Here is a 57671-nt window from a genome sequence, read left to right as displayed (position 1 = left end):
TCCGAGCCGGTGGCGATCACGTGGGCACCGAAGTAGCGGGCGAACTGCACGGCGAAGTGGCCCACCCCGCCGGAGCCGGCGTGGATGAGGATGCGCTGACTCTCGTGTGCCTTGGCGACCTCGACGACCATGCCCCACGCGGTGAGCGCGGCGAGGGGAACTCCGGCCGCCTCGACGTGAGAGAGCGACTTGGGCTTGCGCGCGATGCTGAGACTGTGCACGGCGAGGAACTCGGCGTAGCTGCCTGTCGCTCTCGGGAACGAGGACATTCCGTACACCTCGTCGCCGACCTTGATCGGGTGCGCCTCGTAGGGCGTCTCGACGACGATCCCGCTGAAGTCGTTGCCGAGCACAGCGGGGTAGGACGCGATGGCGGCGGAGATGCCGCGACCGGCCCGGGTCTTGGCCTCGATCGGGTTGATGCCGGCGGCGATGACCTTGACCAGGAATTCGGAGTTGACCTTGCCCGGTTTGTCCACCTCGGCGGTCCGCAGCACGTCGGGGGTGCCCGTGGCATCCATCACGATTGCTCGCATAGTCGTCATCATCGCCCTTTCTTGCGTTACCCCAGTAAAGGGGGCCAATGATTCGGTGTTGTTACGGCGAGGTTCCTTCATTGTCAACAAAAGTGCCGCCGCTAGTCTGGTCTGGAAACATGTTCGTAAGAGGGGTAGACAAATGGGTACAGGTTTACGGCTCTTCCGGGCAGGAAACTAGTGGGTGCCGACGAGCCGCCGGTCTCCAATCCGCGGGTTCGGGTGCGCGATATCCGCCTGCTGAGCGACAACTGGTACCGCCTGCACACCACGACCTTCGACTACCAGGGTGCCGACGGAGCCTGGTCCAGCCAGTCCCGCGAGACCTACGACCGCGGCAACGGGGCGACGATCCTGCTGTACGACTCGACGCGGCGCACGGTGCTGCTGACCGCGCAGTTCCGGTACCCCGCATATGTGAACGGTCATCCCGACGGCATGCTCATCGAGACCGCGGCCGGCCTGCTCGACGATGACGACCCGGAGACGGCGATCCGACGGGAGGCGATCGAGGAGACCGGGCACCGCGTCGGCGAGGTCGAGCACGTCTTCGATGCGTTTATGAGCCCCGGCTCGGTGACCGAGCGCCTGCACTTCTACGCCGCGCCCTACGACTCCTCGACCCGCGAGCACGCGGGCGGCGGACTCGCGCACGAGGGTGAGCACATCGATCTCGTCGAGCTCGACATCGATGAAGCGCTCGGGATGATCGGCTCAGGCATCGCGGACGCCAAGACGATCATGCTGCTCCAGTGGGCCGTGCTGAGTGGCCCGTTCAGCGGGCGAGCGCCGCGCTGACCGCCGCGCGGGTTGTGGCGACGTAGTCGCGCATGCCGTCATCCCGGGCCGGAACGCGTTCGAGCACAGAGTGCGGCAGGCCGGCGTGCCACAGCTCCGCGACGGACACCGGATGCACCGGGTCGCGTTCGGCCGCGATCACCGTGGCCGGCAGGTCGACCGAGGCGATCTCCTCGCGGGTGAACGCTGCGTGCCGCGGGATCTCGATCAGCCGAAGAGCGCGCGCGACGGCCTCGGGCTTCTTGAACTGCTCGATCGCACCCTCCGCGCCCAGCGGGGAGGCTGCCTCGAGCTCGGCGAAGTAGTCGGTCTCGCGGAACAGCTTCTCGGCCCGACGCGCTCCGTGGTCGCGCAGCAGCGCGCCCATCACGGGAAACGCGGCGAGGTTCGCGGGCAGCGGCCGGTCGGTGAACGCGGGACGCACGAAGACCAGTCGCTCGATATCGAGGTCGCCGCGCAGGGCGAGGCGCAGCGCGAGGGCCGCGCCCATCGAGATGCCGAGGATCGTGAGCGGGCCGTGGGGCAGTGACGCGGCGACCTCGCCTGCAAGAGCGTCGAGTGTGAAGTGCTCCGCGCTGCCGATGAGGGTGGATGTACCGTGCGCCCGCACATCAGGGGCGAAGACGACGGCGCCCTCGGGTAGCGCTGGCTGAAGCAGGCTCATGGGCTGGCGGCGATCCCCGCCCAGCCCGTGGAGCAGCACGAACGTCACCGTCGGCGGCCCATCAGCTCGAGCAGCTGGTTGGCGAGCCCCACGAGGATGTGGATCTGGTTGTCGTCGCGGTCGATCCAGGTGCACGTCGGCTCGGGGTCGACGGGCACGAAGTTCTCGTGGTGCTCCCAGACGAGCAGGGTGCGCTCGGCGCCGAGCACGTACTGCTGCCACCAGATCTGGCGCAGGTACGAGCGGGGCACGGACTTCCACGGGCTGCTCGAGGTCTTGATTTCGGCGAGAACGAGCGTGCCGTCGATCACGGCGACGCCGTCGGGGGTGGCGAGGTGGCGGCGTTCGTGTGCGGAGTGGAACAGCGCGGCGCTCGGCTCGATGCGGTGGTGGGCGCGCACCCAGCGGGCGATGTGGGGTTCACGCTCGACTCCGTGATCGGTGTAGGCGTTGCCACCGAATCCCGAACCGTACATCTTCTCGAGCGAGACGGCCCTGAGGGCTTTCGGACCGCTGAGGCGGGCGACGTCGGTTGCGGTGACGCCGGTGCTGCGCGCGCGCAGCCAGGCCACCCGATCGGTCGACTGCGCGAGGATGCGTGCCGTGTGGTCGGGAGCGGGCTCGTCCCAGAGGGAGAGGGTCGGCTGCACGAAGGTCACGGTTCTATTGTCGCGCGTTCGACCGACTTAGCCGGCCATGGCGTCAATACTTTCGGGGCTGAGCGCGTGGTGAATCGCCAGCATGCTCGCCCCGATCACCGCCGCATTCGCCCCGGCGCTCGACTGCACGATGGTGAGGTGCTCGGTCGCGAGCGGCATGGAGCGCGTGTAGACGACCTCGCGCACCCCGGCGATGAGGTGTTCGCCGGCGCGGGCCATGGATCCGCCGATCGCGATCACAGAGGGGTTCATCAGGCTCACGCACGCAGTGAGCACCTCGCCGATGTCGCGTCCGGCCTGGCGCACCGCCTGGATGGCCTCGATATTGCCGCGCTTGACGAGGCTCACGACGTCCTGCGGGCTCTCGACGTCGACGCCCGCTCGGCGCAGAGCGCTCGCGATAGCCGGACCCGAAGCCATCGCCTCGAGGCAGCCGCGGTTGCCGCAATGGCAGGGCACGCCGGCGCCGCTCGCGATCTGCACGTGGCCGATGTCGCCCGCGATGCCCTGGGCGCCGCGCTGCAGGCGTCCGCTCGAGATCACGCCGGAGCCGATGCCGGTGGCGACCTTGACGAACAGCAGGTGCTCGACCTGCGGCCAGGCGAAGGCCTGTTCGCCGAGCGCCATGATGTTGACGTCGTTGTCGACGAGCACGGGCACCTCGAGGTGCTGCTGCACGTAGCCGGGCACGTCGTAGCGATCCCAGCCGGGCATGATCGGCGGGTTGATCGGGCGTCCGGTACTGTGCTCGACGGGGCCGGGGAGGCCGATCCCGATGGCGATGAGGTCCTTGGCGCTGCGGTCGATCTCACCGAGGAGTGTGCGGCCGGCTTCGATCATCCAGGTCAGTGTCTTCTCGGGACCGTCGGAGATGTCGATCGGCCCGCTGTGCTGGGCGAGAGTCGCGCCCGTGAGGTCGGTGACGGCGAGACTCGCGTGCGAGGCTCCGAGGTCGGCGGCGAGCACGACCTTGGCGGAAGGGTTGAGGGCGAACTGCGAGGAGGGCCGTCCGCCGGTCGACTGCGCGTCTCCGACGGATCCGACGAGGCCCAGTTCCATCAGCGCGTCGACGCGGAGGGCGATGGTCGACCGCGCGAGCCCCGTGAGGTTCGCGAGCTCGGCGCGTGTGCGCGGTTGGCCGTCGCGCAGCATCTGGAACAGTTCACTTGCGCCCGAGACGCCCAGCGCCGATCCTCGGCTGATGTCCACCATGCGGAAAGTAAACCACAGCGGCACCGGCCCCAAGCCCAATTACTTTCGTCGAGTGACTAGCAAAAGATGCCAAGCCTGTGTCAGAATCGGGGAATGACAACGACGGTCATCACCGAGCACTCCGCCCGCGCAACCCGGCTGCACCCTCCGCTGCTTGCCGTGACCGGCCTGACGGCTCACGCCCTCGGTCGCGCCGGCGTGACCGACGTGTCGTTAGACCTGACGAGCGGCAGCATTCACGGTGTCTACGCTGCTGCCGGAGCCGGGGCATCCACTCTCACCGCGGTGATCGCCGGAGAGCTCGTTCCCACCGCCGGGTCGATCGCCCTCGACGGCTCGAGCGCCCCCACCCCGCGCGATCTGCTGCGCGGAGGAGTGACGGTTCTGCGATCGCGCAGCAGCCTGCTGCCCGGTCGTTCCATCGCGGCAAACATCTTCCTCGGCCGCGAGCCACGCTGGTGCGGGCTCGTTGACCTCGAGACGATGCGGGCGGATGCAGCGGCCACTCTTTCCGCACTGGGCGCGTCCCTCGATCTCGACGCCCGCGTCGCACTGCTGTCCCGCTCCGAACAACGCCTCGTGGAATTGGCCCGCGCGTTCGCCTCCGATGCCCGCCTCGTGGTCGTCGATGACACCAGGACAGAGCCGGACGCTGCGCTCTCGCCCGCGCTCGCCGCCCTCGCGGCGAACGGCGCGGCCGTATTGCGCATCTCCGCCGACATTGCCGAACTGGTCGCGGGTTCCCACAGCGTGTCCTCGATCTGAGTCGACATCTAGCTGCTGCACCGACCGCTCACAGGCTGCTCATAGACTTCTCGCGATACTGGGGAGAATGAGCAACCACAGTTCGGCCGCGGCGCAGTCCCGATTGACCCGCATCGACGGCAGTCCGATCCGGGCCGTCGTGGTGGATGACGAGGACTCGCTCACCGACCTGCTCTCGATGGCGCTGCGCTATGAGGGCTGGGATGTGCGGATAGCGAGCGACGGCGCCGCCGCGCTCTCCACGATTCGCGAGTTCAAGCCCGACGTGGTTGTGCTCGACATCATGCTGCCCGACATCGACGGCGTGCAGGTGCTCACCCGCCTCCGGGCCGACAACCTGCAGACGCCCATCCTCTTCCTCACCGCCAAGGACTCGCTCGACGATCGCATCGCCGGGCTCACGGTCGGCGGTGACGACTACGTCACCAAGCCGTTCAGCCTCGAGGAGCTCGTCGCCCGCCTGCGCGGCCTCATCCGCCGCTCGCACCTCGCGGTCAGCGACGCGGACGACTCCTTCGTGCAGGTCGGCGACCTCACCCTCGACGAGGATAGCTACGAGGTGGCTCGCGGGGGAGTGCCCATCGAGCTCACCGCAACCGAGTTCGAGCTGCTGCGCTACCTCATGCGCAACCCGCGCCGTGTGCTCAGCAAGCACCAGATACTCGACCGGGTCTGGAGCTACGACTTCGGCGGCAAATCGAGCGTCGTGGAGATCTACATCTCCTACCTGCGCAAGAAGGTCGACACCCTCGGCGAACCGATGATCCACACGGTTCGCGGCGTTGGCTACGTGCTCAAGCCGGTGCGCTGATGACGCTGCGCACGAGGCTACTGCTCGGCATCCTCGGGCTGCTCGCCGCGGTCAGCATCATCGTCGGCACGGTCAGCGTCGCCACCCTGGACTCATCCCTGCGCGCGCGCCTCGACAGCCAGCTGATCTCGGCGACGAGCCGCACCCAGGGAGTCATCGACGGCCCCGGTGGTGGGCCCGGCGGTGGACGCCCGGAGCCGACCGACTTCCTCAAGATCGCCGGCCTGCCGCCGAGCACGATCGGCGGCTACCTGCGCGGCGGTGTGCTCAACGTGCGGGTGCTCGGCGACGATCTCGAGACCACGCAGCTCACGACCGCGCAGCAGCAGGTGCTGCTGGGTCTCTCCACCGACAGCGAGCCCCAGACCCTCGACCTCGGCGGCGACCTGGGCGAGTACCGCTTCCGCATCGCCGAGGGCGACGGTCGTGGCGGACAGCTCGTGATCGGCCTGCCGCTGAACGATGTGCGCGCCACGGTGCTGCAGCTCATCCTCGTGATCCTGCTCGTGACGGTTCTCGGGCTGCTGGCCGCGTTCTTCGCCGGGCGCGCGATCGTGCGGGTCGCCCTGCGTCCCCTCGAGCGGGTGGCCGCCACCGCGACCGCCGTCTCGGAGCTTCCGCTCGAGCGTGGGGAGGTTGCGCTCGCCCCACGCGTGCCCGACGAAGACGCCGACCCGTCGACCGAGGTCGGGCAGGTGGGCGCGGCGTTCAACCGCATGCTCGGGCACGTGGCATCCGCCCTCACCGCCCGCGAGGCGAGCGAGCGCAAGGTGCGCACCTTCGTGGCGGACGCGAGCCACGAACTGCGCACGCCGCTCGCCTCGATCCGCGGGTACGCCGAGCTCACCCGCCGCGGCGGTCACGACCTGCCGGCCGATGTCGCGCACGCGCTGGCCCGGGTGGAGTCCGAGTCGATCCGCATGACCGGGCTGGTGGATGACCTCCTCCTCCTCGCCCGCCTCGACGACGGTCGTAGCCTCGAGTCGCACCCGGTCGACCTGACGGCCCTGCTCGCCGACGCCGTGAGCGACGCGCACGCGGCCGGGCAGGAGCACGAGTGGATCCTCGAGCTGCCCGACCAACCGATCACCGTCGAGGGCGACGCGGTGCGCCTGCACCAGGTCGTCGCCAACCTGCTCACCAACGCCCGCGTGCACACGCCGGCCGGCACGCGTGTGGTCGCCTCGCTCGAGTCGAGCGGCGGTCGGGCGATCATTCGGGTGCGGGATGACGGCCCCGGCATCGACGAGAAGGTACGCGAAACGGTCTTCGAGCGGTTCTCCCGCGGCGACGGTTCCCGGTCGCGCGCGGCGGGCAGCACGGGCCTCGGGCTCGCGATCGCGGCCGCGATCGTCGAGGCGCACGGTGGCACCGTGTCCGTCGACAGCGAGCCGGGAGGCACGACATTCGTCGTCGAGTTGCCGATCGGGCCATCCATCACATAGTCTGTACGGAGCCAAAGACCGCAGGTCGTTGCCGTGCTCGAAAGAGTGCAGCAGCCGAAGGTTCATCCAACAGGATGACGACCAGCGCAGGTGTTCGAGAATATCCCGAGAGGGAACGCTCTGGCACTGTGCCGGAGCCTTTTTACTTTAAGAGCTCCTGAGGTCGAGGTCATCGATATCTATTAAGGAGTGCCATGGCGAACAAGGAAGCTTCGGTTGCCGAGCTTACGGATCTGTTCCGTAACTCGACCGCCGTTCTGCTGACCGAGTACCGCGGTCTCTCGGTTGCTCAGCTCAAGACGCTGAGAACAAGCATCCGCGAGCACGCGACGTACGCCGTGGTGAAGAACACGCTTACCAAGATCGCGGCCAACGAAGCCGGCATCAGCTCGTTTGATGACGAACTCGTCGGCCCGTCAGCGATCGCATTTGTACACGGCGACGCCGTCACCGTTGCAAAGGCTCTGCGCGACTTCGCCAAGGCAAACCCTCTGCTCGTAATCAAGGGCGGTTACTTCGACGGTAACCCTCTCACGGCTGCAGAGGTCACCAAGCTCGCCGATCTCGAGTCCCGCGAAGTTCTGCTCGGCAAGCTTGCCGGCGCCTTCAAGGCCTCGCTCTTCGGCGCCGCCTATCTGTTCACCGCACCGCTGTCGAAGACGGTTCGCACCGTCGAAGCGCTGCGTGAGAAGCAGGAGTCCGCGAACTAGGCACAGCCTGACCCGCGGTAAGTAAGTCTAGAAATCCACAAGGAGAAAAATCATGGCAAAGCTGTCAAGCGAAGAACTCATCGAGGCCTTCAAGGAGCTCACGCTCATTGAGCTCAGCGAGTTCGTCAAGAAGTTCGAAGAGGTCTTCGAGGTCACCGCTGCTGCTCCCGTAGCAGTTGCTGCTGCCGGTGGCGCTGCTGCCGCTGCTGAAGAGGTTGAGGAGAAGGACTCCTTCGACGTCATCCTCGAGGCTGCCGGCGAGAAGAAGATCCAGGTCATCAAGGAGGTCCGTGCACTCACGAGCCTCGGCCTCGGCGAGGCCAAGGCCGTCGTCGATGGCGCACCGGGCCCGGTCCTCGAAGGTGTCAACAAGGAGACCGCCGAGAAGGCAAAGGCTCAGCTCGAAGAAGCTGGCGCCACCGTCACCCTCAAGTAGTCTGCGACCCCTCGGGGTCAGCTTGCACGAAAGCCGTCGTTCCTTCGGGAGCGGCGGCTTTCGTCGTTCCGTGCCGGTCTCAGGCCGCGGGGGCGGTTGTGCTCGAACGCACCACGAGCGACACGGGTGCCCGCACGGCCTCGGAGGGGGCCGGCTCGGCGAGTTCGGCGAGTACGGTCGCGACCGCGGCAGCGCCCTGCTTGCCCGGCTCCTGCCGAACGGTCGTGAGTCCGAAGAGCTCGGCGAGCTCGTGGTCGTCGATTCCGACGACCGAGAGCTGTGCCGGCACGGGGATCCCCAGCTGCCTCGCGGCGAGGATGACGCCGATCGCGATTTCGTCGCATCCCGCAACAACGGCGGTCGGCCGCGTGCGCGGATCGGCCAGCACGGCCATGGCCGTCGCGAAGCCGCCGGGAATGCTGAACGGCGTACCGCGAAAATCGTCCTGGTCGGCGATGCCCGCAGCCTGCAGGCAGTCGCGAAAGCCGGTGAGTCGTGAGTCGGGCACCCGGAAGTCGAGCTGCTCCTCCTGCTCGCCCCCGAAGTGCATCACGCGGGTGTGCCCGAGACCGATCACGTGCTCGGTGGCCATGCGGGCGGCTCGGCCGTCGTCGATGCTGATGGTCGACATTCCTTCGACGTCGCCGCCGATGCCGACGATCGGCTTCTTCAGCGAGTGCAGCAGGTCGACCTCGCTCGGCGTGAGCGCGATACCCACCGCGATGACGGCGTCCACACGCTTGCGCACGAGAAAGTAGTCGAAGACCTTGCGCCGGAGGTCGGCGTGCGGACTGAGGCGATACAGCGTGAGGTCGTAGCCGGCCGCGATGAGCGCTGACTCGATGCCCTCCAGCACCTCGGCGAAGAACCACCGGTTGATGAACGGGATGACGACCCCGACATTCCGGGTCTGCCCGGTGACAAGGCTCGCGGCGTTGGTCGAGACGACATAGCCCATCTCCGCTGCGGCGCCCTCGACCCGCAACCTGGTGGCGTCGGAGACGTAGCCACGACCGCTGAGTGCCCGGGATGCCGTCGACTTGGAGACTCCCGCACGGCGGGCGACCTCGTCGATGCCGCTCACGTCGTCACCTCCATTGGCAATCCGGCTGTGCTCGCTCCCGTGGATGTGGAACCGTTCCCACATTGGGCGGCTCCGGAGGCTCTCGCCTTTCACGGCGCCCCGAGGGGCTCGTTGCACGATTGTGACTCTAGCCCTCCCTGTGAGTATGTCAAGCGCTTGCATACCCCCGTACGGGTGCCTTAGGTTGTGGTGTGGAACCGGTTGCCGAAAGTTGGCTTCGCGGCCACACCCCAGCAGTAAACCCGTCCACGGTCGTGCGGAGAACGCGCGAACCGGGCCTTACCTCAACGAGGAGGAGACACTATGAGTTCAGTCCTGCGCCACCGCTTACTCATGCCGATCGCCGCAGCAGGCATCATCGGCCTCGCACTGTCCGGCTGCGTTTCAGACGAGCCGGTCGATCGGGGGGACGTCGATTGTGCGCCCTACGACACCTACGGAACCTTCGAGGGTGACGAGGTCTCGATCTCGGGCACCATCGTCGAGGCCGAAGCCGACCGCCTCGTCGAGTCGTGGGCGGACTTCGCATCGTGCACCGGCATCGCCATCGACTACCAGGGCACCCAGGAGTTCGAGGCGAACATCCGCCAGCTCGCCGAGGGTGGCAACCCGCCCGACCTCGGCATCTTCCCGCAGCCCGGCCTGTTCGCCGACCTCGCGTCGAGCGACTTCTTCGTGCCCGCCCCCGAGGCGGTCGAAGCCAACGTCGACAAGTTCTGGTCTCCCGACTGGAAGGCTTACGGCACCAACGGCGACACCTTCTATGGTGCACCGCTGATGGCGAGCATCAAGGGCTACGTCTGGTACTCCCCGAGCGAGTTCGAGGAGAAGGGCTACGAGGTCCCGACCACGCTCGACGAGCTCAACGACCTCGCCGACACGATCGCCGACGAGGGTGACCACAAGCCGTGGTGCGCGAGCTACGCCTCCGACGCTGCCACCGGCTGGCCCGTGACCGACTGGATCGAGGACTACGTGCTGCGCGAGCAGGGTCCCGAGGTCTACGACCAGTGGTACAAGCACGAGATCCCCTTCAACGATCCCCGCATCGTCGAGGCGTTCGACTCGGTCGGCGACATCCTGAAGAACGAGGACATGGTCGGCGACGTCACCGCCGGTCTCTCCATCCCGTTCGGTGAGGGCGGCCTGCCGATCCTCGACGGCACCTGCTCGCTGCACCACCAGGCATCCTTCTACGAGGGCTTCTGGGGCGACGGCGTGGAGGTGGCACCCGACGGTGACATCTTCGCCTTCATCCTCCCGGCCGAATCCGCCGACGCTCCCCTCGCCGTCACCGGTGGTGGAGAGATCGTCGGAGCCTTCTCCGACGCTCCCGCAGTCGCCGCCTTCCAGGCGTACCTCTCGAGCGACACCTGGGCGAACAACCGCGTGAAGCTCGGTGGCGTCATCAGCGCCAACAACGGTCTTGACGCCTCGCTCGCCTCGAGTGACCTGCTCACGCAGAGCATCGAGATCCTGCAGGACCCTGACACCACCTACCGTTTTGACGCTTCGGACCTCATGCCGGGCGCCGTGGGTGGCAACTCCTTCTTCAAGGGGATCGTCAGCTGGATCGGTGGTGAGAGCAGCCAGAAGGTTGCCGACACCATCGAAGCGAGCTGGCCCGCCGAGTAGTTCGGAACCAGCCTGAGGGCGGGGTCGCGATGCGGCCCCGTCCTCAGTCCTCCTCCCTCTTCACCGTCGAAGAAAGGTGCGCTCCGTGAGGACTGCAGATCTCATAGAAAAACTCGTCCAGGTGGGTCTGGGCCTCGCGGTCTTCGCGGCGGTCGTCGGGCTCGTCCTGTTCATCGTCGACAAAGCCCCGAAGAAGATCCGGGATGTCGTACAGCTCGTCGCCTACCTCTCGCCCGCTCTCATCCTGCTCGCGATCGGCCTGATCTACCCGGCCATCCGCACGAGCATCCTCGCCTTCACCGACAAGGCCGGCTCTTTCATCGGCCTCACCCACTTCGAGTGGATCTTCACGCAGCCCGATGCCGTGCGCGTGGTACTCAACACGATCGTCTGGGTTGTGTGTGTGCCGCTCGTCTCCACCATCGTCGGCCTCGCCTACGCGGTGTTCATCGACAAGTCCCGCGGTGAGCGGTTCTTCAAGGCCCTCGTCTTTATGCCGATGGCCATCTCCTTCGTGGGCGCCGGAATCATCTGGCGCTTCATCTACGACTACCGTGCCGGTGACCGCGAGCAGATCGGACTGCTCAACCAGATCGTCATCTGGCTGGGCGGCGAACCGGTCAAGTGGCTGCAGACGGAACCGATCAACACGTTCCTGCTCATCGTCGTGATGGTCTGGATCCAGACCGGTTTCGCGATGGTCATTCTCTCGGCATCCATCAAGGGCATCCCGACCGAGCAGATTGAGGCGGCCCAGCTCGACGGCACCAACTCCTGGCAGCAGTTCACCAACGTGACTCTTCCGGGCATCCGGAGCTCACTCGTGGTGGTGGTCACGACCATCTCGATAGCGACCCTGAAGGTCTTCGACATCGTTCGAACGATGACCGCCGGAAACTTCGACACCAGCGTCATCGCCAATGAGATGTACACCCAGGCCTTCCGGGCCAACGAACCGGGCCGAGGGGCAGCGCTCGCGCTTGTGCTGTTCATCCTCGTGCTGCCCATCGTCATTTACAACGTGCGAGTACTTCGTAAGCAGAGGGAGATCCGATGACATCGACACCCGTGGTCGCGCCGGTCAAGGCCGACCCCGCGATCCTCGACCGCGATCCGAAGACCAGTCGCGTCAAGCGTCGCCTCACCTCACGGGGTGCGACGGCCGCGGCACTCATCATCGCCGTGCTCTGGACGATCCCGACCTTCGGGCTCTTCCTGTCGTCGTTCCGTCCGGAGGAGGAGATCAAGGCCAACGGCTGGTGGACGATCTTCCAGAACCCGGGCTTCACGCTCGACAACTACCGAGAGGTGCTGTTCTCGGCCTCCGCGTCGGCACCCCAGCTCGGCTCGTACTTCGTGAATTCGCTCGCCATCGCGATCCCGGCGACGCTGTTCCCGCTCGTACTCGCCGCGATGGCTGCCTACGCCTTCGCGTGGATCAAGTTCAAGGGCTCGAGTGCGCTCTTCGTCTTCATCTTCGCGCTGCAGATCGTGCCGCTGCAGATGGCGCTCATTCCGCTGCTGCAGGTCTTCTCGGGTGTGTTGCAGCCCTTCCAGGAGTCGATCGGCGATGCGCTCAACATCCCGACCAGCAACTACCTGCAGGTCTGGATCGCGCACACGATCTTCGCGCTGCCGTTGGCGATCTTCCTGCTGCACAACTTCATCTCCGAGATTCCCGGTGAGGTCATCGAGGCGGCGAGGGTGGATGGCGCAAGCCACAGCCAGGTCTTCTTCCGCATCGTGATCCCGCTCGCCATCCCGGCACTCGCGTCCTTCGCGATCTTCCAGTTCCTGTGGGTGTGGAACGACCTCCTGGTCGCCCTCATCTTCTCGGGAGGCACCTCGGATGCCGCGCCACTCACCCAGAGACTCGCGGAGCTCACCGGAAGCCGCGGGCAGGAATGGCAGCGTCTCACGGCCGCGGCGTTCGTGTCGCTCGTTATACCGCTGGTGGTGTTCTTCAGCCTCCAGCGTTACTTCGTTCGCGGCCTGCTCGCAGGTTCGACGAAGGGATAGTTCGAGCCCGCGTAGTGTGAAGCGATGAGCGGAATGCGCGGGGGCGGTGGCGGCGGAGGTCGCATGATGGGTGGCGGCGATGCCGAGGCTCAGAAGGCACTCAACGCCACCGCCCCTCGCATCCCCGACCTGCTGAAGCGCATCAGTTCGCTGTTCGCGCCGTACAAGCGAGAGCTCACGATCACCATCGTGCTCGTGCTGGTGAGCGCAGGGCTCAGCGTGCTGCCCCCGCTGCTCACAAAGCTCGCGTTCGACGACGGCCTGTTCCCGGCCGGCGGTCCGAACGTGCCGATGCTGCTCGAACTGGTGGGCGCGATGGTGCTGCTCTGGGTGGCCTCGGCCGCCCTCGGCGTCTGGCAGACCTGGCTGACCGCGACGGTCGGCAACTCGGTGATGGGTGCGCTGCGCATCCGGCTGTTCGGCCACCTGCAGGCGATGGAGCTCGGCTTCTTCACCCGCACCAAGACCGGTGTCATCCAGTCGCGCCTGCAGAACGACGTCGGCGGTGTCGCGGGCGTGCTGAGCAACACGATCTCGAGCGTCATCGGCAACACCGTCACGGTCATCGCCGCGTTCGTGAGCATGCTCGTGTTGAGCTGGCAGCTGACGATTGTGGCGGTCATCCTGCTGCCGGTGCTGGTGGTAGCCCAACGCCGCGTCGGGCAGGTGCGCGCGCGCATCGCCACGAAGACCCAGGAGTCGCTCTCCGACATGTCGGCGATCACGCAGGAGGCGCTGAGCGTCTCCGGCATCCTGCTCGCCAAGAGCTTCAACCAGCAGCAGGCCGAGACCGCGCGCTACGAGGCGGAGAACAAGAACCAGATCAGCCTTCAGGTGCAGCAGCAGATGAGCGGGCAGTGGTTCTTCGCGATCGTCAACATCTTCCTGTCGATCATCCCGGCCGTCATCTACCTCGCCGCCGCCTGGCTGATCCTTCGGGATGTCCCGGTCACCGCCGGCACGATCGTCGCCTTCACGACGGTGCAGGCGCGCCTCATGTTCCCGCTTCTCGGGCTCATGCGGGTGGCGCTCGACCTGCAGACGTCGCAGGCGCTGTTCGCCCGAATCTTCGAGTACCTCGATCTCAAGCCCGCCATCACCGACCCGCAGACGCCGGTGCCGATCGACCCCACCCGCCTCGGCGAGGTCGCCTTCGATGAGGTGGTGTTCCGCTATCCGGACGCTGGCGATGACACCCCCGCGACCCTCAAGGGCATCACGCTCGACATTCAGCCCGGCCAGTTCGTCGCCTTCGTCGGGCCGTCAGGCGCGGGCAAGACGACCGTGTCGTACCTCATCCCGAGGCTGCACGATGTGTCGAGCGGCAGGGTCCTGTTCGCCGGCACCGACGTGCGCGACCTCGGCCAGGACGAGCTCGTGCGCAACATCGGCATCGTGAGCCAGGAGACCTACCTGTTCCACGCGTCGATCGGCGACAACCTGCGGTACGCGAAGCCGGGCGCGACCGACGAAGAGCTGGTCGCTGCGGCCCGAGCCGCCAACATCCACGACACGATCGCGTCGTTCCCGGCCGGCTATGACACGATCGTGGGGGAGCGCGGCTACCGGCTGAGTGGCGGCGAGAAGCAGCGCATCGCCATCGCTCGTGTGCTGCTCAAGGACCCGGCCGTGCTCATCCTCGACGAGGCGACGAGTTCGCTCGACACCATCTCCGAGCGGGTCGTGCAGGCTGCGCTGGATGCGGCGTCCCACGGCCGGACCACTGTGGCCATCGCCCACCGGCTCTCGACGGTCGTGGCTGCCGACCGCATCTACGTCGTCGACTCCGGGCGGCTCGTGGAACAGGGAACACACGAGCAACTGCTTGCCAAGGGCGGTATCTACTCGCGATTGTTCGCGGAGCAGACCACGGCGTAAGGTGAGAGCACCCCGAAACATCCTTACCTTTTCGTAGCAAGGAGAACTCGTGGCGCTGCGCCGACCGGGTCTGAGCATCCAGTCCAAACTCCTCGTGATGCTGCTCGCTGTGAGCATCCTCTCCACGCTCGTCATCGGGGCGATCGGTCTCGCGTCCGGTCGGGACTCGCTCGAGAAGGCGGCCTTCGACCAGCTGGTGAGCGTTCGCGAATCCCGTCACCGTGAGATCGAGCGCACGTTCGACGAGATCCGCTCCGCTGTGCTGCTGGATTCGCGCAACTCGAGCACGGTCGACGCATCCCGTCGCTTCAATGCGGCTTTCGCGGAGCTGCAGGGCGAGACCCTGCCCCCGGACGCAGATTCGGTGGTTGCCGCCTACTATGACGACACCTTCATCCCGCAGCTCGAGGAGCGCACGCAGAAGACATCGGATGCCGCCGCTTTCGTGCCCGACTCGAACGCGCAGCGCTATCTGCAGTACTACTACACGGCCCCGTTCACCGACTTCGACGAGGCGATCAAGCTCGACGACGCGGAGGACGGCAGTGCCTGGTCGGAGGCGCACGCCAAGTACCACGGCTACTTCCGCGAGATGACGCTGCAGCTGGGCTATGAGGATGCGCTCATGCTGGACACCAAGGGCAACGTCGTCTACTCGGCGTACTCGGGGGTGGACCTCGGCACCAACGTGCTGAGCGGACCGTACGCGGGCGGGGCGCTGACCACCGCCTTCCAGAACTCGCTGCGCGCCAACGTCGTCGATGCCGTCGAGCTCACCGATTTCGATCGATACCAGCCCTCCCTCGGCACGCCGACCGCGTGGGCGGTCTCGCCGATCGGCGACGCGGGTGAGATCACGGGTGCACTCGCCGTGCAGCTGCCGATCGCCACCATCAACGACGTGATGACCGGTTCGGAGGGCTGGAAGGCGGAGGGACTCGGAAATACCGGCGAGGTATACCTCGCCGGTCCCGACAAGACCATGCGCTCCGCCTCGCGACTGCTCATCGAGCATCCCGACCGGTTCATCGACCAGGTCGTCTCCGCCGGGGTCTCCCCGCAGATCGCCGAGCGTGCCGTCGCCGTGAACGGCACGATCCTGCTGCTTCCGGTCGATACCACGGCGGTCAACGAGGCGCTGCGCGGCCAGACCGGAACCGCCATCGCAACCGGCTACGACGGGCAGGAGGCGCTCGTCGCGTACGAGCCGCTCGACATCGAGGGCGTGCAGTGGGCGATCGTCGCCAAGATCGACTCGGCCGAGGCGTTCCAGCCGGTGAGCGACTTCACCCGCAACGTGCTGCTCTCCATTGCCGGCATCGTGCTCGCCGTCTGCCTGCTCTCGCTGCTGCTCGCGCAGGTGTTCACACGACCCGTGCGCGGACTCGTCGGTGCCGTGCGCCGGGTGGCCGCAGGCGAGACCGGCATCGAGGTGGATGCGTCATCCCGCGATGAGTTCGGCGACCTCGGTGCCGCCTTCAACGATATGAGCCGCAACCTGCAGCTCAAGGCCGACCTCATCGAGGCGCAGCGCATGGAGAACGAGAAACTGCTGCACACGCTGATGCCGGAGAACGTGGCCCGCCGCTACCGCGAGGGTGAGGAGACCATCGCCGAGGACCACCAGGATGTCTCGGTGGTCTTCGCCGACCTGGTCGGAACGGACGCCTACTTCGCGAGCCACGACTCGGCCGAGGCGCTCGCAGCCGTCAACGGACTGGTGCTCGGCTTCGACGCGGCCGCCGCAAAGCTCGGCATCGAGCGGGTGCGCACCCTGCGCGACGGGTACCTTGCGAGCTGCGGCCTGCTGGTGCCCCGCGTCGACAACGTGCGTCGTGCGCTCGACTTCGCTATCGAGATGCGTCAGGTGGTGCAGAGGTTCAACTCCGCGAACGGAACGTCGCTCGACGTCAGGATCGGCGTGGACGCCGGAACGGTGACGAGCGGCCTCGTCGGGCGCGAGAACGTGGCGTACGACATGTGGGGTGATGCGGTGAACATCGCGAATGCCGTGCGCGGGGCATCCGCCAGCCCGGGAATCTACGTGAGCGACCGGGTGCAGTCGCGGCTGCGGGATGCCTACGGCTTCGAGCAGACCGACTCAGACGTCGACGGCACCGCGGTCTGGCGCTGGGTAGCGGAGGAGTCCCGTGCCTGAGTTCTGGACGCAGCCCTGGTTCGGCTGGGCGATCGCGATCGTGCTCGGCCTGCCGGTGCTGCTGCTCGTGCTCACCGAGCTGCACGCCTCACTCGTGCGCCGAGGCAATGCCGCAGCGAAGCCTGTGCTGCTGCTGCGCAACTTCGTGATCCCCGTCGGGGCGATACTCGCGCTCTCGACCCTCGCGAGCGAGGTCTCGGTCGAGGTGACGTGGGTCAAGGTCGTCGCGACGGTCTTCGGCTTCCTCGTCATCCTGCTGCTGCTCTCGGGCGTCAACGTCGTGCTGTTCAGCAACGCGCAGCCCGGCTCCTGGCGCGACCGGCTGCCGTCGATCTTCGTCGACCTCGGCCGACTCGTGCTCATCATCGTCGGCCTCGCGATCCTGTTCTCCTGGGTGTGGAGTGCCGACGTGGGCGGGTTGTTCGCCGCCCTCGGCGTGACCTCGATCGTCATCGGTCTCGCCCTGCAGAACGCCGTCGGGTCCGTGATCTCCGGCCTCCTGCTGCTCTTCGAACAGCCTTTCCGCCTCGGCGACTGGCTCGACACGGGCAGCGTGCGCGGCCGTGTCGTCGAGGTCAACTGGCGGGCCGTGCACATCGACACCGGCAACGGAATCCAGATCGTGCCGAACGCCTCGCTCGCCGACTCCTCGTTCACCAACCTCTCGCGCGCGCAGGGCGCCTACTCCTCGGTCACCGTGGTGAAATTCGCGACGGATGACCCGCCCCACGATGTCGTCTCTCTCCTGGTCGACGTGGCCGGGGGGCTGCCGCAGCTCAGCGCGGGAATGCGTCCGACCGCCTCGGTCGACGGAAACGCCACGTACTCCGTGACCCTGCCCCTCACCTCGCCGTCCGTCGAGGGTGACGCGGTCACGCTGCTGCTCGGCTGGCTCTGGTACGCCGCGCGCCGCCGTGGCCTGCACCTCGACGGCGACCTGACCGACGACTTCCCGACGCCCGAGCGCACGCGCGCCTCGCTCGAGCGCATCGCCCCGACTCTGCATCTGAATGCGGACGACGTCGAGGCGCTCGCCTCGACCGCCCTGCTCGAGCGCTACGCGGGCGGTGAGACCGTGCAGAAGTCGGGCGAAGTACCCGCCGGACTGCGTTTCGTCGTCGCCGGCACGATCGGCCTGATCGCCGAGGGGGCGGACGGCGCCCGGGTTCCGCTCGGATCGGTCGACCCCGGCGGCTATCTCGGACAGAACGGCCTCACGCGGGAGCGCGCCGCCGAGTCCGCCGTCGCGCAGCAGCCGACCACCGTGCTGTTCATTGAGCAGGGCACGATCGACAGCCTGGTGCGTGCTCGCCCGGCGCTCGCTCGCGAGATCGGACAGTCGATCGACGCCCGCCGCGCCCAGCTGCGGGAGCGGCTTGAGGCGGCCGGGCTCTAGCCTCTAATCGGGCAGCGGTCCGCCGCGACGCTCGAGCAGCGCCTGCATGTATTCGATCTCGGTGGTCTGCGAGAGCACGATGCCCTTTGCGACGCTCACCACAACGCGCTCGGTGCTGCGCTCGAGAACGGCGTTGGCCATCAGCACGCCACCCTCGTGGTGGGCGATCATCAGCTGCAGGTAGTACCGCTCGGCGTCGACCCCGTCGAGGCTCTTCAGGCGGGTGATCTGTTCCGCCGTGGCCAGTCCGGGCATCGGGTCGCCCGCGGTATGGGCCGACTGCGAGGCGTCGTCGTGGGCGTGGGTGGTGCCGTCTCCGCTGAGCGGGGGCCGCGTCATCCACGTCATCGATGGTTCTGATTCGAGTTGCGGAAGGCCCCAGGTGTCGAGCCAGCCGTACATCTGCCCCGCCTGCGCACCCTGTGCCGTCGCGATGTCGAAGGCCAGCAGGCGCACCTCGTCATCATCGGAGGCATCGCGCACGATGAACGACATCTCCACTGCCTGGTGATGGTGGGTTTGCATGTCGCGCGCGAAGCCCGCCTCTGCGCTGGTCGTGCCGGGTGGAGTGCTTACGGGCGCCGAGATGCGGCCGATCGCAAAGGCGGCGACGATGAGCAGCACCGCAACCACCGCGACCGCGATGGTGCCACGGATGCTGCGCCCGCCGACGGGCGCAGCGCTAAGAGTCGAGTCCGGGTCCATCGATGCCACCGGTACACGCGGCACCGGGCTCGGGGGCGTCAGCCGACTTCCAGTACTTGCTGAGGAACTGCTCGATGCGCTCGTCGTCGGGGGTATCTACCTGCACCTGCGCGCCCCACGCGGAGAGCACGATGGGTGCGGGCAGGTCGGGGTACGGCGAGAAGACGATGTAGGTGTCGGGCATCTCGCCACGCAGCTCCGCGATGCGGGTCGCGTCGAGCTCATCGGGGTTGTAGGTGACCCAGACAGCGCCGTGCTCGAGGGCGTGAACCGCGCGCTCGTTCTGCTGCGGCTCGGTGTAAGCACCGCAGTTCAGCCAGGCCGCCCAGTGGTTTCCGCCGGCGGGCGGGTTCATGCCGTACTCGGTCTGGTAGTCGACCGTCGGAGGAGTCGCGCTGATGGTGCCCTCTGCGGTGAGGTCCACGTGCACACCCTGCTCGAGGTCGAACGTCTTGAGGCCCTCGATCTCGATCGACCCCGGGTCGACGCGCGGTGTGGATGTCGAGATGATGAGGATGACGATCGCCGCAATGGCCCCTGCTCCCAGCACTCCGCCGACGCTCCAGCCGATGATGCGATTGCGCCTCTCGGACGCCTGCTTCTTCTTGAGCACCGCGACCTTCTCGGCGCGGCGGGCGTCACGCTGCTGCTTGACGGTCAGATCGGAATTCGTGGGCACAGTGTTGTCCTGTCGGTCTGGCTGGGTAGCCGGGGCAGTATGCATCCATTCTCTCGCATGAACTCTGAGAATCCGCATCGGGGGAGGGCCCGTAACGTCACAAACCCCGCTGGTAGATTGGCGGCATCATGAAGTACGCCAACACAGTCCTCGATCTGGTCGGAAACACTCCGCTCGTCAAGCTCAACAGCGTGACCACCGGCATTCGCGCCACGGTGCTCGCGAAGGTCGAGTATCTGAACCCCGGAGGCTCGTCGAAAGACCGCATCGCGACCCGCATCATCGATGCCGCCGAGGCTTCCGGCGAGCTGAAGCCCGGTGGAACCATCGTCGAGCCGACCTCCGGCAACACCGGTATCGGCCTCGCCCTCGTGGCCCAGCAGCGCGGCTACCGCTGCGTGTTCGTGCTGCCCGACAAGGTCGGCGAAGACAAGAGGAACGTGCTCACCGCCTACGGCGCGGAGATCGTCGTCACCCCGACCGCCGTCGAGCCGTCGAGCCCCGAGTCGTACTACAGCGTCTCCGACCGTCTCGCCCGCGAGATCCCCGGCGCCTTCAAGCCCAACCAGTACTCCAACCCCAACGGGCCGCTCAGCCACTACGAGACCACCGGGCCCGAGATCTGGCGCGACACAGACGGCAAGGTCACCCACTTCGTGGCCGGCGTCGGCACCGGCGGCACCATCAGCGGCGTCGGCAAGTACCTCAAGGAGGTTTCGGGAGGCGCCGTTCAGATCATCGGTGCAGACCCCGAGGGCTCCGTCTATTCCGGCGGCACGGGACGCCCGTACCTGGTCGAGGGCGTCGGCGAGGACTTCTGGCCGACCGCGTATGACCCGACGGTCGTCGACCAGATCATCGCGGCATCCGATGCAGAATCGTTTGAACTGACCCGCCGCCTCGCCCGCGAAGAGGGCCTGCTCGTCGGCGGCTCGAGCGGACTCGCCGTCGCGGCCGCGCTCAAGGCCGCGGCCGACCTGCCTGCTGACGCCGTCGTCGTTGTGCTGCTGCCCGACGGCGGCCGCGGCTACCTCGGCAAGATCTTCAATGAGAAGTGGATGCAGTCCTACGGATTCACCCAGCTCTCGGACGAGCAGACCGTGGCCGACGTGCTCGGACACAAGACCGGAGAGCTGCCCGACCTCGTGCACGTGCACCCCTCGGACACCGTGCGCGACGCCATCCAGATCCTCAAGAAGTACGACGTCTCGCAGGTGCCCGTGCTCACCGCGGAGCCTCCCGTTGTGATGGGCGAGGTCATCGGAACCATCGACGAGAAGTCGCTGCTCGACAACGTCTTCACCGGACGAGCCAAAATGACCGACTCGATCGCGGAATTCGTGGGCAAGCCGCTCGGTTTGATCGGTGTGCACGAATCGGTCACCGCTGCCCGCACCGCGCTGGCATCCGTCGACGCGCTGCTCGTGATCAGTGATGGCAAGCCAGCCGGGGTTCTCACCCGCCAGGACCTGCTCACCTTCCTCTCCGAATAACCCTTACAGAATCGACTTACCTTGAGCGACAACCTCGGCTTCAGCACGCGCGCGATCACGGCCGGACAGGGCTTCGACCCGACCACCGGTGCCGTTGTGCCGCCCGTCTACCTGACGTCCACCTTCGTGCAGGACGGCATCGGCGGATTCCGCGGCGGCTACGAGTACGCCCGCGGCGGCAACCCCACGCGCGACTCGCTGCAGGATCTGCTCGCCTCGCTCGAGGGCGGCAGCAAGGCGTTCAGCTTCGCTTCCGGTCTGGCCGCAGAGGACACCCTGCTGCGCGCGCTGCTCGCGCCCGGTGACCATGTGGTCATGGGCAACGACGTGTACGGCGGAACGCATCGCCTCGTGTCGCGGGTCTTCATCCCGTGGGGCGTCTCGCTGTCGACCGTCGAACTGAGCGACATCGACCAGGTGCGCGCCACCATCCGCCCCGGTGTCACGAAGGTGCTCTGGATCGAGACGCCGTCGAACCCGCTCATGAAGATCACCGACATCGCCGAGCTGGCCGCTCTCGGCCATGATTTCGGCATCACCGTCGTCGTCGACAACACCTTCGCGTCCCCGTACTTGCAGCAGCCGCTCTCGCTCGGTGCGGACGTCGTTGTGCACTCCACCACCAAGTACCTCGGCGGTCACTCCGACGTCGTGGGCGGTGCCGTCATTGTGAAGGACGACGAGCTCGCGGCCAAGGTCGGCTTCCTGCAGTTCGGCGTCGGTGCAGTCTCCGGCCCGTTCGACGCGTGGCTCACCGTGCGCGGCATCAAGACCCTGGCAGTGCGCATGGATCGACACTCCTCCAACGCGCAGGCCATCGCCGAGGCGCTGGTCGGTCATCCCGCAATCAACCGCGTCTACTACCCGGGCCTCGCCGACCACCCCGGCCACGAGATCGCCGCGCGCCAGATGAAGAGCTTCGGCGGCATGCTGTCGGTCTCGCTCGCCGGTGGAGCGGTCGCCGCCCGCAAGTTCGCCGAGTCGACGGAGCTGTTTCAGCTCGCGGAGTCGCTGGGTGGCGTCGAGTCGCTCATCGGCTACCCGTCGGAGATGACGCACGCCTCGGTTCGCGGCACGGTTCTCGAAGTGCCGGATGACGTGGTGCGCCTCTCCGTCGGCATCGAAGACCTCGCCGACCTCGAGGCCGACGTGCTCGGGGCCCTCGCCCGCTTGTAGGCCCGCGCCGCCCGGCCTGCTAGCGCTCGCCCGAGTTGTTACCCGGGCGAGCGTCTCTTACCCGGGCTGCCACTCCTCCACGACCTCCACAAGCGTGCGCGACTGAACAATCTCTCCGTCCTCGGCATCGCGTCGGCGTCACATCCGCGACGATTCCGGGATGCAGCAGCTCATCGATATCGCAGCCTCCCGCGGCGACGGACTCATCTTCGCGGCGCACCTTGCCGAGCTCGGCCTGAACGGACGAGACGTGCGCCGAGCTCTTGCCGAGGGTTCGATCGTGCGGGTGATGCGAGGCATCTACGCGAAGCCGCCGAACGATCGACCCTTCTGGCCCCGCGAACTGCATGCGCTCAGAACGCGCGGTGCGGCGGCGCTCGAACCTCGCGACGCTGTGGTGTCACACCTCTCGGCGGCGGCTCTGCACGGTCTGCCACTCATCGGGCCGTGGCCGGATCGTGTTCACTTAACCGTGATCGGTGCTGCTGGAGGCAGCTCGAGCGCTGGAATCGCCAGGCACACCGCCCGTGTCGCATCCAACGAAACAGCGATACACGGGGTGCGCGTCACAACGCTGGCACGGACACTCGTGGACGTCGCCGCCACTACATCGATGCTCGTCGGAGTGACCATGATGGATGCCGCTATCCATCGGGGCGACATCACCCGGGCGGACCTGTACGCCGAATTGACGCGGGCTCGCCTGCAGGCAGGTAGGCGGAGAGGGCGGGCCTGCGTCGACTTCAGCGACGGGCGATCCGCTAGTCCCGGTGAATCATTGACCCGGGTCCGAGCATGGGAGCTGGGCTTCGAACTGCCGCGGTTGCAGGTTCCGGTGCGTACGCGGCTGGGGGACTTCGAGATCGACTTCGGGTGGGAGAGCTGCGCGCTTTTCGGCGAGTTCGACGGCAAGGTCAAGTACACGCGCGACGCGTATCTCAAGGGACGCTCGATCGAGGAAGTAGTGATGGCCGAGAAAGCGCGCGAGGACGCGATTCGCGCCGAGACGGGCAGGGGTTTCGTGCGCATCGTGTGGCAGGAGGCGCTGAGGCCCGTTACGCTCGACGCCCTCTTGCGAAGCGCCGGTGTGCCGCGCGCTCGCCGCCCGGTCACGAGCCGGCCGCCCGGGTAGTGACCCGGGCGCGCGTCAGCAGACCGGGCGACACCGCAGCAACACTGGCGGAAACTCGCGCCAGCGTGGCGGCCCCGCTCCGGCCCACGTCATCCCGCCGCTGGCAGACTGAGGGCATGAGCCCCAGCACCGACCTCCGCGCCCACTTCGATGCCACCGTCGAGTTCAACAACGGGGGAGGGCTGACCGCGACCGGCTTCCGCCTGGACCTGCCCAACCGCGGTGCGGATGTCGCGCAGCTCTTCGTCAAGCACCTCGGCCTGGCACTCGTCAAGGAGGTCACGCTCAGCAACCTGGCTATCGTCGAGGAGCAGCACCGCGGCAGCCGCGGCGTCGCGGGACCCCGAACAAGAACAGGACGGTTCGTCGAACTCAGCCACGTGATCCGCGACGGCCTGGTCACCTATCCAGGTCTGCCCGCGCCCGTGATCACCCCACACCTCACCCGCGAGGCGTCGAAGGCCAGCTACGCGCCGGGCACCGAGTTCGCCATGGACATCATCACGATGATCGGCAACACGGGAACCTACCTCGACAGCCCTTTCCACCGCTACGAGGGCGGCACCGACCTGGCCGGGCTGACCCTCGAGACGCTCGTCGACCAGCCGGCCGAGGTCTTCCACGTGCACGACAGCACCACTCGCGGCATCGACGCGCCGATCTTCTGGGACCGCGACCTCGCGAATAAAGCCGTACTCATCCACACCGGCTGGGATGCGCAATTCGGCACCCCCGAGTACGGCAGCAACGCTCCCTACCTGACGGAGGCGGGCGCGCGCTACCTGGTCGAGCAGGGCGTGACGATGGTCGGCATCGACTCGGTGAACATCGATAACACCGCTCCGGATGCCGCGGGCGCCCGCCCCGCGCACACCCTCCTCCTGGCGGCAGGGGTACACGTCGTCGAGCACCTCACGAACCTGGGTGAGCTCCCGCCCAGCGGCGCGACCTTCTCCGCCGTGCCGCCACGGGTGGAAGCCTTCGGCACGTTCCCCGTGCGGGCCTACGCGCGCCTCTAGCTCTCGAGGTTCTTGATCTCTTCGGAGTCGGGGCCGCCGGTCTCCACGCAGGGACCGTACACGTCGACGGTGATCATGGCGCCGAGTCCGCCGCTGCCGCCGTTGGTCACGGTGACGCGGATCTCCTGCTCGGAGGCCTTGTTCTCGAGGATGGTGGTGCTGCCGTCGCTACCCGACTGGGTGGTGGCCTCCCAGTCCTCGGAGACGTACGAGGCGACGAGCTTCTCGCCCTCGCTCTGCGCGCTCTCGGCCGACGACGTGTCGAGGTTGAGGTTGATGCCGGAGTGCCAGTAGCGCATCAGGCCGTCGGGATCCTTGGCCTCGAGGCCGCAGCTCTCCGAGATGTCGGTCTTGCGGTCGGCGCTCAGCAGCATCGACTCGTCGACGCGGGATGCGGCGTCGTTGCGCAGGATCTGCGTCGGACCCTTGGTGTCGACGATGCGTTCGCCCGACGCGGTGTCCTCGCCGCAGCCGCTCAACGTCGCGGCCAGCGCGATGCTCAGTACGACGAGCGATGCCCGAAAAATGCGGTCTCCTTTGACCATGGTGATTCCCCCAGTAGTTGTGCGGTGGTGCTCTACGCCCTGCCTGCCGCAGCACGCGAACGCCTGGACAGCGAGTCGATGATGACCGCGAGTACGAGTACCGCACCGGTGATCATGAACCGAATCGACGAGTCCAGATTAAGTATCGCTAGTCCGTTGAAGATTGACATCACCACGAGTACCCCCAAAAGGGCGGAAAACGCCGATCCCCTGCCCCCAAAAAGGGAGGTGCCGCCAATCACGGCAGCCGCGATCGCGTTGAGATTGGTGTCGGCGCCACCGCTCGACTGGTTGGCGGCCGAGAGCCTGGCGGCAGCGAGAATGCCGCCCGTCGCCGCGAAGACCGAGCACAGCATGAACACCGAGATGTAGATGCGATTGACCCGGATGCCGGCCCTACGGGCCGCTTCCACGCTCCCTCCGACCGCGAAGACGGCCCGTCCCCAGCGGGTGCGGGTGAGCACGAAGTGCATGACCGTGACGAGGGCGAGGAAGAAGAGGAACATCACACCGACGCCACGGGAGAGGTTGAGATAGAAGGTGGCGGCACCGAGAACCAGGGTGAGGCCGCCGACGCGCACCGCGATCACGCCCCGCGACATGGCGGCGAGACCGGCCTCGGTGCGGCGACGCGACTCGGAGATCAGCTGCCACGCGTAGACGCCGACGACCGCGACAACGACCACCCACGACAGCCACACGGGCAGGAACATCTGGGTGCCGAACTGCACGATCCAGCTGGTGTCGGGAATGTTGATCGAGCCCGCGCGACCGAGCACCCACAGCTGCAGCCCCAGGAACCCGAGTAGCCCGGCGAGGGTGATGACGAAACTCGGCACCCCGAACCGGGTGTACAGCAGCCCGTAGACGAGGCCCACCGCAGCGCCGGCGGCGAGCGAGACGAGCAGCACAATGCCGAGCGGCCAGCCGTGCTGCACGAAGAGCACGGCGAGGATCGCGGCGGAGAGACCGCTCACCGAGCCGACCGAGAGGTCGATCTCGCCAATGAGCAGCACGAGCACGATGCCGATCGCGATGGTGCCGACGGCGGCGGACTGCATCGTGAGGTTCACGAGGTTGCGGCTCGAGAGGAAGTTCGGATTGAGCAGCTGGAAGACGATCCAGATGATCACGAGCCCCGCGACGACCGGCAGCGAGCCGAGGTCGCCGGTGCGCACGCGTTCGACGAAGGAGCGAACCGAGCTGCGGAACCCGTAGCGCAGATCGTCATCCAGGGCGGCGCGCGAAAGCGACGGGTCGCCGGTGTTCGGGCTCAACGGGTCTCCTCTGAGGCGGTGGGGCGGCGCGCGCCGTGGTCGGTCGCGCCGGTGATCGCCGCGATGACCTGCTCGCTCGTGACATCAGCCACCCGAAAATTGCCGTTGTTGCGTCCGAGCCGCAGCACAACGATGCGGTCGGCGACAGCCAGCACGTCCGCGAGATTGTGGCTGATCAGGATGACGCCGAGCCCGCGCTCCCTCAGCCGTTCGATCAGGTTGAGCACTTCGGCGGTCTGCGCGATACCGAGTGCCGCGGTCGGCTCGTCGAGGATCACCACACTCGGCTCACCGATGAGCGATCGCGCGATCGCCACGGTCTGGCGTTGGCCGCCGGAGAGGGAGGCGACGGGGGTGCGCACCGAAGGCACCCGTGCGCTCAGTTCACGCAGCAGCGACCAGGAGCGCTGCTCCATCTCGATCTCGTCGAGCACACCGCCCCGCGTGAGTTCTCGGCCGAGCCAGAGGTTGCTGACCACGTCGAGGCTGTCGGAGAGGGCAAGGTCCTGGAATACCGTCGCGATACCGAGGTCGCGGGCATCCGTCGGATTGGCAAGGGACTGCTCCTCGCCGTAGAACGAGATAGTGCCGCCGTCCTGGGGATGAACCCCCGCAAGGATCTTCACGAGAGTCGACTTGCCCGCGCCGTTGTCGCCCACGATCGCCACGACCTCACCCGCATACACGTCCATGTCGACGTTGCTGAGCGCGCGCACGGCACCGAAGCGCTTGCCGATCCCGCGCAGGGACAGGATGTGTTCGGCGCTGTGGTGGCGATCGCGCGAAGCGGCCGGCGTCAGGGTCATCTGTCTAGTCTCTCGTGTGCCGGGTCTATTTGATGCCGGCGGCGGTGCAGTCGGCGACGTAGGCGGGGGTGCAGATCTCATCCACGGTGTAGATGCCGTCGGCGATGACCGTCTCCATGATGTTGTCGACAGTGACGATGACGCCGTCGAGCAGCATGGTCGGGGTTCCCTCGACCTCGAGGTCGCTCGTGACGGTCTCGCCGCGCGCGAGCTGGTCGGCGATCGTCGCGGCGAACTCGGCCTGCTGCTTCATGGCCTTGTAGATGGTTGCGTACTGGTCGCCGGCGATGATGCGCTGCAGGGCCGAGACTTCGGCGTCCTGGCCGGTGACGACGGGAAGTGGGAAGACGTTCGCTGCCTTGAGTGCTGCGATCGCCCCGCCTGCTGTACCGTCGTTGGCAGCGTAGATCGCAGAGAACTGCCCGTCGTACTGGGTGATCTGGCCGGCCACCCACTCCTGGGCTTTGTCGGGGCTCCAGTCGGGGGTGTCGAACTCCGCGAGTACCGGAAAGTCGCTCGCGTCGATCTCGGAGTGCGCGCCGCTCTTGAACCCGTCGGCATTGGCGTCGGTGGGGGATCCGTTGAGCATCAGGATGCCGCCGGTCGCGCCGTCCTCCTCGAGCTTCGCCACGATCGCCTCCCCCTGCAGGCGCCCGATCTTCTCGTTGTCAAAGGAGACGTAGTAGTCGAGCTTTCCGCCTTCGATGAAGCGGTCGTACGCGATCACGGGGACCCCCTGCGCGTTGGCCGCCGTGACGATGCTCGCGCTCGCCGCGGAGTCGACCGGGTCGAGCACCAGCACGGCGACGCCGGAGACCAGGGCGGCCTCGGCCTGCGTCTGCTGCTTTGCGGCATCCTGGTCGGCGTTCGAGTAGAGCACCTCGTAGTTGCCGAGAGACTCGAGCTTCTGCTCGAAGAACGGGCGGTCGAAGCTCTCGTAGCGCGCGGTCTTCGACTCGGGCAGCAGCAGTGCCACCTTGATCGTGGAGCCCGCGCCGGGGTCGCCGAGCTTGCCGGTGCAGCCGGTGAGCGCGAGTGTTGCGGCACCCGCGAGGATGAACAGTCTGGTGAGGTTGCTCGTCATTGAATGACCTCTCGGGATGGATGCTTCGGGTGTGCTGCCTGTCATGCCCGCAGTCCGGTGGCTGCGTTCGCGATTGCCGGAAAACGGAGATCAGCGTCGACGCCGACGTGATCAATGGCAAGGGCGAGGCAGCCGAGCAGCTCTGCCCGGTCACCGAGTTCGCCCTGCACGATCGTGGGCACGCTGCCGTCGGAGCTGGCCAGCACGCTGCGCTCGAGCGCGTGGCGCATGGGGGCGAGGAGTGTCTCGCCGGCGAGGGCGAGCTCGCCGCCGATCACGAGGGTCTCGGGGTCGAAGAGGTTGCAGAGGCTCGCGGCGGCGATGCCGATGTGACGGCCGGCATCGGCAATGACGCGCCGTGCGCTCGCGTCGCCACTCTCGGCGCGCAGCAGCAGGTCGCGCAGGCGCTGCATTCCGGGGTCGCCGCGGAACAGCTCGAGCAGGGCCGGTCCGCCGGCGAGGGTGTCGAGGCAGCCGCGGGATCCGCAGCGGCAGATGGGGCCGTTCTCGTCGATCGTGACGTGGCCGATCTGCCCCGCCTTGCCGGTCGTGCCTCGGAAGATCTGGCCGTTGATGAGCAGCCCCGCGCTGATGCTGTGCCCGACGCGGATGAACGCCGCACCGCTCGAGTCGCGCGCGGCGCCGCTGCGGAGCTCGGCGAGCCCGCCCAGGTTGGCCTCGTTGTCGACGTACACGGGGCACTGGATGCGGGCGGCGAGTTCCTCCGCGACATCCACACCCTCCCAACCGCGCATGATGCCGGGCGTCGAGATCATGCCCGAGTTCTTGTCGACCGGCACTGGCAGCGCGACGCCGACCGCGAGGATGTCGGAGAGGGTGCCGTTGACCGACTCGACCATGTCGCTGAGCAGCAGGGCCGCGCGGTTGAGCTCGCTGTCGTAACGGTGCTCGAGGGCGAGCGGAACGTGATTCTCGGCGACGACCGTCTTGCCGATGTCGGAGATCGCGATGCGCAGGTAGCGGGCCGAGAAGTGCAGGCCGGCGACGAGCCCGAGCTGGCGGGCGAGGGTGACCTCGATGGCCCGGCGGCCGCTGCGCGAGGCGACCGTGGTGTGCAGGACTCCCGATGCCGAGAGCTCCTTGACGATGTTCGACACGGTCGCCGGAGACAGTCCTGTGGCTCCGGCCAACTCCACTTGCGTCAGATGCCCATGGTGCTTGAGTGAGTCCACAATTCGTGCGCGGTTGGCTTCGCGCAGTGAAGTCTGAGAACCCGGCGTTGGGCTACGGCTTGCCACAGACGAAGGATACACGCCGTCAACCCGGCTTTCGGGCGTCAGATCGAGCGATCGACTCGGGATGACGGTGCACGTTCGCCGGCTTTCCGCGTTCGCAGGGGTTCGCCGCGCTCGCCGCCCTTGCCTTTATCCTTTGACGGCAAAATAACGGTTTGGGAGCAATATCCACGGATTCGGAAAGTCTTGGCTTCAACATTTGACGGCAAGGCTTGCGAGGGCTAACTTTCAATACGACGCAGTTACGAACATCGGCGTCACACGCTCTTACTGACGAGGAGGTCACGCTGTGGATAACGCGGTGCACACAGGGCCAACAATTCTCGAGATGAACTCCATCACCAAGGAGTTCCCCGGCGTCAAAGCCCTCGACCAGGTCTCCCTCACGGTGAAGGCCGGTGAGATCCACGCGATCTGCGGTGAAAACGGCGCGGGCAAGTCGACCCTCATGAAGGTCCTGTCGGGCGTCTACCCCTTCGGAAGCTACGAGGGTGACATCGTCTACCAGGGCGCGGTCGTGAAGTTCAAGGACATCCGATCGAGCGAGGCCGCGGGCATCGTCATCATCCACCAGGAGCTCGCGCTCATCCCGACGCTCTCGATCACCGAGAACATCTTCCTCGGCAACGAGCCCGGCCGTGGCGGCGTCATCGACTGGGTCTCCGCCAAGAAGACCGCCATCGAGCTGCTCGCGCGCGTGGGCCTCACCGACGACCCCGACGTGCTCATCAAGGACATCGGTGTCGGCAAGCAGCAGCTCGTCGAGATCGCCAAGGCGATCAACAAGAAGGTCAAGCTGCTCATCCTCGACGAGCCGACCGCCGCGCTCAACGAGCAGGAGTCGCAGCACCTCCTCGACCTGATCCGCGGGCTCAAGGGCCGCGGCATCGCGTCGATCATGATCTCCCACAAGCTCAACGAGATCGAGTCGGTCGCCGACTCGATCACCATCATCCGCGACGGCAAGTCGGTCGAGACACTCGACGTCGTCGCCGACGGTGTTGACGAGGACCGCATCATCCGCGGGATGGTCGGTCGCACGCTCGAGAACCGGTTCCCGGATCGTCATCCACACATCGGCGAAGTGTTCTTCGAGGTCAAGGACTGGAACGTGCAGCACCCGATCTCCGCCGAGCGCAAGGTCGTCAAGCACGCCAACTTCACCGTGCGTCGCGGCGAGGTCGTCGGATTCGCCGGACTCATGGGCGCCGGTCGCACCGAGCTCGCGATGAGCATCTTCGGCCACTCCTACGGCAAGTTCCTCTCCGGCCAGGCCTTCAAGGACGGCAAGGAGATCAACCTGAACTCGGTCACCAAGGCGATCGACAACGGTCTCGCCTACGTGAGCGAGGACCGCAAGGCACTCGGGCTCAACCTGCTCGACGACATCAAGCGCTCCGTCGTCTCGGCCAAGCTCTCCAAGATCTCGAAGGCCGACGTCGTCGACGGCTCGGCCGAGTACACGATCGCCGAGGAGTACCGCAAGAGCCTCCGCATCAAGACCCCCACGGTCGACGAGGGTGTGAACAAGCTCTCCGGTGGCAACCAGCAGAAGGTGGTGCTCGCCAAGTGGATGTTCACCGACCCCGACCTGCTGATCCTGGATGAGCCCACCCGCGGCATCGACGTCGGCGCCAAGTCGGAGATCTACGGAATCATCCGTGACCTCGCGGCCCAGGGCAAGGGCGTCATCATCATCTCGTCGGAGCTTCCCGAGCTGCTCGGTGTCTCCGACCGCATCTACACGATTTTCGAAGGCCAGATCACAAGCGAGATCCAGGCCGCAGACGCAGACCCCGAAACCCTGATGAAGAGCATGACTTCAGCGAAGAAGAAAGTGGCCGCCGCATGAGCGCACCCGACAGCACCAAGACCGGTTTCCAGTTCCGGGACCTGAAGAACATCTTCGGAAACGGCGGATCCCTCAAGCAGTTCGGCATCCTCGCCGCGCTGATCGTCATCATCCTCTTCTTCCAGTGGTGGACGAACGGAACGACGCTCTCCCCGGGCAACGTCATCAACATCGTGCAGCAGTACTCCTACATCCTGATCCTCGCGATCGGCATGGTCATGGTGATCATCGCGGGCCACATCGACCTCTCGGTCGGATCCGTCGCGGCCCTCGTCGGCATCGTCGTCGCGATGTCCATGCGCGACTGGGGCTTCCCGTGGTACCTGGCGATCGTGCTCGGGCTCGTCGTCGGAGCCGCTATCGGCGCGTGGCAGGGGTTCTGGGTCGCCTACGTCGGGGTTCCAGCCTTTATCGTGACCCTGGCCGGCATGCTCCTCTGGCGCGGTGCCAACCAGTTCATCGGTGACGCGGACACGATCCCCGTTCCCAAGGAGTTCGTCTACATCGGTGGCGGCTACCTCCCCGAGTGGGGTCCGGACACCGGCTACAACAACTCCACCCTCCTGCTCGGCATCATCATCTCGGCCGTGCTCGTCTACAACGAGTGGCGCGGTCGCGTGACCCGTCGCAAGATGGGCTCCGACCCCGTGCCGCTCTGGGTCAGCATCGTGCGCGTCGGCATCCTCGTCGCCGTCGTTCTCTACGCCGCAACCCTCTTCGGCGGTTACCGCGAGGGCACCAGCTTCCCCGTGTCGGGCGTCATCCTCGGTGTGCTCATCCTGATCTACTCGTTCGTCACGAGAAACACCATCCTGGGCCGCCACATCTACGCGGTCGGTGGCAACCGTCATGCCGCGGCACTCTCGGGCGTCAAGTCCAAGCGCGTCGACTTCCTCGTCATGATGAACATGTCGATCCTCGCCGCGGTCGCCGGCATGATCTTCGTCGCCCGTTCGCAGGCTTCCGGCCCGTTCGACGGCACCGGCTGGGAGCTCGACGCCATCGCCGCGGTCTTCATCGGTGGCGCGGCCGTCGCCGGTGGTGTCGGAACCGTGGTCGGCTCGATCATCGGTGGCCTCGTCATGGCAGTTCTCAACAACGGCCTCGTGCTCAAGGGCATCGGCTCCGACCAGGTGCAGATGATCAAGGGCCTCGTGCTGCTCGTCGCCGTCGCCATCGACGTCTACAACAAGAGCCAGGGCCGCTTCTCGCTCATCGACCTCATCACCCGCGGTCGCGGCAAGGGCAAGGACTCGGTCTCCACCGACGCGAACGAGAGTGTGCGTCCGGATGCAACGAAGCCCGACCCCACCCTCCCGGGCTAAGCGGCTCACCCCAAGAACCTGCAATAGCTATTCCCTATTGCACACCAAAAAGAGAAAGAGATCACCAATGAAGAAGATCCTTCTCGCGACCACGACAGTGGCCGCGATCACAGCACTCGCGCTTTCCGGTTGCGCCGGCGGACGCGAAGAGGCTCCCGAAGCCGGCGGAGATGGTGGATTCGCAGCAGACTCCCTCATCGGCGTCGCACTGCCCGACAAGACCTCGGAGAACTGGGTTCTCGCGGGCGGCCTCTTCGAGGACGGCCTCAAGGAAGCCGGCTTCGAGTACGACGTCCAGTACGCCGGTGCCAGCAACGCCGTCAAGGACCAGCAGGACCAGATCTCGGCCATGGTCACCAACGGTGCCAAGGTCATCATCATCGGCGCGAAGGACGGCGGCCAGCTCGGCACGCAGGTCCAGGCTGCCAAGGACAGCGGCGCCATCGTCATCGCGTACGACCGCCTCATCGTTGACACCGAGAACGTCGACTACTACGTCGCGTTCGACAACTTCAAGGTCGGCGAGCTCCAGGGTGAGGCCCTCCTCGAGGGACTCGCAGCCAAGTTCCCGGACAAGAAGACCTACAACATCGAGCTGTTCTCGGGCTCCTCGGATGACTCGAACGCTCCCGTCTTCTTCGACGGCGCCATGAAGGTCCTCCAGCCGAAGATCGACGACGGAACCCTCGTCGTCGTCTCGGGCCAGACCGACATCAAGCAGACGGCTACCGCCGGCTGGAAGCCGGAGAACGCCCAGTCCCGCGCAGAGACTCTTCTGCAGGGCAGCTACTCGGGCAAGGACCTCGACGGCGTTCTCTCGCCGAACGACACCCTCGCTCGCGCCATCATCACGGCAGTCAAGTCCGACGGCCGCGACGTTCCCGTCGTGACCGGTCAGGACTCCGAGGTTGAGTCCGTCAAGTCGATCATGGCTGGCGAGCAGTACTCCACCATCAACAAGGACACCCGCCTCCTCGTTGCCCAGGCCATCGAGATGGCTCAGACCCTCCAGAAGGGCGAGGAGATCGCCACGAACAGCGACGAGTACAACAACGGTGTCAAGGTTGTTCCCGCGTTCCTGCTCGACCCGGTGATCGTCACCAAGGAGAACGCGGCTGACGCGTACAAGAACGACCCGAAGCTCTCGCCGCTCACCAAGTAGCTCGAGGCTTTACTAGAGCCGGCCGGCCCCTTCGGGGGCCGGCCGGTCTTTTTTGTACCCGGGCTTAAGCGGGACGGTCGTGGCGGTTCGGCGTCATCCGGGCATAATGGGTTGCGATATGTGACCGTACACATCGCCAACGGAGTCGGGGACCCCCAGTGACCATGGAGCCGGAGAAGGTTCGCGCGCCGAACATCCGCGACGTCGCTGCCGGCGCGGGTGTCTCCTACCAGACCGTCTCCCGGGTGCTGAATGACAGCCCCAGCATCAAGCCCTCGACGCGGCAGCGCGTGCTCGACGTCATCAAGGAACTCGACTACCGCCCCAACCAGGCGGCGCGCGCCCTCGTCACGAGCCGCTCGCGCACCATCGGGGTGCTGTCCGCGCAGAACAACGCCTTCTACGGTCCGACCACCGCGATCAACTCGATCGAGCAGTCTGCCCGAGAGGCGGGCTACCGACTCAGCATCACCAACATCAACACGAGCGACTACACCTCGATCAAGGCCGGCATCGACTACCTGCTCAGCCAGTCGGTCGAGGCGCTCGTCGTCGTCGCACCCCAGGTGCGCGTGTTCGACGTGATCAATGAGTTATCCGTCGGGGTGCCGTACATCTCCCTCGAGACCACGGGGCGCAACCCCGGCCACAACCTCTCCGTCGACCAGATCGGCGGCGCGCGGCTCGCAACCAAGCACCTCATCGACCTGGGGCACACCGAGATCATGCACATCTCCGGTCCGCAGGACTGGATCGAGGCCGAAGCGCGTATGCAGGGCTTCCTGCACGAGATCAACGTGGCGGAGCTGCGCACGCGCGCGCCGATCCTCGGCGACTGGAGCGCTTCGTTCGGCTACTACGCGGGGCTCGAGCTGCTGCGCTATCGCGACTTCACGGCCGTGTTCGCCGGCAACGACCAGATGGCGCTCGGCTTCATCCACGCCTGCCGCGAGATGGGGCTGGATGTTCCCGGTGACATCAGCATCGTCGGCTTCGACGACATCCCCGAGGCGGCGCACTTCTTCCCGCCCCTCACAACGGTGCGGCAGAACTTCGCTGAGGTCGGGCGCAAAGCGATCGGCCTGCTCCTCGCCGAACTGCAGGGCATCGCGCCCGTCGACCGGGATCCCGTCGCCCCCGAGCTCATCGTGCGGGCCTCGACGGCGCGCGTCTGAGACGGGCTCACGCGCGCGCGGCGGCTTCGCGATGACGCGGCGCCCGAATCCTCGAGTCGAACGTTTCGGCTGCCAGGGCACCGCCCGAGGCAGCCGAAACATGCGAGTCAGGACTTCGCCGTCGGCGCCCCACGCGACTGTTCCGCAGCAGTCGAATGCGGCTCAACATCACGGATTTCGCACCAATCCGGCCGCAGGGTTAACAGATGTGACCGTTTCGCATGTAGCATGATGCAACGCCAATGTGAACGGTCACATCCGCGACACATCTTCAGCAGCACCGCACAGCCAGACAACGGAGTCAGCACGTGAGCATTGCCCCCATCACCCGCAGCGTCGAGCAGTACGTTGTCGGTGTCGACTACGGAACCCTCTCCGGTCGGGCCGTCGTCGTGCGCGTGTCCGACGGTGCCGAGCTGGGCTCTGCAACTCTCGACTACCCGCACGCCGTGATGGACACCGTGCTCGCCGCGACCGGTGCCGCGCTCCCGCCCGAGTGGGCGCTGCAGGTGCCGTCCGACTACGTCGATGTGCTCAAGAGCGCGGTCCCGGCCGCAGTGAAGAACGCGGGCATCGACCCGACCGACGTGATCGGCATCGCCACCGACTTCACCGCCTCGACGCCGCTTCCTGTGCTTCGGGATGGCACGCCGCTGAGCGAACTCCCTGAATTCGCCGACCGCCCTCACGCCTACGTCAAGCTGTGGAAGCACCACGCCGCGCAGGGCCAGGCCGACCGGATCAACCAGCTCGCGACATCTCGAGACGAGTCCTGGCTGCCGCGCTACGGCGGCTTCATCTCCAGCGAGTGGGAGTTCGCGAAGGGACTCCAGCTGCTCGAGGAGGACCCGGAGCTCTATCACCGCATGGACCACTGGGTGGAGGCGGCCGACTGGATCGTCTGGCAGCTGAGCGGAACCTACGTCCGCAACGCCTGCACGGCCGGCTACAAGGGCATCCTGCAGGACGGCGCCTACCCGAGCACCGACTTCCTCGGTGCGCTCAACCCGGACTTCGCGAGCTTCGCCGACGACAAGGTCGCGCACGAGATCGGCCAGCTCGGCGACGCGGCCGGAACGCTCACCGCTGAGGCCGCAGCCTGGACGGGACTGCCCGAGGGCATCGCCGTCGCGGTCGGCAATGTCGACGCACACGTCACCGCGCCGGCCGCCCAGGCGGTCGAGCCCGGCCAGATGGTCGCGATCATGGGCACGTCGACCTGCCACGTGATGAACTCCGACGTGCTCGCCGAGGTGCCGGGCATGTGCGGCGTCGTCGACGGCGGCATCATCTCGGGCCTCTACGGTTATGAGGCCGGCCAGTCGGGCGTGGGCGACATCTTCGCCTGGTACGTCAAGAATCAGGTGCCAGCCCGCTACCACGAGGTCGCGGAGGCCGCGGGTCTCAGCATCCACGAACACCTCACTGAACTCGTGCGCGACCAGCCGGTCGGCGCGCACGGGCTCGTAGCCCTCGACTGGCATAACGGCAACCGCTCCGTGCTGGTCGACACCAACCTCTCCGGTGTGGTCTTCGGAACCACCCTGACGACTCGCGCCGAAGAGATCTACCGTGCACTGTTTGAGGCCACCGCGTTCGGCGCCCGCCGCATCGTGGAGACGTTCAATGCCAGCGGCGTCCCCGTGACCGAGTTCATCGTCGCGGGCGGGCTGCTGAAGAACAGCTTCCTCATGCAGGTGTACAGCGACATCCTTCGCCTGCCGATCTCGACCATTGCGAGCGAGCAGGGTCCGGCCCTCGGTTCGGCCATCCACGCCGCCGTCGCAGCCGGTGCATACGAGGATGTCCGTGCCGCCGGCCGCGCCATGGGCAAGTTGAACCGCGCGGTGTATGTACCCAACAGCGCTGCGGCCGACGCCTACGACGCGCTCTACGCGGAATACACCCTGCTGCACGACTACTTCGGCCAGGGCGGCAACGACGTGATGCACCGCCTCAAGACGATCAAGAGGGAGGCCCGCGCATGAACGCCTTCACCCCCGAGGTCCAGGTGGCCATCGCGCGCACTCGCGACGAGGTCGCCCGCCTGCACGAGGAACTCGTGCGCTACGAACTCGTCGTCTGGACGGGCGGCAACATCTCCGCGCGCGTGCCCGGCGCCGACCTGTTCGTCATCAAGCCGAGCGGCGTGAGCTACGACGACCTCGCGCCCGAGAACATGATCCTCTGCGACCTCGAGGGGAGCGTCATCCCGAACACACCGGGCTGGGAGCGCAGCCCGTCGAGCGACACCGCCGCACACGCCTACGTCTACCGCAACCTGCCCGAGGTCGGGGGAGTGGTGCACACGCACTCCACCTACGCCACGGCGTGGGCCGCGCGCGGCGAGGAGATCCCGTGCGTGATCACCGCGATGGCCGATGAGTTCGGCGGGCCAATCCCGGTCGGCCCCTTCGCGATCATCGGCGACGACTCGATCGGGCGCGGTATTGTCGCGACCCTCGAGGGCCACCGCTCGCGCGCCGTGCTCATGCAGAACCACGGCGTCTTCACGATCGGCAAAGACGCGAAGGACGCCGTCAAGGCGGCCGTGATGACCGAGGATGTCGCGCGCACCGTGCACCTCGCGAAGCAGGGTGGGCCGCTCATCCCCATCCCGCAGGACGCGATCGACGCCCTCTTCGACCGTTACCAGAACGTCTACGGACAGCAGCCTGCAGGAGTGACCAAGTGACCCGCTCGATCGTGCCCAACCTCGCCGAGAACCAGGTCTGGTTCCTCACCGGGAGCCAGGACCTCTACGGCGAGGACACCCTGCGCCAGGTGGCCGAGCAGTCGCAGGCCGTCGTCGACCAGCTGAACGCGAGCAGCGACATCCCGGTCACGATCGTCTGGAAGCCGGTGCTGAAGTCGTCGGAGGCGATCCGCCGCGCCATGGTCGACGCGAATTCGGATGACACGGTCGTCGGTGTGATCACCTGGATGCACACCTTCAGCCCCTCGAAGATGTGGATCCACGGGTTCGATACGCTCGCGAAGCCGCTGCTGCACTTCCACACCCAGGCGAACGTCGAGCTGCCGTGGGCGGACATCGACTTCGACTTCATGAACCTCAACCAGGCGGCGCACGGCGACCGCGAGCACGGCTACATCCTCAGCCGCATGAGCATCCCGCGCAAGACGGTCGTCGGGCACGCGAGCAATCCCGTCGTCACGGCGAGCATCGGCACCTGGTCGCGCGCTGCGTCCGGCTGGAAGGCCTCGCAGGGGCTCAAGGTCGCGCGCTTCGGTGACAACATGCGTAACGTCGCCGTCACCGAGGGTGACAAGACCGAGGCGGAGATCCGTCTCGGCGTGAGCGTCAACACCTGGGGCGTCAATGAGCTCGTCGAGCGCGTGGACGCGGCAAGCGCCGCCGACATCGACGCGCTTGTCGCCGAGTACATCGAGACCTACGACGTCGTCGCCGAACTGCTGGTCGGAGGCGCGCGCCACGAGTCGCTGCGCTACGGCGCCGCAATCGAGATCGGGCTGCGATCCTTCCTCGAGGAGGGCGGCTTCGGCGCGTTCACCGACAGCTTCGAAGACCTCGGCGGACTGCGCCAGCTGCCCGGCCTCGCCGTTCAGCGCCTGATGGCCGACGGCTACGGCTTCGGCGGCGAGGGGGATTGGAAGACGGCGGTGCTCGTGCATATTGCCGCGGTCATGGGCTCCGGTCTGCCCGGCGGCGCATCCCTCATGGAGGACTACACCTACGACATGACGCCCGGCGACGAGCTGATTCTCGGTGCCCACATGCTCGAGGTCGCCCCGTCGCTCTCCAGCCGCACGGCGAGCCTCGAGATCCACCCGCTCGGCATCGGCGACAGGGAAGACCCGGTGCGCCTGGTCTTCACCGCCGACGCCGGACCCGCCGTGGTCGTCGCGCTCAGCGACATGCGCGAGCGCTTCCGTCTCGTCGCGAACGCCGTCACCACCGTCGAGCCTCCCGCGAGCCTGCCGAAGCTGCCCGTCGGTCGCGCGGTCTGGAAGCCGGCCCCCGACTTCTCCACGAGCGCGACGGCCTGGCTCACCGCCGGGGCCGCTCACCACACGGTGATGACCACCCAGGTCGGAATCGAGGCGTGGGAGGACTTCGCCCGCATCGCCGACATCGAACTTCTCGTCATCGACGAGAACACCACATCCCGCGGGTTCGCCGGCGAGGTGCGGTCCAACGCCGCCTACTACCGATTGGCGCAGGGCCTGTAACAACTCAATACTTGCCGAGGTCGCCTTTCGATCCTCGGACGAGACCCGGACCTCATGGACGAATCCGGGTAAGCACCAACAGACAATGATGTCCATCTATGAAAGGAAACACAGTGAAGAAGAAAGCACTTCTCTCGCTTGTCGCCGCAAGCGCAATGGTTCTGGGCCTCGCGGCCTGTGCCGGCGGTGGCGGAGACGGCGATAGCGCCGGTGGCGACAAGGGACGCATCGGCGTCGCCATGCCGACCAAGTCCTCCGAGCGTTGGATCGCCGATGGCAACGCCCTCAAGAAGCACCTCGAAGACCAGGGCTACACCGTCGACCTCCAGTACGCAGAAGACGACATCCCCACCCAGGTCAGCCAGATCGAGAACATGATCACCAAGGGTGCAGAGGCCCTGATCGTCGCATCGATCGACGGCACCACGCTCACCAACATCCTCGAAGACGCCGCGAGCCAGGACATCCCGGTCATCGCCTACGACCGTCTGCTGATGAACACGGAGAACGTCGACTACTACGCCACGTTCGACAACTTCCTCGTCGGACAGCAGCAGGCATGGTCGCTCCTCAACGGTCTCGGACTGACCGACCTCGAGGGCAAGGCCATCGAGGGCGCTCCCGAGGGACCGTTCAACATCGAGATGTTCGCAGGTTCGCTCGACGACAACAACGCGTTCTTCTTCTTCAACGGAGCGCAGCAGGAGCTGAAGCCCTTCATCGACAACGGAACCATCGTCGTCAAGAGCGGCCAGGTCAAGATCGAGCAGGCAGCTACCGAGCGTTGGAACGGTGAAGTGGCCCAGAGCCGCATGGAGGACCTCCTCACCGCGAACTACTCCGGTGGCGACAAGGTCGACGGAATCCTCTCGCCCTACGACGGCATCTCGCGAGGAATCATTTCGGCACTGACCGACGGTGACTACACGCTCGGCGACGAGTGGCCCATCATCACCGGCCAGGACGCTGAGATCGACTCGGTCAAGGCGATCAACACCGGCGAGCAGTATGCGACCATCTTCAAGGACACCCGCGAGCTCGCGAAGGTGGCCGGCGACATGGCCATCGCAGCGCTCAACGGTGAAAAGGTGGCGACGAACGACGACTCGACCTACAACAACGAGATCAAGGACGTTCCCTCGTACCTCCTCCAGCCGGTCATCGTGCTGAAGGACAACATCCAGAAGGAACTGATCGACACCGGTTACTGGACCGAAAAGGAGGTCAACGGCTAACACAGCCGTCGACCGAATAACAGTTCCACCATCCGGTGGTGGGGAGTCCTAGACTCCCCACCACCGGGTTCACCACAACGACGTAAGGAAGTGGCTGGCAGTGGCTACTCAGAACGTGACGAACATCCTCGAGATGCGGTCGATCACCAAGACTTTCCCGGGCGTGAAAGCGCTCGCCGACGTGACCCTCGAGGTCGCACGCGGCGAGATCCACGCGATCTGCGGCGAGAACGGCGCAGGCAAGTCCACACTCATGAAGGTGCTCTCGGGCGTGTACCCGTTCGGCACCTACGACGGGGACATCGTCTTCGAGGACGAGGTCGTGCAGTTCAAGGACATCCGCGACTCCGAGGCGAAGGGCATCGTCATCATCCACCAGGAGCTCGCCCTCAGCCCCTACCTCTCCATCGCCGAAAACATCTTCCTCAACAACGAGGTGAAGGGCGCGCTCGGTCTCATCGACTGGAACCGCACCAACCTCGAGGCCTCGAAGCTCCTGGCCCGGGTCGGCCTGCGCGAGAGCCCCACCACGCGCATCATGGACATCGGCGTCGGCAAGCAGCAGCTCGTCGAGATCGCCAAGGCCCTGTCCAAGCGTGTCAAGCTGCTGATTCTGGATGAACCGACCGCGGCTCTCAACGACGAGGACTCGTCCCACCTGCTCGACCTCATCCTGCACCTGAAAGAGCAGGGAATCACGTCGATCATCATCAGCCACAAGCTCAACGAGATCAAGAAGATCGCGGACGCCGTCACCGTGATTCGCGACGGCAACACGATCGAGACGATCTCCAAGAATGACGTCACCGAAGAACGAATCATCAAGGACATGGTCGGCCGCGACCTCGAGCACCGCTACCCGGATCACACGCCCAACATCGGCGAGGAGATCCTGCGCGTCGAGAACTGGACCGCCCACCACCCGCAGGACGTCAACCGGGTCACGGTCAACAACGTCAACCTCAATGTGCGTCGCGGCGAGATCGTCGGCATCGCGGGACTGATGGGCGCGGGTCGCACCGAGTTCGCCATGAGCCTGTTCGGACGCAGTTACGGCTCGCGCATCTCGGGCAAGGTCTTCAAGAACGGCGAGGAGATCAAGACCCGCACCGTCGCCGAGGCGATCGAGAACGGCCTCGCCTATGCCACGGAGGACCGTAAGCAGTACGGCCTCAACCTCATCGAGGACATCAAGCGCAACATCTCCATGGCGTCGCTCGAGAAACTCGTTCACGGCGGACTCGTCAACGACAACGAGGAGTTCAAGGTCGCCAACGAGTACCGCAAGTCGATGAACATCAAGTCGCCGACGGTGCTCGCGAAGACCGGAAAGCTCTCGGGCGGCAACCAGCAGAAGGTGGTGCTGAGCAAGTGGATCTACTCGGACCCTGACGTGCTGATCCTCGATGAGCCCACCCGCGGCATCGACGTCGGCGCTAAGTACGAGATCTACACGATCATCAACCGCCTCGCGAGCGAGGGCAAGGGCATCATCGTCATCTCCTCGGAGCTGCCCGAACTGCTCGGAATCTGCGACCGCATCTACGCCCTCTCCGAGGGAACCATCACCGGCGAGCTGCCCATCGCGGAAGCCAACCCGGAATCCCTCATCAAGCTCATGACCATGGAAAAGCCCCGCTAGCCCCGCGGCTACGGCACCTCAAGGAGTTATCCCCAATGACTGACACAGACAACAAAGCTGTTGGCGCCGTTGTGCAACCGGCGAGCAACCGGTTCACGTCGGCTCTCAGCCACGTGCTGAGCGACCTCGGCAAGAACGGCATCTTCCTGGCGCTGATCGCGGTGGTGGTGCTGTTCGCCATCCTCACCATCCAGGACGGCACGTCGGTGCTGCTGCGCCCGCAGAACATCTCGAACCTGATCGTGCAGAACGGCTACATCCTGATCCTCGCGATCGGCATGGTGCTCGTGATCGTGGCCGGCCACATCGACCTCTCGGTCGGTTCGGTCGCAGCGTTCGTCGGTGCCGTGTCGGGTGTGCTGATTCGGGATGCGGGCTTCTCCTGGTGGATGGCGATCATCGCCGCCCTCGTGGTGGGCGCCCTGGTCGGGGCGTGGCAGGGGTTCTGGATCGCCTACGTCGGCATCCCCGCGTTCATCGTGACCCTGGCCGGCATGCTCATCTTCCGCGGCCTCGCGCTCGTGGTGCTCGGCAACTCGAACGTCGGATCCTTCCCCTCGGAGTACCGCGCACTCGGTAACGGCTTCATCAGCTTCCCGATCGACACCGGCGGGCGCTCGCACATAGACCCCTTCACGCTCGCGATCGGCGCCTTCGCCATCATTGCGCTCATCGTGCAGCAACTGCGCACGCGCAAGGGGCGCTCGGCCTACGGCCAGGACGTCGAGCCGCTCGTCTGGTTCGTGGTCAAGCTCGTCGCCGTGAGCGCCGGAGTCGGCCTCATCACCTACGCGCTCGCCGTGTTCAAGGGCGTGCCGATCACCCTCATCGTGCTCGCCGTGCTGGTGCTCGTCTACGGCATCATCAGCAACCGCAGCGTATTTGGTCGCCACATCTACGCCATCGGTGGAAACCGCCACGCGGCCGAGCTCTCCGGAGTCAAGACGAAGAAGGTCGACTTCTTCATCTTCGTCAATATGGGCCTGCTCGCGGCACTGGCGGGCCTCGTCTTCACCGCGCGACTCAACCTCGCGGGCCCGAAGGCGGGAACCGGCTTCGAACTCGAGGCCATCTCCGCCGCCTTCATCGGTGGTGCGGCAGTGCAGGGCGGTGTCGGAACCATCGGCGGCGCCATCATCGGTGGCCTCATCATCGGTGTTCTGAACAACGGCATGTCGATCCTCGGCATCGGTATCGACTGGCAGCAGGCGGTCAAGGGATTCGTGCTCCTGCTCGCTGTCGCCTTCGACGTGTACAACAAGCGCCGCTCCGGCGGACGCTAGAGCTGCCCCGCGGATGCCCCGGCCACGACTCGTGGCCGGGGCATCCGCGCTTCTACACCTCAGCGGGGTCGGCAGGCTCCGGTGTCACGCGAAGGCCGGCCGGGGAATTGGCCAGCCGCACCAGCTCCTCGACCCATGCCCGGTTGAGTCGCGGCTCACGGCTGCCGACGAAGTCGAATTGCAGGGGGATCGTGGGGTGGATCCAGATGGAGCTGTGACCGCTGCCCGCAGCCACGGTGTACTCCCACGAGAACGTGAAACTCTCGCCCCTGCGCACCTTCGAGAGGATGACGACCTTGAGGTGCGCGAGCACCCGATCGTCGAAGTCGACCGCGATCGACGGGGTGCCGTAGATGAACTTGCCCATGGTTACTGTCCCAGCCCGTCGTCGATTTCACGCATGATGGAGTTGAAGTCCTGCGCCGTGCGCTCAGCCTCGGGGTTGCTTTCGACGACGCCCACGATGCCGATCTGAGGCATCACCGGAACCGGGAACCGCGCTGCCTCCTCGGCATCGCTGATCCCTCCGACATCTGCGACGTCGAATTGGCTGGCGGGGCTCAGCAGCAGGGTGTGCACCGTGACCTCCCCGTTCTCTTCGAGCACGGGGATGTCGACCGTCACGCTGTTCTCGGCGTCAGCGACCGAGGTGGTGTACTCCAGCAGGGCGGCGGTGATGGCGTTTCCGGTCACAAGAGACCCGCCGCTATAGGTGATGCGCTTCATACCTGACAGTATCCCAGTGAGATGCGGCCCCCACCGCGCCTCTGGGTTCGGGATGCCCCGCGCCGTCGACCCCCGGCTCCGCCGAGCCCTCGAGTTGCGGAAATTCGACTTTCAGGGCCGGTCGAGCGTCGATAATCCGCATCTGGACCGTTTGTCTGGCGGGTGAGAACCCTCACATTGGCGGGGCAGCGGCGCGAAGAGCGCGGCATCCCGGAGCAGCGGATATCAGGATAGAGCGGGGGCAGCCCCGGAAACACGGGGCTGAGGGGCCGCTCCGTTATCCAACTGTGACATTGGCGTATTGTTGAGCGGCAAATGTGAGCGCTAACATCGCCAGTGACCAGAATGAACTGGTCGGCCGGATAACCATCCTCGTGTTGCAGTCACCACGGGTTCCGGAACACTGAACAAGGAGGTTTAGTTCAATGAAGAAACTCATTGGTGCCGCAGCAGTCGGCGCGATGCTCATCGCCCTCACCGGTTGCGCCACAGGCGGCCCGGATGCCGGCAGCGGCGGCGGCGGAACGGACGACCTCATCGTCGGCTTCTCCCAGGTCGGCGCGGAAAGCGGATGGCGCACGGCCAACACGATCTCCATCCAGGGCTCGTTCAAGGCCGCGGACATCGAGCTCAAGTTCTCGGACGCCCAGGGCAAGCAGGAGAACCAGATCAAGGCGATCCGCTCGTACATCCAGCAGGGCGTCGACGTGATCGCGTTCTCGCCGGTCGTCGAATCCGGTTGGGACACCGTTCTCGGCGAGGCCAAGGCGGCGGGCATCCCCGTTGTGCTGACCGACCGCTCGGTCGACTCGACCGACGACACGCTCTACGAGTCCTTCCTCGGCTCCGACTTCATCCTCGAGGGTGAGAAGGCCGGCGACTGGGTCAACACCGAGTTCGCCGACGCGACCGACGTCAAGGTGGTCGAGCTGCAGGGAACAACCGGTGCCGCACCGGCCAACGACCGCGCCGAGGGTTTCCGTAACAAGGTCACCGACCCGAAGTTCGACATCGTGGCAACCCAGACGGGCGACTTCACTCGCGCTGGTGGCAAGCAGGTCATGGAGGCGTTCCTCAAGGCCAACCCCAAGATCGACCTCGTCTACGCCCACAATGACGACATGGGGCTCGGTGCCATCGAGGCGATCGAGGCTGCCGGACTCGTTCCCGGCAAGGACATCAAGATCGTCACTGTTGACGCGGTGAAGGACGGCATGACGGCCCTCGCGGCCGGCAAGATCAACTTCATTGTGGAGTGCTCGCCGCTGCTGGGAGACCAGCTCGTCGACATCGCCAAGAAGGTCGCTGCCGGTGAGACCGTCGAGAAGCGTATCGTCACGGAGGAGACGACCTTCGACCAGGAGCAGGCCAAGGCCGCGCTTCCGGACCGCAAGTACTAAAAATCTGAACTGAGGATGGCGCGGCTCAGGCCGCGCCATCCTCAACGTCATCCCTGACGACTCGATGAAGAGTGAGGAAACCCGCATGACGACCACGCCCATCGTGGAGATGACCGACATCTCGATCACCTTCCCCGGCGTCAAGGCGCTCGACTCGGTGAGCTTCCGGATGTTCCCGGGCGAGGTCCACTCGCTCATGGGTGAGAACGGCGCGGGCAAGTCCACGCTCATCAAGGCCCTCACCGGCGTCTACGGAATCGACAGCGGCGAGATCCGCCTCGGCGGCCAGCCGCTCGCCATCAGCTCTCCGGCACAGTCGCAGGCTGCCGGCATCAGCACCGTCTACCAGGAGGTCAACCTCCTCCCCAATCTCTCCGTCGCTGAGAACATCATGCTCGGGCGCGAGCCCCGCCGTTTCGGCACCATCGACTGGCGGGCGACCCGTGATCGGGCTTCCGAACTGCTCGCCCGCCTGCACCTCGACATCGACCCGTCTTCGCAGCTCAGCACCCACTCGCTCGCTGTGCAGCAGCTCGTCGCGATCGCGCGGGCGACCGACATCGATGCCAAGGTGCTGATTCTGGATGAACCGACCTCGAGCCTCGACGCCGACGAGGTCGCCGAACTCTTCCGGGTGATCCGCGACCTCAAGGAGGCCGGAGTCGCCATCCTGTTCGTGTCGCACTTCCTCGACCAGGTCTACGAGATCTCGGACCGGCTGACCGTGCTGCGCAACGGCACGCTCGTCGGCGAGTACCTGACCGCGGACATCCTGCGCATCGAACTCGTGCACAAGATGATCGGCAAGGAGCTCGCCGTGCTCGACGACCTCGAGGCGAAGTCGCGCACGACGACCACGGACGACAGCGTCGAGAAGCCGTTCCTCGAGGCGACCGGACTCGGCCGCAAGGGCTTGATCGAGCCCTTCGACCTGCGGATCAACGAGGGCGAGGTGGTCGGCCTTGCCGGCCTGCTCGGCTCGGGCCGCACCGAGGTGGTGCGCCTGCTCACGGGTGCCGACCACGCGGACTCCGGCGAGCTGAAGGTCGGGGGTGTGCGCAAGAAGTTCCGCACCCCGCGCGCGGCGCTCCGCGAGCGCATCGCCTACTCCTCCGAGGACCGCAAGAAAGAGGGGATCGTCGAGGACCTCAGCGTGCGGGACAACATCGTGCTCGCCCTACAGGCCGACCGCGGCTGGCTCAGGCGCATCCCGAAGCGTCGAGCGGACGAGCTCGTGCAGAGCTATATCCAGGCGCTGAACATCCGGCCGGCCAACCCCGACGCGCTCGTCGGCAACCTGTCGGGCGGCAACCAGCAGAAGGTGCTTCTCGCCCGCTGGCTCGCCGTCGCACCCCGGCTGCTCGTGCTCGACGAGCCGACCCGCGGCATCGACGTGGGGGCGAAGGCCGAGATCCAGAAGCTCGTATCGAACCTCGCCGAGGAAGGGATGTCGGTGATCTTCATCTCCGCCGAACTTGAGGAGGTGCTGCGGCTCAGCCACCGCATCGCGGTGATGCGCGACCGGCGCAAGGTCGCCGACCTTCCCAACGAAGACATCTCAGTGGGCCAGATCATGGGCCTCATCGCGAGCGGAGCCGAAGCATGAACATCCCCGACATCTGGCGCGGCCTGACCCGGAGCCGCCTGTTCTGGCCGGTTCTCACCCTCGTCGCCCTCGCGATCCTGAACGTGGTCGTCGCGCCGAACTTCTTCTCGATCCAGGTCAAGGACGGGCACCTGTTCGGCAGCATCATCGACATTCTGCGCAACGGTGCGCCGACCATCCTTGTCGCGCTCGGGATGACGCTCGTCATCGCAACCCGCGGCATCGACCTCTCGGTCGGCGCGATCGTCGCCATCTCCGGCGCCCTCGCCTGCACGATCATCGCGGATGCCCCCGACGGCAACAACCCCGGCACCGTCGTCTTCGCTGTGGCCGTGTCTCTCGTCTTCTCGCTCGTGCTGGGCAGCTGGAACGGGCTGCTCGTCTCCGTGTTCGGCATCCAGCCGATCATCGCGACGCTCATTCTCATGACGGCCGGTCGCGGCATCGCGATGCTCATCACCGAGGGCCAGATCATCACGGTTTCAAGCGCGCCCTACAAGGTGATCGGCGCGGGCTACTGGTTCGGCCTGCCCGCCTCGATCGTGATCGCCGGCATCATGTTCGCCATCGCCGCGCTGTTCACACGCCGCACGGCACTCGGCCTGCTGATCGAGTCGGTCGGCATCAACCCCGAGGCGTCGAGGCTCGCAGGCATCCGGTCGCGAGGGATCATCTGGACCGTCTACGTCTTCAGCGCCGTCTGCGCTGCTATCGCGGGCCTGATGATCTCGTCGAACGTGACCGCGGCCGACGCCAACAGCGCGGGGCTCTACATCGAGATGGACGCCATCCTCGCGGTCGTGATCGGCGGCACCTCGCTCGCGGGCGGCCGTTACTCGCTCACGGGGTCGCTCATCGGGGCGTTCGTGATCCAGACCCTCACGACCACCGTCTACACGATCGGCATCGCGCCCGAGATCACCCTCGTCTTCAAGGCGCTCGTCGTGATCGCCGTCTGCCTGCTGCAATCGCCGGTCGTTCAGGCCCGGATGCATCGGCGCAAGGCCGCCCCACCCCTGCCGCCCGTGCCGAGCGGCACCATCACCACGCCCGTTGCCGCCGAGACCGCCGGAGTCGCATCATGACCACAACACCCGTGGCCCCGGCCTTCCTCGAACGCATCGGCGTCTCGCGGTTCATCCCGTCGTCGAAGTTCTCCTCGGTGATCGTGACCTTCGTGCTGCTGGTCGTGATGTTCGGAGTCGGCGCCAGCCGGTACCGCAACTTCGCGAGCGGCCAGGTGATCCTCAACCTCTTCGTGGACAACGCGTTCCTCATCGTTTTGGCAGTCGGGATGACGTTCGTCATCCTCACCGGAGGCATCGACCTCTCGGTCGGCTCTGTCGTCGCCCTCTCGACCATGATCGCGGCCTCGCTCGCGCGCGACGGCTGGCCACCGATGGTCATCATCGCGATCGTGCTCGTCGCGGGTTCGACGATCGGACTGCTGAGCGGGCTCGTGATCCACTACTTCCAGATCCAACCGTTCATCGTGACGCTCGCCGCGATGTTCCTCGCGCGGGGGCTCTGCTACGTGATCAGCCTCAACTCGATCTCGATCACCGATCCGTTCTTCACCGCGATGGCGAACACCCGCATCCCGATCGCGGATCGTATGTCGATCACGCCGAGCGTGATCATCGCGCTCGTCGTCGTCGCCATCGGGTTCCTTGTGCTGCACTACACGCGCACCGGTCGCACCGTGTACGCGATCGGCGGCGGTGAGCACTCGGCGATGCTCATGGGCCTCCCGGTCTCGCGCACCAAGGTGCTCGTCTACGTGATCAGCGGCTTCTGCTCGGCGGTCGCCGGGGTGCTCTTCACCTTCTATACGCTTTCGGGCTACAGCCTCACGGCCGTCGGCATGGAGCTCGACGCGATCGCAGCAGTCGTCATCGGCGGCACCCTGCTCACGGGTGGCTACGGGTTCGTACTCGGTTCGCTGCTGGGCGTGCTGCTGCTCGGCATCATCCAGACCATCATCAGCTTCGAGGGCACGCTCAGTTCGTGGTGGACGAAGATCGTCATCGGCGGACTGCTGCTCGTCTTCATCGTGCTGCAGCGGGTTCTCACCGCGCGACGCAAGTGACGTGCAGCCAATAAAGTTGGGTAGCGGCGAGACCTGCTGCGAACAATCCGGGGGCCAACGAGTTCGGTGAGTACAGAAGACAGGGCACGCGTCGCGAACATCTTCGATGTCGCGCGCCTCGCCGGGGTCTCCCACCAGACCGTCTCGCGCGTCGTCAACAACCTTCCCAACGTGCGCCCCGCGACCCGGCAGCGCGTCGAGGACGCCATCAAGCAGCTGCGGTACCGCCCGTCGACCGCTGCCCGTTCGCTCGTGACTCGCAGGTCGCGCACGATCGGCCTGATCACCACGGGTAGCCCGGACTACGGGCCATCCAGTACGCTCATCGGCTTCAACGAGGCGGCGCGCAAGGCCCGCTATCTCGTGAGCATCACGAGCATGCTTGAGGCCGACTCCGCATCGATGCGCCAGTCCGTCGACCTGCTGCTCAGCCAGAACGTCGAGGGGCTCGTGTTGATCGCCGCCCACCGTGGAGCGCTCGAGGCGATCCAGGGAATCGACCTCGGTGTGCCGCTCGTCGCCGTGGAGAGTTCGGGTCGCCTCGGTTTCCACAGTGTCTCGATCGACCAGTACCAGGGCGCCTACGACGCGACGATGCACCTCATCGAGCTCGGGCATCGCGAGATCGTGCATCTCGCCGGCCCCGACCACTCAATGGATGCGACGGAGCGCGTGCGGGGCTGGCGTGCTGCGCTCTCCGAGCATGGCCTGGTGGCACGCGAGCCGCTCGTCGGTGACTGGTCACCCGCGAGCGGATACCGGGTCGGGCAGCAGCTCGCGCGTGCCGGTGGCTTCACGGGGATCTTCGCGGGCAACGACCAGATGGCGCTCGGCGCGATGCACGCGCTCGGCCAGGCCGGTGTCTCGATCCCGGGCGACGTGAGTGTGATCGGGTTCGACGACATCCCCGAGGCCGAGCACTTCAGCCCGCCGCTCACGACGATCCGGCAGGACTTCTCCGAGCTCGGCCGCACGGTCATGTCGACGCTGCTCGAACTCATCCTCGACGGCACCCTCGAGGAGGCCCCGCACCCTGCGCCGCAGCTCGTGGCGCGCGAGTCGACGGGCCCGCTCAGCCTTCGATCATGATGTCGATGGATGACGTTTCGCCCGCCCGCAGCTGCACGTCGACGACCCGCCCGCGCACGCGCACCTCGAAGTCTCCCGCGAAGGCCTCGACGGCGACTCGTCCGAGCCGGTCGGTGCGCAGCGTGGTCGGCCCGAGCCACCACTCATCCTTGAGCAGTGACCGCATCGCCTCGTAGGACGGCTTGGGTGTGCCGTCCGCGCGTACGAGTCCGACCGGCGCTCCGAGCCAGGCGCCCGCATCGGTGAAACCCCAGTAGGTGACCGATGCGACGGCGGGGTGCGCGAGCAGCGAGCGATAGTGGCGCACCATCTCCTCGGCCTGTCTCTCCTCGCCTGCCTCGGTGGATGGCCAGGAATCAACGTGGTAGTCGTTGAGATCTTCGATCCCGGGCGGCATGAGGTCGCCCGAGAGCAGCGTGGTCTCGGTGAGGTGCAGCGGCAACTCGTAGCGTGCGAAGCGCTCGAGAATCTCCGCGATGGCGTCCTCGCCCCGATAGCCCTGGTGCATGTGGGTCTGCAGGCCGATTCCGTCGATCGGGATCGCAGCCTCGAGCACGGCCTCGATGAGCACCTCGTAGGCTGACGACAGGTCGAAGTCATTGATGAGCAGGGTCGCGGCGGGATTAGCGGCGCGGGCCTCCTCGACCGCGAGTCGGATCATGGGTATGCGGCCCACGTCACGGCTCAGAGCGGTGATCGCGTTCGCCTGGCGGTCGAAGACGGGCATGATCACGGCCTCGTTGATCGCATCCCACGTGTCGATCAGCCCGGCGAAGTCGGAGACCTCTCGGCGCACACGAAGCCGCTGTGCGAGCTCGACCTCGTCGAGCGACAGCTCGAGCAGCCAGTCGGGGGAGAGGGTGTGCCAGACGAGCGGGTGACCCTTGAGTCTCACACCGCGGTCGGCGAACCAGCGCGCGGAACGCAGCAGGCGACGGGTGTCGGTGTGGCCCGGTCTCGGTTCAAAGCCGCTCCAGTAGAACGGAAGGGTCGCGGTGTTGAACAGGTCGAGCCAGAGGTCGGCGAGACCCTCGAGGTCGGCGGACGGGCGGCCGAAGGCGGGGCTCGTCGAGGGTCCGAGGTCGTCATCCCGACTCGCCAGGTCGAGGAAATCGAAGCCGATGTTGCCGAAGGCGAAGGCGTGCCGCTTCTGCTCGAGGTGCACGGTGCGGTCGGGCAGCGGCTGCCCAGACGCATCGCACACCGTGACGACTGCCTGGCCCAGGCGGTGCCGCACCGAGGTATCGAACTGCGTGACGACCGTCATGACCCGCGCCGCACCAGTTCGGTGAAGGTCGGGTGCAGCAGGCGGTCGAAGCCGACAGTGCGCGCCGGGCCGACGACGTCGATGCGCTGCGTGATCGGGATGTCCCCACTTGACCGCCCCAGCCCGAGCACGAGTTCCCCGGGCTCGACGATGCGCACGCCGCCGCGCGCGGTGAAGTTCGCGAGCTCGGCGGGAACGTCGACCGAGATATCGACCTCCTGCCCGGCGGCGAGTTCGAGACGGAGGAAGCCGAGCAGTCGTTGCGCGGGTCGCACGATCGAGGCGACGGGATCGTGCAGGTACAGCTGCACGACCTCGGTGCCGGCGCGGTCGCCGGTGTTGCGCAACCGGAGGGCGAGGGTGGCCGAACTGTCGATCGGAACAGTCGACGGCCCATGTTCGAGAGCTTCCCATTCGAACGCCGCATAGCCGAGCCCGTGTCCGAACGGGAACGCCGCGCTGGGGTCGATGTTCGAGACCTCGGTGGGGCCGGCGAGATGGGCGGCGAGGTAGGTCGACGGCTGGGCGCCCGGAAGCGCGGGAACGCTCACCGGGAGCCGGCCTCCGGGATTCACCCGGCCGCTCAGCACTCCGGCGATGGCGCGCGTCCCTTCCTGGCCGGGGAAGAACGTCTGCACGATGGCGGCGGCCTCCGTGACGGCACGGCCGAGTGCGTACGGCCGCCCGGCGAGCAGCACCACGATGGTCGGGGTGCCGGTGGCGAGCACCGCGTCGAGCAGCTGCTGCTGGCTGCCGGGCAGCGCGAGGGATTCCGCGTCGCAGCCCTCGCCGCTTGTGCCGCGACCGAACAGCCCGGCCCGGTCGCCGAGAGCGACGATCGCGACATCCGCCGTTCTCGCTGCGGTGACGGCCGCCTCGATGCTGGCGGTCTCGCCGCCGTCGATCGTGGTGCCGAGGGCATAGTCGACTGCGCCGAACTCGGCGCTCAGCGATTCGAGCAGAGTAGGTAGCTCGATGCCGACGGCGACTCCCGGGTGCTGCACGCCGACGTGGGCGGGAAAGGAATAGCAGCCGAGCACCGCAAAGGGGTCGTTCGAGGTTGGCCCGATCGCCGCGATCCGAGACGGGCGGCCGAGGGGCAGGATGCCGTTGTTGGTGAGCAGCACGACCGACTGCTCGGCGATGAGACCGGCGAGCTCTCGGTTGTCGGCCGAGTCGAGGTCGATTGCCGCGGCCACGGCGCCCGAATCGTCCAGGTCGACGCCGACGAGCGCGGGAGGAACGGGCGACCAGTCTGTGTCGAGCAGTCCGAGTCCGGCCTTCTGCAGGAGTACCCGGCGCAGTGCACGATCCACGAGGCCCTCGTCGATGGCGCCCTTGCGCACGGCGTCGATGAGCGGAGGCCCGAAGGTCTTTACGGTGGGCAGCTCGACGTCGACCCCTGCCTCGAGGGCGAGACCCGCGGCCTCGGCCCAGGTTCCCGCGACGCCGTGCAGGAGCTTGAGGAACGCGACGCCGAAGTAGTCGGCGACCACGGTTCCCTCGAAGCCCCAGGCGTCGCGCAACAGTCCGGTGAGCAGCTCGGCGTCGGCGGCGGCGGGAACGCCGTCGATGTCGGTATACGCGTGCATGACCGAGCGCGGTCCGCCCTCGCGGAGCACCATCTCGAACGGGGGAAGCAGCACGTCGGCGAGCTCGCGCGGACCGACCGAGACCGGGGCGAGGTTGCGCCCGGCCTTGGATGCCGAGTAGCCGACGAAATGTTTGAGCGTTGCGACGATGCCGGCCGATTCGAGACCGCGCACGTAGGCCGCACCGATCGAGCCCACGAGGTACGGGTCCTCGCCGATGGTTTCCTCGACTCGTCCCCAGCGCGCGTCGCGCACCACGTCCAGCACGGGGGCGAGGCCCTGGTGGATACCGACGGAGCGCATGTCGGAACCGATGCGCCGCGACATCCTCTCGATCAATTGCGGATGGAAGGTCGCGCCCCACGACAGGGGCACCGGATAGGCGGTCGCGCCCCACGCGGCGAAGCCGGCGAGGCACTCCTCATGGGCGACTGCCGGGATGCCGAACCTGCCCTCGCGGGCGATGCGGGCCTGGGTGCGCAGTAGGGAGAGCGCGCCGGTTCCCGCGTTGACGGGTGCGCTGCCGAATGGGCGGGTGAGCTGCCCGAGACCGTTCGGCAGCAGGGCGTCGAGGTCGATCACGTCGTCCATGTCGTGCTGGTGCGGCGCGACATCCCCGCCCTCGGTCGAGGCGCCGACCCACACGCCGACCAGCTGGGCGACCTTCTCCTCGAGGGTCATGAGCTCCACGAGAGCGTCGACGCGCTCCGCGACGGGGAGATCGGTGTTCTGCCACGTGGGCACGGGGGGAGCTGCAGTGCTCAACGTCGTTCCTATCCTTTGACGGCGCCGGTGAGGCCGCCGACGATGCGGCGTTCGGCGATGGTGAAGAAGACGAGCGCGGGAAGCATCGCCAGCGAGGTGAAGGCGAGCACCATGGCGGTGTCCTGGGAGTACTGCGTCGAGAATGCCTGCACGCCGAGCGGAAGGGTGAACGACGTCGGGTCGCTCAGCACCAGCAGCGGCAGTAGGTACGCGTTCCAGCTGCCCACGAACGCGAGCACCCCGACCGTCACGAGCCCTGGCCCGGATAGCGGCAACAGGATGCGGAAGAAGAACCCGATCCGGCTGGTGCCGTCGATAGCCGCCGCGTCTTCGAGCTCGCCGGGGATGGCGCGCAGGAAGGGCACGAGGATCACGATGGTGACCGGCAGTGCGAAAGCGACCTGCGGAATGATGACCCCGGCGAGGGAGCCGAGCAGCCCGAGGTTCTGCAGCATGAGGTAGAGCGGCACGATCGCGACCGTGATCGGGAACAGTAGCCCGACAGTGAACAGCAGGTAGAGGCCATTGCGTGCCCGGAACTCGTAGCGGGCGAGAACGAAGGCCGCCATCACGCCGAGCAGCACGACTCCCGCGGTTGTCGCGAGCGCCGTGATCGCGCTGTTGGCCGCCTGGCTCCAGAAGGTCGGAGAGGCGAGCACACTCGCATAGTTGTCGAGCACCCACGGGGCCGGCAGCGCGTTCGGGTTCGCCGTGAGCTGCCCCGTGGTGCGGAACCCGCCGATGACGAGATAGATCACCGGTGCGACGGTGAGCCCGACCGCGAGGAGCGCGACGAGGTAGATGACGGGCTGGCTCCAGTCGAAGCCGCGCCGTGCCGTGGTCGTTCGGGACATCTCAGCCCACCCCTCTGGTCAGTGCACCCTCGGTGTCGCGGCGGAGAACGAAACGCTGGTAGATGAGCGCGAAGGTGAAGGAGATGACGAAGAGGATGACCGCTATCGCGCTGCCGAATCCCAGCTGCGACCGCTGGAAGCCGAACTGGATCATGTAGGTGGCCATCGTGCTCGACGCATTCGCCGGTCCACCGCCGGTCATCACCCACACCATGTCGAAGAGCTGCAGCGATCCGATGATGGAGAGGAACGCCCAGATGCGGATGGTTGGTCCGAGCAGCGGGATGGTGATGTGCCGTTGCACCTGCCACCAGCTCGCGCCGTCGATCTGCGCTGCCTCGGTGAGCTCCTCGGGCACACCCTGCAGCCCGGCAAGAAAAAGGATGATCGCAAATCCGACGTACTTCCAACTGACCACGGCGAGCAGCGTCCAGATCACGACGTTGAGATCGGCGAGCCATAGCTGGCGCAGGTCGCCCAGGCCCACGGCTTCCATCACTGCATCAAACGGTCCCTGCGGTTGCAGGATGAGCAGCCAGGCGACCGCCGAGATGACTTCGCTGAGCACATACGGGATGAAGATGATCACCCGGAAGATCGACCGCCCCCTCATGGCGCGGTTGAGCAGAAGGGCGACGCCGATCGCAATGGGGCCCTGCACGACGAGGGAGGCAACGACGAAGAACAGGTTATGGCCCATGGCCCCGATGAACACCGGGTCGGAGAGCGCGCGCGTGTAGTTGTCTAGGCCGACGAAGTCTTCGAGCGGACCGAGGCCGTTCCACTTGTACACGCTGTAGTAGGCGGCGAGCACAACGGGCAGCAACACGAAGCCTACGTACACGAGCAGAGCCGGTGCCACGAACAGCACGATCTCGAGACTCTTGCGTCGGCTGCCTCTGCCGGTGCGGCGCACTGTCGGGGTCGATGGGGAAGTGTCGGACTCGGCCGCCGGCCGCGCGTTGGCGCGACCGGCGGCACTGTCCCGACGGGTGTCCGTGGCGAGCACGGTGGGGTCGGTGGGCGTCATACTCGCCTACTGGGTCGCAGCAGCGTCGTTCATCGCCTTCACGATGTCCTTCGAGCTGGCCTGGCCGGCGAACATGTTGGCGATCGCGTCGTTCATGGCACCACCGACCGTCGGACCGTAGGAGGTGTCGAGCCAGAGCTGCACGTAGGTCGCGTTGTTGCGTCCCTCGAGCAGAGCCTGCATGTTCGGGTCGCTGACACCGGCTTCCGCACCCGCGGTCACCGGGAGTCCCGCGCCGGTCTCGGCGAATCGAGTCTGCACGTCGACGCTCGAGATGTACTTGAGCAGGTCGACGCACTCCGGCGGAGCCTGCACCGAGCAGGAGAACCCGTCACCGCCACCGAGGGCAGCGGTCGCGTCACCGGATGAACCGGGAATGGCCGGGAAGTTGAACCAGCCGAGGTCGTCACCGAGTCCCTTGCCGTCCTCCGTCAGTCCCATCATCTGGCCGGGGTTCCAGTGGCCCATGAGCTCCATGCCGGCCTTGCCGTTGGCAAGCAGGCCCGCAGAGCTGGTGGCGCCCTTCTGGGCGGAGGTGGCCAGGAAGCCCTCCTGGAACGGCTCCGTCTCGAGGAACGCCTCGAGGTCGTCGCCGGCGTCGACGAAGCAGGAATCGCTGAAGTCGAGGTCGACCGCGGCAGTCTTCAACGTGTCGGGGGAGCAGGACTTCAACGCGAAGTTGTACCAGTAGTGTGCGGCCGGCCACTTGTCGCCGGCACCGACGACCACCGGGGTGATATCCGCATCCTTCAGCTTGTCGATCGCGTCGTCGAGCTCGTCGAGCGTGGTCGGCGTGCCTTCGATGCCGGCGTCGGCGAACAGGGCCTTGTTGTACCAGAAGCCTTCGATGCCGAGGCTGAACGGGAGGCCGTAGGTCTTGCCGTCGACCTGCCATCCGGCAACCGAACCGCCGATGGAGTCAAGCTCGGGGCCGACCTCGTCGGAGATGTCCATGACGCGACCGGCCTCCACCTGTGCCGCGAGTTCGCCGCCTCCCCATTGCTGGAAAAGGTCGGGCGGGTTCGAGCCGCGCAGCGCGTTGGGAATCTTGGTGCGCTGGAGTTCCTCATTCTGCACGGCCTCGATGGTGACCGTGACACCGGGATTGGCCGCTTCGAACTCGTCGGCGACGGACTGCCAGAAGCCATTGAGCGGCTCACCGGTTCCGTTGTGCCACCAGGTGAGTTCGACGTCGCCGTCGGCATTCTGCTGGCCCGGGGCGCAGGCAGTGGTGCCGGCGAGTGCGAGTGCCGCAATGGCTCCCGTCGCGAGCAACCTGCGTGTGCTGCGTGTGTTCATCGTTGAACGCCTCTCGAAAGTTTCGACATCTGCGTCGAAAATGATTAGGATGGGTCGAGCATAAGCAGGACTAGGCTGATGCACAAGTTGTTCGTGGCAACAAATAGGAATTGGTGAGAATGGTCTCGGGGTCCGATCGCGTCAAGCTCGGGGAATTAGCTGATGAGGCGGGGGTTTCCCTATCGACTGTCTCCAAGGTTCTCAATGGGCGCACTGACGTGTCGGCGGTGACACGAGCCCGCGTCGAAGAGATCCTGGATCGCCAGGGTTATCAGCGTCGGGTCGGCCTCCCCAATCGCGGATCGCTCATCGAGCTGGTGTTCCCCGAACTCGAGACGGCGTGGGCGATGGAGATCATCCGCGGCGTCGAGAATATCGCCCGTCAGAACGGCCTCAGCGTCGTTCTCACGGAGTCGGGCGACCGGCACTCGCCGTCGGCCGACTGGGTGGTCGGAGTGGTGCGACGCCGGCCCGTCGGCGTGGTGCTGGTCTTCTCCGACCTCGCCGAGGAGGCGAAGGCGCAGCTGCGATCGCGTGCGATCCCGTTCGTCATCATCGACCCTGCCGGCGACCCCGCTCCCGACGTTCCCTCGGTCGGCTCCGCGAACTGGTCGGGTGGCCTGATGGCGACCCGGCACCTCATCGAACTCGGTCACACCCGCATCGCGGCGATCACCGGCCGCGACGACA

Annotated in this window: 51 protein-coding genes (2 of these 51 running past the window's edge); 32 read left to right on the top strand and 19 right to left on the bottom strand. The window is 66.4% G+C overall.

The window, feature by feature from the left end; all coding sequences use genetic code 11:
* Positions 1–536: the 5' portion of an NADP-dependent oxidoreductase gene (locus tag EYE40_RS14965; RefSeq protein WP_240034867.1), read on the bottom strand. Its footprint begins 421 nt before the window's first position; the window shows 536 of its 957 coding nt (coding positions 1–536); it begins with the start codon at positions 534–536; its stop codon lies off the left edge, out of view.
* Positions 537–716: 180 nt separating this feature from the next.
* Here EYE40_RS14965 and EYE40_RS14960 point away from each other — a divergent pair, with 180 nt between their 5' ends.
* Positions 717–1334 (top strand): NUDIX domain-containing protein, encoded by a 618-nt coding sequence (locus EYE40_RS14960; RefSeq protein WP_130983068.1) that lies wholly within the window; start codon positions 717–719, stop codon positions 1332–1334.
* Here EYE40_RS14960 and EYE40_RS14955 read toward each other — a convergent pair.
* The 3 genes from EYE40_RS14955 to EYE40_RS14950 are packed head-to-tail and all read right to left on the bottom strand — an operon-like array spanning position 1312 to position 3869.
* Positions 1312–2037, bottom strand: coding sequence for an alpha/beta fold hydrolase (locus tag EYE40_RS14955; protein WP_161972411.1), 726 nt, complete (start codon positions 2035–2037; stop codon positions 1312–1314). The two genes, EYE40_RS14960 and EYE40_RS14955, sit on opposite strands and share 23 nt — an antisense overlap.
* A gap of 5 nt (positions 2038–2042) precedes the next feature.
* Complete coding sequence (locus EYE40_RS15460; RefSeq protein ID WP_161972410.1) at positions 2043–2657, bottom strand: YqaJ viral recombinase family protein; 615 nt, start codon at positions 2655–2657, stop codon at positions 2043–2045.
* A gap of 27 nt (positions 2658–2684) precedes the next feature.
* A complete protein-coding gene (locus EYE40_RS14950) occupies positions 2685–3869 on the bottom strand; it encodes an ROK family transcriptional regulator (protein WP_130983066.1) in 1185 nt (394 codons plus the stop codon).
* Between the two features lie 93 nt (positions 3870–3962).
* Between EYE40_RS14950 and EYE40_RS14945 the strand changes: the two genes are divergently transcribed.
* From EYE40_RS14945 to rplL, 5 genes are all read left to right on the top strand, one after another.
* Positions 3963–4634 (top strand): ATP-binding cassette domain-containing protein, encoded by a 672-nt coding sequence (locus EYE40_RS14945; protein ID WP_130983065.1) that lies wholly within the window; start codon positions 3963–3965, stop codon positions 4632–4634.
* 67 nt (positions 4635–4701) lie between these two features.
* Entirely contained in the window at positions 4702–5445 is a 744-nt protein-coding gene (locus EYE40_RS14940; RefSeq protein ID WP_130983064.1) for a response regulator transcription factor, read from the top strand.
* Entirely contained in the window at positions 5445–6890 is a 1446-nt protein-coding gene (locus EYE40_RS14935; RefSeq protein WP_130983063.1) for a sensor histidine kinase, read from the top strand. The genes EYE40_RS14940 and EYE40_RS14935 overlap by 1 nt, the downstream gene beginning before the upstream one ends.
* A 194-nt stretch (positions 6891–7084) precedes the next feature.
* On the top strand, positions 7085–7600 hold the full coding sequence (gene rplJ, locus EYE40_RS14930) for a 50S ribosomal protein L10 (protein WP_130983062.1): 516 nt from the start codon (positions 7085–7087) through the stop codon (positions 7598–7600).
* A gap of 52 nt (positions 7601–7652) precedes the next feature.
* Positions 7653–8036 (top strand): 50S ribosomal protein L7/L12, encoded by a 384-nt coding sequence (gene rplL / locus EYE40_RS14925; RefSeq protein ID WP_130983061.1) that lies wholly within the window; start codon positions 7653–7655, stop codon positions 8034–8036.
* Between the two features lie 79 nt (positions 8037–8115).
* On the opposite strand, the gene EYE40_RS14920 is transcribed toward rplL, so the two are convergent.
* Complete coding sequence (locus EYE40_RS14920) at positions 8116–9120, bottom strand: LacI family DNA-binding transcriptional regulator (protein ID WP_130983060.1); 1005 nt, start codon at positions 9118–9120, stop codon at positions 8116–8118.
* 303 nt (positions 9121–9423) lie between these two features.
* Between EYE40_RS14920 and EYE40_RS14915 the strand changes: the two genes are divergently transcribed.
* From EYE40_RS14915 to EYE40_RS14890, 6 genes are all read left to right on the top strand, one after another.
* Positions 9424–10755: an ABC transporter substrate-binding protein gene (locus EYE40_RS14915; RefSeq protein WP_130983059.1), complete on the top strand. Its 1332-nt coding sequence runs from the start codon at positions 9424–9426 to the stop codon at positions 10753–10755.
* Between the two features lie 85 nt (positions 10756–10840).
* A complete protein-coding gene (locus tag EYE40_RS14910) occupies positions 10841–11812 on the top strand; it encodes a carbohydrate ABC transporter permease (RefSeq protein ID WP_130983058.1) in 972 nt (323 codons plus the stop codon).
* Complete coding sequence (locus EYE40_RS14905) at positions 11809–12774, top strand: carbohydrate ABC transporter permease (RefSeq protein WP_130983057.1); 966 nt, start codon at positions 11809–11811, stop codon at positions 12772–12774. The genes EYE40_RS14910 and EYE40_RS14905 overlap by 4 nt, the downstream gene beginning before the upstream one ends.
* Positions 12775–12798: 24 nt before the next feature.
* Entirely contained in the window at positions 12799–14652 is a 1854-nt protein-coding gene (locus EYE40_RS14900) for an ABC transporter ATP-binding protein (protein WP_420810071.1), read from the top strand.
* Between the two features lie 49 nt (positions 14653–14701).
* Entirely contained in the window at positions 14702–16810 is a 2109-nt protein-coding gene (locus EYE40_RS14895) for an adenylate/guanylate cyclase domain-containing protein (RefSeq protein WP_193554542.1), read from the top strand.
* On the top strand, positions 16803–18206 hold the full coding sequence (locus EYE40_RS14890; protein WP_130983056.1) for a mechanosensitive ion channel domain-containing protein: 1404 nt from the start codon (positions 16803–16805) through the stop codon (positions 18204–18206). The genes EYE40_RS14895 and EYE40_RS14890 overlap by 8 nt, the downstream gene beginning before the upstream one ends.
* A gap of 3 nt (positions 18207–18209) precedes the next feature.
* On the opposite strand, the gene EYE40_RS14885 is transcribed toward EYE40_RS14890, so the two are convergent.
* A complete protein-coding gene (locus EYE40_RS14885; RefSeq protein WP_130983149.1) occupies positions 18210–18911 on the bottom strand; it encodes a DUF305 domain-containing protein in 702 nt (233 codons plus the stop codon).
* The gene (locus EYE40_RS14880) at positions 18889–19590 is read right to left on the bottom strand and encodes a DUF3105 domain-containing protein (protein WP_240034866.1); all 702 of its coding nucleotides are present in this window, start codon (positions 19588–19590) and stop codon (positions 18889–18891) included. Before EYE40_RS14880 ends, EYE40_RS14885 begins: the two co-directional genes overlap by 23 nt.
* Before the next feature lie 128 nt (positions 19591–19718).
* On the opposite strand from EYE40_RS14880, the gene EYE40_RS14875 reads away from it, so the two are divergent.
* From EYE40_RS14875 to EYE40_RS14860, 4 genes are all read left to right on the top strand, one after another.
* Complete coding sequence (locus EYE40_RS14875) at positions 19719–21083, top strand: cystathionine beta-synthase (protein ID WP_130983054.1); 1365 nt, start codon at positions 19719–19721, stop codon at positions 21081–21083.
* 21 nt (positions 21084–21104) lie between these two features.
* Complete coding sequence (locus EYE40_RS14870; protein WP_130983053.1) at positions 21105–22259, top strand: cystathionine gamma-synthase; 1155 nt, start codon at positions 21105–21107, stop codon at positions 22257–22259.
* A 160-nt stretch (positions 22260–22419) separates the two neighbouring features.
* Positions 22420–23391, top strand: coding sequence for a hypothetical protein (locus EYE40_RS14865; RefSeq protein ID WP_130983052.1), 972 nt, complete (start codon positions 22420–22422; stop codon positions 23389–23391).
* 116 nt (positions 23392–23507) lie between these two features.
* The gene (locus EYE40_RS14860) at positions 23508–24410 is read left to right on the top strand and encodes a cyclase family protein (RefSeq protein WP_130983051.1); all 903 of its coding nucleotides are present in this window, start codon (positions 23508–23510) and stop codon (positions 24408–24410) included.
* Here EYE40_RS14860 and EYE40_RS14855 read toward each other — a convergent pair.
* Genes EYE40_RS14855 through EYE40_RS14835 form a run of 5 tightly spaced genes read right to left on the bottom strand, consistent with a single transcriptional unit; the run spans position 24407 to position 29315 of the window.
* A complete protein-coding gene (locus EYE40_RS14855) occupies positions 24407–24955 on the bottom strand; it encodes a hypothetical protein (protein WP_130983050.1) in 549 nt (182 codons plus the stop codon). The two genes, EYE40_RS14860 and EYE40_RS14855, sit on opposite strands and share 4 nt — an antisense overlap.
* Before the next feature lie 32 nt (positions 24956–24987).
* On the bottom strand, positions 24988–26190 hold the full coding sequence (locus EYE40_RS14850; RefSeq protein WP_420810074.1) for a sugar ABC transporter permease: 1203 nt from the start codon (positions 26188–26190) through the stop codon (positions 24988–24990).
* Positions 26191–26228: 38 nt separating this feature from the next.
* On the bottom strand, positions 26229–27038 hold the full coding sequence (locus tag EYE40_RS14845; protein ID WP_193554541.1) for an ATP-binding cassette domain-containing protein: 810 nt from the start codon (positions 27036–27038) through the stop codon (positions 26229–26231).
* Between the two features lie 25 nt (positions 27039–27063).
* Positions 27064–28122 carry a sugar ABC transporter substrate-binding protein gene (locus EYE40_RS14840; protein ID WP_130983048.1) on the bottom strand — a complete coding sequence of 353 codons (1059 nt, stop codon included), beginning with the start codon at positions 28120–28122 and terminating at the stop codon, positions 27064–27066.
* 41 nt (positions 28123–28163) lie between these two features.
* Positions 28164–29315, bottom strand: coding sequence for an ROK family transcriptional regulator (locus EYE40_RS14835; protein ID WP_338029036.1), 1152 nt, complete (start codon positions 29313–29315; stop codon positions 28164–28166).
* Positions 29316–29706: 391 nt separating this feature from the next.
* Between EYE40_RS14835 and mmsA (EYE40_RS14830) the strand changes: the two genes are divergently transcribed.
* The 10 genes from mmsA (EYE40_RS14830) to mmsB (EYE40_RS14785) all read left to right on the top strand — a co-directional run bounded on the left by mmsA (EYE40_RS14830) (position 29707) and on the right by mmsB (EYE40_RS14785) (position 43264).
* The gene (gene mmsA, locus EYE40_RS14830) at positions 29707–31230 is read left to right on the top strand and encodes a multiple monosaccharide ABC transporter ATP-binding protein (RefSeq protein WP_130983046.1); all 1524 of its coding nucleotides are present in this window, start codon (positions 29707–29709) and stop codon (positions 31228–31230) included.
* Positions 31227–32555 carry a multiple monosaccharide ABC transporter permease gene (gene mmsB / locus EYE40_RS14825; protein ID WP_130983045.1) on the top strand — a complete coding sequence of 443 codons (1329 nt, stop codon included), beginning with the start codon at positions 31227–31229 and terminating at the stop codon, positions 32553–32555. The genes mmsA (EYE40_RS14830) and mmsB (EYE40_RS14825) overlap by 4 nt, the downstream gene beginning before the upstream one ends.
* A gap of 67 nt (positions 32556–32622) precedes the next feature.
* Positions 32623–33717 carry a substrate-binding domain-containing protein gene (locus EYE40_RS14820; RefSeq protein ID WP_130983044.1) on the top strand — a complete coding sequence of 365 codons (1095 nt, stop codon included), beginning with the start codon at positions 32623–32625 and terminating at the stop codon, positions 33715–33717.
* 164 nt (positions 33718–33881) lie between these two features.
* Positions 33882–34892, top strand: coding sequence for a LacI family DNA-binding transcriptional regulator (locus EYE40_RS14815; protein ID WP_130983148.1), 1011 nt, complete (start codon positions 33882–33884; stop codon positions 34890–34892).
* A 314-nt stretch (positions 34893–35206) separates the two neighbouring features.
* A complete protein-coding gene (gene araB, locus EYE40_RS14810; protein ID WP_204742281.1) occupies positions 35207–36880 on the top strand; it encodes a ribulokinase in 1674 nt (557 codons plus the stop codon).
* A complete protein-coding gene (locus tag EYE40_RS14805) occupies positions 36877–37587 on the top strand; it encodes an L-ribulose-5-phosphate 4-epimerase (protein ID WP_130983042.1) in 711 nt (236 codons plus the stop codon). The genes araB and EYE40_RS14805 overlap by 4 nt, the downstream gene beginning before the upstream one ends.
* Positions 37588–37595: 8 nt before the next feature.
* Positions 37596–39104: an L-arabinose isomerase gene (gene araA / locus EYE40_RS14800; protein ID WP_420810073.1), complete on the top strand. Its 1509-nt coding sequence runs from the start codon at positions 37596–37598 to the stop codon at positions 39102–39104.
* A 155-nt stretch (positions 39105–39259) separates the two neighbouring features.
* Entirely contained in the window at positions 39260–40339 is a 1080-nt protein-coding gene (gene chvE / locus EYE40_RS14795) for a multiple monosaccharide ABC transporter substrate-binding protein (RefSeq protein WP_420810072.1), read from the top strand.
* Positions 40340–40472: 133 nt separating this feature from the next.
* The gene (mmsA, locus tag EYE40_RS14790; RefSeq protein ID WP_130983147.1) at positions 40473–41981 is read left to right on the top strand and encodes a multiple monosaccharide ABC transporter ATP-binding protein; all 1509 of its coding nucleotides are present in this window, start codon (positions 40473–40475) and stop codon (positions 41979–41981) included.
* 35 nt (positions 41982–42016) lie between these two features.
* Positions 42017–43264 carry a multiple monosaccharide ABC transporter permease gene (mmsB, locus tag EYE40_RS14785; RefSeq protein ID WP_130983039.1) on the top strand — a complete coding sequence of 416 codons (1248 nt, stop codon included), beginning with the start codon at positions 42017–42019 and terminating at the stop codon, positions 43262–43264.
* A 52-nt stretch (positions 43265–43316) separates the two neighbouring features.
* On the opposite strand, the gene EYE40_RS14780 is transcribed toward mmsB (EYE40_RS14785), so the two are convergent.
* A complete protein-coding gene (locus tag EYE40_RS14780; protein WP_130983038.1) occupies positions 43317–43631 on the bottom strand; it encodes a DUF7882 family protein in 315 nt (104 codons plus the stop codon).
* A 2-nt stretch (positions 43632–43633) separates the two neighbouring features.
* Positions 43634–43990: a hypothetical protein gene (locus EYE40_RS14775; protein WP_130983037.1), complete on the bottom strand. Its 357-nt coding sequence runs from the start codon at positions 43988–43990 to the stop codon at positions 43634–43636.
* Positions 43991–44415: 425 nt separating this feature from the next.
* On the opposite strand from EYE40_RS14775, the gene EYE40_RS14770 reads away from it, so the two are divergent.
* From EYE40_RS14770 to EYE40_RS14750, 5 genes are all read left to right on the top strand, one after another.
* Entirely contained in the window at positions 44416–45390 is a 975-nt protein-coding gene (locus EYE40_RS14770; RefSeq protein ID WP_130983036.1) for an ABC transporter substrate-binding protein, read from the top strand.
* 85 nt (positions 45391–45475) lie between these two features.
* Positions 45476–46996, top strand: coding sequence for a sugar ABC transporter ATP-binding protein (locus EYE40_RS14765; protein ID WP_130983035.1), 1521 nt, complete (start codon positions 45476–45478; stop codon positions 46994–46996).
* The gene (locus EYE40_RS14760; protein ID WP_130983034.1) at positions 46993–48081 is read left to right on the top strand and encodes an ABC transporter permease; all 1089 of its coding nucleotides are present in this window, start codon (positions 46993–46995) and stop codon (positions 48079–48081) included. The genes EYE40_RS14765 and EYE40_RS14760 overlap by 4 nt, the downstream gene beginning before the upstream one ends.
* Positions 48078–49085, top strand: coding sequence for a galactofuranose ABC transporter, permease protein YjfF (gene yjfF, locus EYE40_RS14755; RefSeq protein ID WP_130983033.1), 1008 nt, complete (start codon positions 48078–48080; stop codon positions 49083–49085). The genes EYE40_RS14760 and yjfF overlap by 4 nt, the downstream gene beginning before the upstream one ends.
* A gap of 66 nt (positions 49086–49151) precedes the next feature.
* Positions 49152–50174 (top strand): LacI family DNA-binding transcriptional regulator, encoded by a 1023-nt coding sequence (locus EYE40_RS14750; protein ID WP_130983032.1) that lies wholly within the window; start codon positions 49152–49154, stop codon positions 50172–50174.
* Here the strand turns inward: EYE40_RS14750 and EYE40_RS14745 are convergent.
* The 5 genes from EYE40_RS14745 to EYE40_RS14725 are packed head-to-tail and all read right to left on the bottom strand — an operon-like array spanning position 50158 to position 56981.
* Complete coding sequence (locus EYE40_RS14745; RefSeq protein WP_130983031.1) at positions 50158–51441, bottom strand: endo-1,4-beta-xylanase; 1284 nt, start codon at positions 51439–51441, stop codon at positions 50158–50160. The two genes, EYE40_RS14750 and EYE40_RS14745, sit on opposite strands and share 17 nt — an antisense overlap.
* A complete protein-coding gene (locus EYE40_RS14740; protein ID WP_240034865.1) occupies positions 51438–53777 on the bottom strand; it encodes a beta-xylosidase/alpha-l-arabinosidase in 2340 nt (779 codons plus the stop codon). The genes EYE40_RS14745 and EYE40_RS14740 overlap by 4 nt, the downstream gene beginning before the upstream one ends.
* Positions 53778–53806: 29 nt before the next feature.
* Complete coding sequence (locus tag EYE40_RS14735) at positions 53807–54652, bottom strand: carbohydrate ABC transporter permease (protein ID WP_130983030.1); 846 nt, start codon at positions 54650–54652, stop codon at positions 53807–53809.
* A gap of 1 nt (position 54653) precedes the next feature.
* Positions 54654–55682 carry a carbohydrate ABC transporter permease gene (locus tag EYE40_RS14730; RefSeq protein WP_130983029.1) on the bottom strand — a complete coding sequence of 343 codons (1029 nt, stop codon included), beginning with the start codon at positions 55680–55682 and terminating at the stop codon, positions 54654–54656.
* Positions 55683–55688: 6 nt separating this feature from the next.
* On the bottom strand, positions 55689–56981 hold the full coding sequence (locus EYE40_RS14725) for an ABC transporter substrate-binding protein (RefSeq protein ID WP_130983028.1): 1293 nt from the start codon (positions 56979–56981) through the stop codon (positions 55689–55691).
* Positions 56982–57100: 119 nt separating this feature from the next.
* Here EYE40_RS14725 and EYE40_RS14720 point away from each other — a divergent pair, with 119 nt between their 5' ends.
* On the top strand, positions 57101–57671 hold the 5' portion of the coding sequence (locus EYE40_RS14720; protein ID WP_130983027.1) for a LacI family DNA-binding transcriptional regulator. Its footprint extends 443 nt past the window's final position; the window shows 571 of its 1014 coding nt (coding positions 1–571); it begins with the start codon at positions 57101–57103; its stop codon lies off the right edge, out of view.

The organism is Glaciihabitans arcticus (assembly GCF_004310685.1).
GTDB classification, from domain to species: domain Bacteria; phylum Actinomycetota; class Actinomycetes; order Actinomycetales; family Microbacteriaceae; genus Conyzicola; species Conyzicola arctica.
The sequence above is the reverse complement of the archived record's forward strand: the minus strand, read 5'-3'. Positions and strand labels throughout refer to the sequence as shown.

Bases quoted from the DNA above. Each gene is read 5' to 3' on its own strand.
- EYE40_RS14900 (WP_420810071.1), top strand. From the start codon at position 12,799: ATGAGCGGAATGCGCGGGGGCGGTGGCGGCGGAGGTCGCATGATGGGT.
- EYE40_RS14875 (WP_130983054.1), top strand. From the start codon at position 19,719: ATGAAGTACGCCAACACAGTCCTCGATCTGGTCGGAAACACTCCGCTC.
- yjfF (WP_130983033.1), top strand. From the start codon at position 48,078: ATGACCACAACACCCGTGGCCCCGGCCTTCCTCGAACGCATCGGCGTC.
- EYE40_RS14745 (WP_130983031.1), bottom strand. From the start codon at position 51,441: ATGACGGTCGTCACGCAGTTCGATACCTCGGTGCGGCACCGCCTGGGC.
- EYE40_RS14945 (WP_130983065.1), top strand. From the start codon at position 3,963: ATGACAACGACGGTCATCACCGAGCACTCCGCCCGCGCAACCCGGCTG.
- mmsA (WP_130983147.1), top strand. From the start codon at position 40,473: ATGCGGTCGATCACCAAGACTTTCCCGGGCGTGAAAGCGCTCGCCGAC.
- mmsB (WP_130983039.1), top strand. From the start codon at position 42,017: ATGACTGACACAGACAACAAAGCTGTTGGCGCCGTTGTGCAACCGGCG.
- rplL (WP_130983061.1), top strand. From the start codon at position 7,653: ATGGCAAAGCTGTCAAGCGAAGAACTCATCGAGGCCTTCAAGGAGCTC.
- EYE40_RS14935 (WP_130983063.1), top strand. From the start codon at position 5,445: ATGACGCTGCGCACGAGGCTACTGCTCGGCATCCTCGGGCTGCTCGCC.
- EYE40_RS14840 (WP_130983048.1), bottom strand. From the start codon at position 28,122: ATGACGAGCAACCTCACCAGACTGTTCATCCTCGCGGGTGCCGCAACA.
- EYE40_RS14885 (WP_130983149.1), bottom strand. From the start codon at position 18,911: ATGGACCCGGACTCGACTCTTAGCGCTGCGCCCGTCGGCGGGCGCAGC.
- EYE40_RS14950 (WP_130983066.1), bottom strand. From the start codon at position 3,869: ATGGTGGACATCAGCCGAGGATCGGCGCTGGGCGTCTCGGGCGCAAGT.
- EYE40_RS14725 (WP_130983028.1), bottom strand. From the start codon at position 56,981: ATGAACACACGCAGCACACGCAGGTTGCTCGCGACGGGAGCCATTGCG.
- EYE40_RS14770 (WP_130983036.1), top strand. From the start codon at position 44,416: ATGAAGAAACTCATTGGTGCCGCAGCAGTCGGCGCGATGCTCATCGCC.
- EYE40_RS14805 (WP_130983042.1), top strand. From the start codon at position 36,877: ATGAACGCCTTCACCCCCGAGGTCCAGGTGGCCATCGCGCGCACTCGC.
- EYE40_RS14820 (WP_130983044.1), top strand. From the start codon at position 32,623: ATGAAGAAGATCCTTCTCGCGACCACGACAGTGGCCGCGATCACAGCA.
- EYE40_RS14860 (WP_130983051.1), top strand. From the start codon at position 23,508: ATGAGCCCCAGCACCGACCTCCGCGCCCACTTCGATGCCACCGTCGAG.
- mmsB (WP_130983045.1), top strand. From the start codon at position 31,227: ATGAGCGCACCCGACAGCACCAAGACCGGTTTCCAGTTCCGGGACCTG.
- rplJ (WP_130983062.1), top strand. From the start codon at position 7,085: ATGGCGAACAAGGAAGCTTCGGTTGCCGAGCTTACGGATCTGTTCCGT.
- EYE40_RS14845 (WP_193554541.1), bottom strand. From the start codon at position 27,038: ATGACCCTGACGCCGGCCGCTTCGCGCGATCGCCACCACAGCGCCGAA.
- EYE40_RS14915 (WP_130983059.1), top strand. From the start codon at position 9,424: ATGAGTTCAGTCCTGCGCCACCGCTTACTCATGCCGATCGCCGCAGCA.
- EYE40_RS14775 (WP_130983037.1), bottom strand. From the start codon at position 43,990: ATGAAGCGCATCACCTATAGCGGCGGGTCTCTTGTGACCGGAAACGCC.
- EYE40_RS14735 (WP_130983030.1), bottom strand. From the start codon at position 54,652: ATGTCCCGAACGACCACGGCACGGCGCGGCTTCGACTGGAGCCAGCCC.
- EYE40_RS14780 (WP_130983038.1), bottom strand. From the start codon at position 43,631: ATGGGCAAGTTCATCTACGGCACCCCGTCGATCGCGGTCGACTTCGAC.
- EYE40_RS14760 (WP_130983034.1), top strand. From the start codon at position 46,993: ATGAACATCCCCGACATCTGGCGCGGCCTGACCCGGAGCCGCCTGTTC.
- EYE40_RS14855 (WP_130983050.1), bottom strand. From the start codon at position 24,955: ATGGTCAAAGGAGACCGCATTTTTCGGGCATCGCTCGTCGTACTGAGC.
- mmsA (WP_130983046.1), top strand. From the start codon at position 29,707: ATGAACTCCATCACCAAGGAGTTCCCCGGCGTCAAAGCCCTCGACCAG.
- EYE40_RS14765 (WP_130983035.1), top strand. From the start codon at position 45,476: ATGACGACCACGCCCATCGTGGAGATGACCGACATCTCGATCACCTTC.
- EYE40_RS14865 (WP_130983052.1), top strand. From the start codon at position 22,420: ATGCAGCAGCTCATCGATATCGCAGCCTCCCGCGGCGACGGACTCATC.
- EYE40_RS14815 (WP_130983148.1), top strand. From the start codon at position 33,882: ATGGAGCCGGAGAAGGTTCGCGCGCCGAACATCCGCGACGTCGCTGCC.
- EYE40_RS14905 (WP_130983057.1), top strand. From the start codon at position 11,809: ATGACATCGACACCCGTGGTCGCGCCGGTCAAGGCCGACCCCGCGATC.
- EYE40_RS14940 (WP_130983064.1), top strand. From the start codon at position 4,702: ATGAGCAACCACAGTTCGGCCGCGGCGCAGTCCCGATTGACCCGCATC.
- chvE (WP_420810072.1), top strand. From the start codon at position 39,260: ATGGTTCTGGGCCTCGCGGCCTGTGCCGGCGGTGGCGGAGACGGCGAT.
- EYE40_RS14730 (WP_130983029.1), bottom strand. From the start codon at position 55,682: ATGACGCCCACCGACCCCACCGTGCTCGCCACGGACACCCGTCGGGAC.